Here is a 57,671-nt window from a genome sequence, read left to right on the forward strand (position 1 = left end):
CGACGTACGCCGGAACTCCGGTGATCATCGACTGCGGTGGCCGGCCGAGTCGGTCGGCGGGCCAGTTCTTGCGGACCAGATCTCCGTTGCCGCCGATGCCGCCGGAGGTCACCACCACGGCCTGCGCCCGCAGTGCGAACTCGCCCGCAGTCTCGCGGGACGAGGCGACACCCCGCGGCTGCGACGACGGTTCGAGCACGGTCCCGCGCACACCGACGGCCGCACCGTCCTCGACGATCAACTCGTCCACCTGGTGGCGGTACTTGAAGGTGACCAGCCCGCGGGCGGCCGCTGCGAGCACCGGCTCACGGAACACCCGGACCACTTCGGGGCCGGTGCCCCAGGTGAGATGGAAGCGGGGCACCGAATTGCCGTGCCCGGCCGCCGCACCCGCCCCGCGCTCGGCCCAGCCGACCGTCGGCATCACGCGCAGACCGAGCCGGTGCAGATAGTCCCGCTTCTCGCCGGCGGCGAACTGCACGTACGCCTCGGCCCACTTGCGCGGCCAGTGGTCCTCGCGCTCCCGGTCGAAACCGGCCGATCCCAGCCAGTCGGCGAGCGCCAGCTCGGCGGAGTCCTTGATGCCCATCCGGCGCTGTTCGGGGCTGTCGACGAGGAAGAGCCCACCCAGCGACCAGAACGCCTGGCCGCCCAGGTTGGCCTCGTTCTCCTGGTCGACGACGACCACCCGCCGTCCGGCGCGGGTCAGTTCGTACGTCGCGACAAGGCCGGCCAGTCCTGCGCCCACGACGATGACGTCGGCGTCCTCGCTCATCGGGTCTCCTCGTGATCCTCGGTGATGGGTGTGCTGTACGCCTGCAGAACGTTCAGGAACAGTTCCTCCCGCCGCCGGCGCGGCACCTCGTCGCCGGGTTCGAGGAGGACCTGCACGGCCGTGCCGTCGTGCACGGCGACCAGCGCCTGCCCGAGCGCGATCACGTCCGGCACGCGCCGTCCGGTCCGCCCCAGCGCATCGACGAGGACCGGCAGGATGGTGTCGAGAATGGCCTGCTCCCGGGCGGCCATCACACGGCGCAGCGACGGATTGCGCAGCGCGTGCGCGGTGAATTCGGCGGTCACGCGGTACCAGGCGTCGTCCACGGGGATTGCGGCGAGGGCGGCCCGCAGCGCCTCGTCCGGAGCGGCGGCCGGAACCTCCGACAGCGCCTCGCGCACATCGGCGAGCATGCGCTGCGAACGCTCCTCCCACATGACGAGGAACAGCTCGTCGAGGGAGGAGAAGTTGGAGTAGAAGGCGCCACGGGTGTATCCGGCCCGCTCGCAGATCTGCTCCACGGTCGAGCGGCCGAAGCCCTCATCGGCGAAGACGTGGAGGGCCGCGTCGAGCATGCGCCGCCGGGTCTGCGCGCGGCGCGCGGTGACGCGCTTGGGTGCGGTGGCGGTGGCGTCCCGGGTCGCGGGTGCGTTCATCGAAGATCCTCTCTTCGATACACGAACGTATCCGATGCATTTCTGTATCGACAAGGGCTGTGCAGGCCCGATGAGCCGGGGCCGATGAGCCGGGTCCGTGAGTGCGGCCGTGGAGCCGCCGGCCGTGGATGGGCCTAGCGTGGAGAAGGAGAGAGCATCGGCAGAGCGACAGGTGGGTCGCTCGACGGCCGCCCCCGGCCGTTCCGGCCGGGGACCCGCGAGACGGCGCCGCCCGATCGGCAGGTGACGCCATGACCAGCCGGGCCGGGACGGACCCCGGAGGCGGCTACGACGTGATCGTCGTCGGGACGCGCTGCGCCGGCGCGCCGACGGCGATGCTGCTCGCCCGCCTCGGCCACCGCGTGCTCGCCGTCGACCGGTCGACCTTCCCGAGCGACACGATCTCCACCCACCTGATCCACCCGCCGGGTCTCGCTGCCCTGGACCGGTGGGGGCTGCTGGAGCGGGTGGTCGCGACCGGCTGCCCGCCGATCGACACCTACGCCTTCGACTTCGGCGCGTTCAGCATCGCCGGGTCCCCCGCCGGTGAGGGCTTCGAGGCGTCGTACGCACCGCGCCGTACCGTCCTCGACAAGATCCTCGTCGATGCCGCCGCGGAGTCGGGTGCGGAGGTGCGCGAGGGGTTCACCGTCGAGGAGATCGTGTCCGACGGCGACAGGGTGACAGGGATCAAGGGGCACGGCAGGGACGGGAGGACCGTCACCGAGCACGCCCGCGTCGTCGTGGGCGCGGACGGGATCCACTCGTCGGTCGTCAAGGCGGTGGGTGCCGCGAGCTATGCGGAGAAGCCAAAGATCAGCGCCTACTACTACACGTACTGGGCCGGACTGCCGGTGCACGACACCTTCGAGGCCTATGACCGGGGGAACCGGGCCTTCGCCGCCTGGCCCACCAACGACGATCTGACGCTGGTCATCTGCGGCTGGCCGATGCGCGACTTCGAGGCCAACCGCGCGGATGTCGAAGGCAGTTACCACGCCACCATGGCCCTGGCGCCGCCCTTCGCCGAACGGGTGGCGGCGGCCACCCGGGCCGAGCGTTTCGTCGGCATGGCCATCCCCAACTACTTCCGCAAGCCCTACGGTCCGGGCTGGGTGCTGGTCGGGGACGCCGGATACCTGAAGGACCCCATCACCGCCCAGGGCATCCAGGACGCCTTCCGGGACGCGGAACGGTGCGCGCGGGCGCTCGACGACACGTTCGCAGGGCGCCGGTCGTTCGAGGAGGCCATGCGGGAGTCCCAGGAGAGCAGGGACGCCAAGGTCATGGGCATCTACGAGTTCACCGCCGACTTCGCGGCCATGGAGCCGCCGACGCCCGAACTGCAGCAGCTCCTGCTCGCGGTGTCGCAGAGCCCGTCGGCCAGGGACGAGTTCGCCAGGGTGACGGCCGGGGTGACACCCCCGGAGGAGTTCTTCGGGCACATGCAGGAGCGGATGAGCCGGCAGACCGGGCACGCCGCCTGATTCGGTCAGAGCCTGTCCGTCGCCCCGTTACGGGTGGGTGACGTACGGCGCGCGGTGCGTCCGAGCCCTCAGTGACCGGGGAGCAACCGGCTGCTTACGGTCCGGAAACCATGCCGGGCTGTGGCTTCCGTAGCGTCGTACAGCGTGAAGCGCATCTCATTACGCCGTCTGCCGCGACTGCCCGGCTGGACCACGATCCGCGGTCGCGTGGCCATCGTGCTCGCCGTTCCCACCTGCCTGTTGCTCGTCGTGACCGGCCTCGGCGTCGCCGACCGGGCGGCCGACTGGTCCGCGGCGCGCGAGACCGCCGGCCGGGTCGAACTGGTCATCAGGGCTCAGGGTCTCGTGCGCGAGCTGCAGCGCGAACGCGGCCTCACCAACGGACTGCTGGGGGGTGCTGCGGAGTACCGCGACGACGTCGACGCCCAGCGGGCCCGCACCGACACGGCCCGGTCCGGATTCGACGCCCTGCTCGATGCGGGGGCCGCGGGTGCCGACACCGCAGATGCCGTACGGGAGGCGACCGCCCCGGTCACGGAGTTGGCCGCGGTACGCAGCCAGGTCGACCGCGGGTCCGCCCGGCGGGGTCCGACCCTGGCCGCGTACACCGAGGCGATCGGCGGGTTGATCGGCGCCGCGGCAGCGGAGCCTGCTCGGGGTGACCGCGTCCTCGTCGACGCCATGGCCGCCCTGCAGGCCCTCGCCCGGGCCACCGAGGCCGTTGCCCTGGAGCGCGGGTTCCTCAACGGGGTGTTCGCCGCCGGGCGTTTCAAGGGGGATGAGTTCCTCGACTTCACCGAGGTGCGGGCGGACCGGCTCGCCTTCTTGCGTCAGTACGCCGAACTCGCCACCCCTGCCCAGCAGTCCGCGCTCGACGCGGCCTTCACCACCCGCGAGGCCCGGCCCGTCACCGGCTACGAGACACAGGCGGAGGGCGGCGCCGACGGTTCCCGGCTCGCCGTCGACCCCGGCGATTGGTGGGCTTCGATGACCGCGCTCGTCGACCAGCTCCATGGTGTGCAACGCAAGGTCGGTGCCGAAGTACGGGACCGCGCGGAACGGCTCGGGGACGACGCCACCGGCCAGCTCGGCGGCTTCATCGGCCTCGGCGTGCTGATCCTCGCCGTCGCCACCGCACTCGCGGTGCTCTCCGCCCGCGCGATCACACGGCCGCTCGCCGCACTCGCCGACGAGGCGGACGCGGTCGCCCGTACCGGACTGCCGGCCGCCGTCGCCCGGATCCAGGAGGCGGAGCCGGGCGACGACCTCGTCCACGAAGCGCCCGGTCCGGTGCCGGACAGCGCGCGCGAGTTCAGCCGGCTCGCCGCCGCTCTCCACAACGTCCAGCACACCGCGATCGGCCTCGCGACCGAGCAGGCCGTGCTGCGCCGCAACAGCTCCGAGTCGCTCGCCAGCCTCGGCCGCCGCAACCAGGCACTGCTCTCCCGGCAGCTCGGCCTGATCACCACGCTGGAGAGCCAGGAGATCGATCCGGACGCACTCGGCGAACTCTTCGAGCTCGACCACCTGGCGACCCGGATGCGCCGCAATGCCGAATCGCTGCTCGTGCTCGCGGGGGAGGATGTGCCGGCCCGTACCCGGGCCGGCACGGTGACGGCGGCCGAGCTGGTGCAGTCGGCGATCTCCGAGGTCGAGCAGTACCAGCGTGTTGCCGTGGTCGAGGTCCAGGAGGGCCGGATCCGCGGCCGGGCGTTCGCCGAGCTCTCGCACCTGCTCGCCGAACTCATCGAGAACGCCCTGGTCTTCTCGCTTCCCTCGCACCCGGTCGAGATCTATGGATGGCGCGACGGCGGCGAGTACCTGCTCGCGGTCGTCGATCGCGGAGTCGGCATGGCGGCCGAGGACCTGGCTCACTCCAACGCCCGGCTCGCCGGCCGGGAGTCCTTCCTGATCGCTCCCACCCGCTGTCTCGGCCACTACGTCGTCGGGACCCTTGCGGCCCGGCTCGGCGTCCAGGTCGAACTGCGTGCCACTCAGGGGCGGGGTGGGGCGGGCGGCGTCACGGCGTTCATCGCTCTGCCGGCGGCTCTCGTCGACGCGCCGGAGACGCATGCCGCGACGGCCGGGTGAATTCGGAGCGGCCGGGCGGGCGCGTGATCCGCTGCGTCGAGGTGCGGGTTCGCATTTGCCACCGGGTTGAGCCGGGAGCAGGCTGGTGGCATGGGTGCTCAGGACGGCCCCACGCTGATCACGTCCGTGCAGCGGGCCTTCCGCTTGATGGAAGCCGTCGGGTCACATGAGGGCGGGGCGCCGGCGAAGCAGCTGGCGCGCGAGGTGGGGCTGCCCCTGGCCACCACCTACCACCTGCTGCGGACCCTGACCCACGACGGATACCTGCGCAAGCTCGAGGACGGCGGGTTCGTCCTCGGGGACAGACTCGGCACGCTGCATGGCGGCAGCCGTGAGCAGGGACTGCTCTCGCGCATCCGTCCGACTCTCGCCACTCTGCGGGACGAACTGTCGGCCGCCGCGTATCTGACCTTCTACGAGGACGGCGAGATCCGGGTCGCCGAGATCGTCGACGGCCCACGGGCGCCGCGGGTCGATCTCTGGGTGGGATTCGAGGACGCCGGGCATGCCACGGCGCTGGGCAAGGCCGTGCTGCGCGAGCTGGACGGCGAATCCCGCGACGACTACCTCTCCCGGCACGGCCTCGCGGACCTCACGCCCCGCACCATCACCCACCGCTCCGAGCTGCTCCGTGAGCTCGACTCGGCGCCCGCCGCCCCGGCCATGATGGACCGGGAGGAATACACGCTCGGTACGGTCTGCGTCGCGGTACCCGTGTACAGCGGCGAGAAGCTCGGCTCGCTCGGTGTCTCCCTGCGGGCGGACCGGCCGACCCATGTCGAGCGGGCCCGAGCGCTGCTGCTCCCGACAGCGGGTCGTGTGACCAGGGGGCTGTCGCTCACTATCTGAAATCCCTGGCCTTGTGACTCTCCCGCGTCCACGTGTTTCCTGGATAAAACGGATGAACGGCGCGAATGGAGTGACAGTTGCGGATCACAGGGCAGGCTCGAGAAGGTACATGCGCCCGCCGACTGGTCCGACTTCTGAACCTCTCGCTCCGCTCCGACTCGGCGGCCCGGCCGGACGATCACCCGGAGGCGGCCCCCTCCTCGGGCGCGGAGACGTCCGGCAGGCCCGGCGCCGGCTTCCACTTCTCCGCCGTCACGCCGGTACTGGTTGTCGCCGCCGTGGCGCTCCTCGCGCTCATCGGCGGATCCGGGATGGCCTGGCTGCCGCTGCTCGCCGTCGCGCCCGCGCTGGCGGCCGCCACGAGCAGGCTGCGGGCGGTCCTGCGTATCGGCTTCCTCGCCGTGGCGCTGGGCGTCGTGCTCGGCATCCGTAGCGGTGCGCCGGCCCCTGACCAGGCGATCCTGCTGTCCGCGCTGGCGGCCGTCACCCTGGCGAGCGCCCTGGCAGGCGCGCTGCGCGAGCGACGGGAACGCGTACTGGCGGACGTCCGCTCGGTCGCCGAAGCCGCCCAGCACGCCCTCCTGACACCCGTGCCGGCGGCGGTCGGCCAGTTCCAGGTCGCCGTGCGCTACAGCGCCGCCGCGGCGGAGGCCCGCATCGGCGGCGATCTCTACGCACTCGTGTCGACCCCGTACGGGGTCCGGCTGATCGTCGGCGACGTACGAGGCAAGGGCCTGCCCGCGGCCGGCACCGCCGCCCTGGTGGTCGGTGTCTTCCGCGAGGCCGCCTACGACGAGCCGGACCTCCTGGATGTCGTCGCCAGGATCGAGCGGAGCCTGGCGCGCAACCTCGGTGCCGACGACTTCGTCACGGCGGTGGTCGCAGGGTGCCCCGCGGACGGGCGCCTGGAAGTGGTCAACTGCGGACACACCCCTCCGCTGCTGATCCGTGATTCCGCGGTCATGGCTGTCGAACCGGCCCGTCCGGCCCCGCCCCTGGGGCTGAGCGCCCTCACCGGTGAGACGCCGGATCTCCATGTGCTGCCGTTCACCGACGGCGACCAGTTGCTCCTCTACACCGACGGGGTCACGGAAGCCCGCGACCGGAATCGTGAGTTCTACCCGCTCACCGATCGGGTGGCGCGGCATGTGTCGGACGAGCCGCCGCGGACCCTCGACGCGCTCCACGACGATCTGCTGGCCCACGTGGGCGGTCGGCTCCAGGACGACGCGGCGCTCCTCCTGCTCCGGAAGCCGGCCGTGGTCGGCCCGGTGGCCGCGGCTCAGTGCCCGGCGCCGGCCGGTGCGGAGTCCTTCCGCCCGGCCACGGCATCGTGACCCGGCCTCGACCGCTGCAGCGCGCCGTCACGGCGCAACGATCGGCCCCCGGGAGAACGTGTCCCGGGGGCCGATGTCACAGCCCGAGGCCGCTACGACGAGTGGATGTCAGTTGGCGTCGACCAGGTCGTGCGCGGGCACCTTCACCGTACGGGCGCCCTTCGTGCCGCCCAGCACGATCTTGCGCAGAGCGCTGTTGTTGTTGAGGTTGGTCTCCTTGAGCCGCTTCTCGGGGTTGGCCAGCACCTGGATGTAGTAGGTGCCGTTCGGCAGATTGGTGATGTCGAACGACTGGCCGGGCAGGTCCTGGGTGTAGGTGTCGCCGGAGCCGACGTCGAGCACCTCACGGACGGAGATCGAGTTCTCCTGGCCGCACGCGGTGGACAGGTCGGTGTTCTCCGGGTGCCAGTTGGCGTTCTTCACCGTGTAGTCCACGGCATCGGTGTTCGCCAGGCAGAAGGCCTCCTTGCCGCTGCGCACGGCTTCCTTCTGGTCGGCCTTGAGGAGCCGGTAGCTGGCGAAGTCCGTGAAGTGCCAGTGCTCGTGGCCGGTGCGCGGGTCCCACTCCATGGTGCCGGTGGGCGTGTAGCCGACCTGCTTCCCGTTCGCGTCGTAGAAGTACTGGTAGGCGTCCATCAGCTTCTTGCCGGGGGAGCGGAAGCCGTCCACCACGAGCTGAGCCGGGCCCGCGTTCCACACGTTGGCGCTGAAGGCCAGATAGTCCTTGCCGGGGACGTCGTCTCCGCCGTCGCTGATCGTGATGCCGTAGGCGGGCAGCGAACGCAGGTCGGGCTTGGGCACGTCAGGAACCGACGGCTTGCCCGTCGGCCGCTGCGCACGGGGCATCAGCGCGGGCGCCTGCCGGGAACCGTCGGTCTGCCCGACACCGTCGCCCACCTTCGCCGCGGCCCGGAGACCGGCCCGCTTGAGCGCCCACGGCAGGGCGGGCGGCGCGGGGGTGTGAGGCCCGTGGCCGACGTTGTACGACGGCACCGCCCCGCTCGTCGCGGCCGCCGGTGCCGGTGTGCGCATCGCGCCGTGACCGGCATGCCCGGCAGCGTGGTGCCCGTGCTTCGCCGCGGACGAGGTGCGGTTCTCCTCCCAACTGCGCTCGCGTACGGTCACCTTGATCGTCTGCGGCTTGTCCGCGATGCCGAACGCGTCGCGATAGCGCTTCGCGACGGACACCTTCGCGGTGTATTTCCCGACCGGGAGGGCGGTCGGCTCGGAGTAGGCCCCGGAGTACGTGTTGGACGCCCAGCCGTTCTCGACACCCCACACGGAGCCGAGGGTGAACGGGTTCACCGGGCAGCTCTGCGGATACTTCGACTTGCTCGGCGCATCGGGGCGTACGCGCCCGGACGCGTTGTTCGGGCAGAAGGACTCCGACTTCTTCAGCACGGTCTTGCCGGCGGCGTCGGTGAGGGTGATCTCGGCGAATCCGGGAAGCCCGGAGAAGTCCTTCACCATGCCCGCGGGCAGCGTTTTGGTCCGGGTCTTGTTCCCCTCGCGGATGATCTGCGTCGCGACGATCGGGTCCTTGTAGGACTTGCGGCTCACCTTGAACTCGAAGGGTCCGTTCTCGGCGGTGACGTACGTACCGAGGTCCAGGTAGACGCCTGGTTCTTCCTTCCACGAGTCGAGGGTCACCGAGGTGGAGGCGGCGATCAGGCTGAGTGTCGGCGTGGACGGTGCCTTCTTGGCGTCGGGAGCGGCGGCCACGACGCCTGCCGTGACGGCGATCGCCGCGACGGCGGCGATCGCCGAACGTCCTAGGCGCACCTGCTGGGATCTGGTCATCATTCCTCGTTTTCCGAGTGCCTGACGGGTCGGTGGAATGAACAGCGGCGTGCGGGAGTCCGGCCGAACCGGGTCAGGGTGCGCCGGGTTCTGATCGCGAAGCTGTCCCCCCGCCAGTGATGAGGGGGAGAACGGGGTCCTGGGTTGTCTGTGAGCACGCGAGTGCCGGATCGTTGGCTCAAAGACACCTATGGGGCATCGGGTGCCGACGGGACGGCAGGGCAGCCGGCCGCCTCGGCCTCAGCCGCCTGATGCCGGACGGTTTGCCTGCTCCCAGGGCCAGTCGGCGTCCAGCCCGGCCTCCAGGAGCGGGATCAGCCGGAAGGCCACGTCGCTCAGTCCGCCGAAGGTGTGGCGGTACGGCCCGGCGCCGGTGTGGCCGAACGCGTAGCCGGCCAGATTCCAGGTGTAGACCGGAATCGTCTGGGGAACGGCGCTCAGCGGGTCGCGGTCGGGCGTCCAGCAGGCCTGTTCATCGGTGACGACGACCACCCGGTCGTGCTCCCGGTAGTGCCGGGTGACCGCTCCTGCAGTGTCCGTGCCGCCGAGGTTGTGGAACCGGTCCAGGCTCCGCAGAACGGATTCGCCGGGCCCGAGCTCGATCGGCAGGCTGTCGGTGCCGAACTCGACAAGATCGGCGTGCTCGGCCCGCAGGGCCAGCGCGATGCCGAAGATCGCGGCGGTGTCCGCCCGGTTGAGTTCGCTACTGGCGCTGGGGCGGTCGAACATCGAAACGGAGCGGTCCACCAGGATCAGTGTCCGGCCGGCCAGGGCGGGCACATTGCCCAGCGAGTGCCTGAGGGCCTCCTCGAGAGCCGGCCCCCAGCGAGGCGACGGCGCGTTGCGGTGCGCGGCCAGGTACCGGAACGGGAACTGCCGGGAACGGGCCACCTCGACCGGGTCGGCGATCCGGCGGGCCACTTCGGCGGCGACCCGGTCCGAGACCCCGGCGTTGTCGAAGTTGCGCAGATTGCGCACCAGCGCCATCGGCCCCATCGAGGGAATGACGGCCTCCCAGACCGCGGCATCCATCGGTCCGTGCAGCCAGCCCGCCAGCGCCTCCCAGGTCATCCCCGCCGCTGCCAGCCGCTCGGCCCCGTCCGGCCCGGTGACCAGTGCGTACCGCTCGCCGACCGGGACGGACATCAGCGCATGGTGGGCGCAGAGGAGCCGTTCGCCGACGGGCGGCAGCGCGTGCTCCGGACGGTGGCACCTGTCCAGGGCGTACCGGAAGAGCTCCCCCTGCCACGGCCGGTCCGCCGCCGGGGCGGGGTGGGCCAGCTCCAGGACGTGGCCGAAGCGGTGGCCGCGGGAGCCGGTGTCGTACTTGAGCAGAGCGCGGCCGGTGTACAGCCGGCGGACGGCGTCGGCGACCCCGCGCTTGACCGGCTGCGGCAGCCCCCGGCCGTACCGCGCGGACCAGAGGTCCAGCAATTCACCCGGCTCGTCCGGCCGTTGGAGGACGGCTTCGACCGCCTGCCGCGAGAAGCCCGGGGTCCCGGCGTCCAGGCGGGCACGGACGAACTCGGCGGCACCGGTCAGTGATGCCGTCCGCATCAGGGCCTCGGTCCGCAGCCACCGAAGGAGGCCGAGGGTCCACTCGGGGTCGCTGACCGCGAGCCTGCGGATCAGCCCGGCGTAGCGCAGATCGCGGTCGCTCGCGCTCTCGTAGAAGGTGTGCTGTCCGGCCATGTTGGCGACGGCGAGCAGAAAGAGCTCGGACTTCGGATCCCGGACGTAGCCGGTTCCGCCCTGGTGGTTCCACGGGACTGCGGCGGCCGGCCCGGGCAGGTGCCCGGCGGTGGCCGGCAGGGGCCGGCAGCCTGCCGGTGGAGTGGCCCATTCGCCGTGGGTGGAGAGCCGAGAGGTCGCTCCGCCTGCGGTGAGGCCCGGTAGTTCGGCCCGGATCTCTGCCCTGGCGTCGGCCTTGTTCCGCCGGCGGTTGAACCGGGTCATGCAGAAGTCCCCCTGGTGGGCGATGGGTCGGAGCGTGGCGCCGCGTGGCGTGGCGGCGCGGGTGTGGGTGCGGCGGGTGCCGTTCGGTGACAGGGCACACGGCAGGGCATGGTTCGGGGCGGTGCACGGCGGGTCGGGCCGGGTCGCGGAGGTGCGCGCCTCCCGAGATCAAAGCTGGGCACCGGTGATTTTTTTCGGGAAGTAACCGGGGCACGGGCGCACCGGGAGGCGCGCGACGGGACGCTACCCGCCGAGGCTCGACGAGGCATCCGAATTACGGGGCGCCGTGCGCGCGGGCGCCGGCCGGGAACGTCGAAGGGCCCCACCGCAAGCGGTGGGGCCCTTCGACTTCGTGCCCGGTGAGGCACTGGCGGAGGATACGAGATTCGAACTCGTGAGGGGTTGCCCCCAACACGCTTTCCAAGCGTGCGCCCTAGGCCACTAGGCGAATCCTCCGCGGCAAACAATACAAGACGCGAAGGAGTGCTCGCGAACCCGTTCCCCCGCCCCCGATCTGCGCGCACCCCGCGGCCACGAGCACCCCCGCGGATCGGGTAACCTGGGCGCAGCCCCTCACGTGGCGCTATCTGACTGAACTCCCCCAGGGCCGGAAGGCAGCAAGGGTAGGTCGGCTCTGGCGGGTGCGTGGGGGGCGCTTGCGTTCTGGGGGAGACGAGGGCGGCACCGGTTGTCGGCGGGCCCCGATAACCTCGTAGACGTGTCGTCCCTTGCGCTGTACCGCCGTTACCGCCCCGAGTCGTTCGCCGAGGTCATCGGGCAGGAGCATGTCACCGACCCGCTGCAGCAGGCCCTGCGGAACAACCGGGTCAATCACGCGTACCTGTTCAGCGGCCCGCGCGGCTGCGGCAAGACGACCAGCGCCCGAATCCTCGCCCGCTGTCTGAACTGCGAGCAGGGACCCACCCCGACGCCCTGCGGCGAGTGCCAGTCCTGCCAGGACCTGGCGCGCAACGGACCGGGGTCGATCGACGTCATCGAGATCGACGCGGCCTCGCACGGCGGCGTCGACGACGCCCGTGACCTGCGGGAAAAGGCCTTTTTCGGGCCGGCGGGCAGCCGCTACAAGATCTACATCATCGACGAGGCCCACATGGTCACCCCGCAGGGCTTCAACGCTCTGCTGAAGGTGGTCGAGGAGCCCCCGGAGCATCTGAAGTTCATCTTCGCCACGACCGAGCCCGAGAAGGTCATCGGGACGATCCGGTCCAGGACGCATCACTACCCGTTCCGTCTGGTGCCGCCCGGCACGCTCCGCGAGTACCTGGGCGAGGTGTGCGGGCGCGAGGGCATCCCCGTCGAGGACGGTGTCCTGCCGCTCGTCGTGCGCGCGGGTGCCGGATCCGTGCGTGACTCGATGTCCGTCATGGACCAGCTGCTGGCCGGCGCGGCCGACGACGGTGTGACATACGCCATGGCGACCGCCCTCCTCGGCTACACGGACGGATCCCTGCTCGACTCGGTCGTCGACGCGTTCGCGTCGGGCGACGGAGCCGCGGCCTTCGAGGTCGTCGACCGTGTCATCGAGGGCGGCAACGACCCGCGCAGGTTCGTGGCCGACCTGCTGGAGCGTCTGCGCGACCTCGTGATCCTCGCCGCGGTGCCCGATGCCGGAACCAAGGGCCTGATCGACGCGCCCGCCGATGTGGTGGAGCGGATGCAGGCCCAGGCGTCGGTGTTCGGCGCCGCCGAGCTGAGCCGTGCCGCGGACCTGGTGAACACCGGTCTGACGGAGATGCGCGGTGCCACGTCGCCGCGGCTGCAGCTGGAGCTGATCTGCGCCCGCGTGCTGCTGCCCGCCGCGTTCGACGACGAGCGGTCGGTGCAGGCCCGGCTGGACCGGCTGGAACGGGGGGCGACGCTCTCGACGGGCGGCCCGGCGCCCGCCATGGGGTACGTCCCGGGGCCGGACGCCCAGGCGCACGCGCCCGTGGCGCAGGGCGGCGGCCCCGCCGCGGCACGTGCCGCCGTACGACCCGAGGCCCACACCCCCGCTCAGGCCCCGGCCCCCGCTCAGGCCCAGGCCCCGGCCCCTGCTCCGGAGCCCGCCCCCGCCGCGGCGCCTGTCGAGCAACCCCCGCAGCAGCAGCCCGCCGCGTCCCGCCCCGGTGCCTGGCCCGGATCCACGGGAGCCGCGGGGGGCGGAGCCGCCGCGCCCGACACCGCTCGGCGGCCCGGTGGCTGGCCCACCGCGTCGGCTCCCGGACAGGGCGCCACGCAGGCCCCGGCCCCGCAGCAGGCCCCGGCCCCGGCGGCCCCCGCACCTGCGGCTGCCGCACCCGCGCCGGGCCCGGCGATGACCCAGGGCGCCGGCCAGGTCCGGAACATGTGGCCGGACATTCTGGAGGCCGTGAAGAACCGCCGCCGCTTCACCTGGATCCTCCTCAGCCAGAATGCGCAGGTGGCGGGCTTCGACGGCACGACGCTGCAGCTGGGCTTCATCAACGCCGGCGCCCGGGACAATTTCGCGAGCAGCGGCAGCGAGGACGTCCTGAAGCAGGCGCTCTCCGAGCAGTTCAACGTGCAGTGGAAGGTCGAGGCGATCATCGACCCGTCCGGCGGCACGGGAGGCCCGTCCGGCGGCGGCACCCCGTCCCCGTCCGGCGGGCCCGGCGGTTTCGCCGGCCAGAGCGGTCCGAGTGGCCAGGGCGGCTACGGCCAGAGCAGGCCGCCCGCGCCCCAGGCTCCCGCCCCGGCGGCCCCCGCACCCGGCCCGGCTCGGCCGGCGTCGTCCGCCCCTGCTGCGGCCCCGCCGACCCGGTCCACCTCCGAACCACCGCCCCCTGCCGAGGCGTACAGCCCGCCTCAGCCCCCGCCCGTCTCCATCGAGGACGACGTCCCGGAGGAGGACGATCCCGACCTCGTCGACTCGGCGCTCTCCGGACACGACCTGATCGTGCGCGAGCTCGGCGCCACGGTCGTGGAGGAATATACGAACGAGTAGCGGGCCCGGCCTCGGAGGCCCGTACGACGACTTCCGGCACCCGGCGGTTAGGCTGGCGCCCGTGAAGGTCCTCGTCATCGGCGGCGGCGCCCGCGAACATGCCCTGTGCCGCTCTCTGTCCCTCGATCCCGACGTCACCGCTCTGCACTGCGCGCCCGGAAACGCCGGTATCGCCGAGGTCGCCGAGCTGCACCCGGTCGACCAGCTGGACGGCCGGGCCGTCGCGGAGCTCGCGACCGGGCTCGGCGCCGAGCTCGTCGTCGTCGGCCCCGAGGCGCCCCTGGTCGCCGGGGTCGCCGACGCCGTCCGTGCGGTGGGCATCCCCTGCTTCGGCCCCTCCGAGGAGGCGGCGCAACTGGAGGGCTCCAAGGCCTTCGCCAAGGACGTGATGGCCGCGGCCGGTGTGCCGACGGCCCGGAGCTACGTCTGCACGACCCCGGAGGAGATCGACGAGGCGCTCGACGCATTCGGCGCCCCGTACGTGGTCAAGGACGACGGCCTCGCCGCCGGCAAGGGCGTCGTGGTCACCGGCGATCTCACCGCGGCGCGCGAGCACGCGCTGGCGTGCGGCCGGGTCGTCATCGAGGAGTTCCTCGACGGGCCCGAGGTCTCCCTCTTCGCCGTCACCGACGGCGAGACGGTGCTCCCGCTGCGGCCCGCCCAGGACTTCAAGCGCGCACTCGACGGCGACGAGGGGCCGAACACCGGCGGCATGGGTGCCTACTCCCCGCTGCCCTGGGCCGACCCGAAGCTGGTCGACGAGGTCATGCAGACCGTTCTCCAGCCGACCGTCGACGAGCTGCGCCGTCGTGGCACGCCGTTCTCCGGCCTGCTGTACGCGGGCCTGGCGATCACCTCTCGCGGTGTGCGGGTGATCGAGTTCAACGCGCGCTTCGGTGACCCGGAGACCCAGGTCGTCCTGGCGCGGCTGAAGACGCCGCTCGCGGGGGTCCTGCTGGCCGCGGCGAACGGCACGCTGGACGTCCAGCCGCCGCTGAAGTGGCGGGACGACGCGGCCGTGACCGTGGTCGTCGCCTCCCACAACTACCCCGGCACCCCGCGCACCGGTGACCCGATCGAGGGCCTCGACGAGGTCGCCGCCGAGGACGCGCCCCACGCGTACGTCCTGCACGCCGGCACGAAGCGTGACGGTGACGCGATCGTGAGCGCGGGCGGCCGTGTGCTGTCGGTGACGGCCACGGGCAAGGATCTCGCGCAGGCACGCGAGCGGGCCTACCGCGCGGTGTCCCGGATCCGTCTCGACGGCTCCCAGCACCGCACGGACATCGCCCGCACCGCAGCGGAGTCCTGACCCCGGCGGCGACCCTCACGGCCGCCGGGCCCCGCCCGCCGCCTGCCCGAACCCCGTACGCCCAGTCCCACCCTTTGCCCAAAGCCATTCCATCGAGTGATGGATGAGCTATCCGGATGACGGTCGCCGAAGCCCCAACTAGGGTGCGGCGCAGGCGTTCCGGCACATGGCCCACCGGCATTGCGATGTCAGTGGGCGGTGCCACAGTGGGGGAGTGACCAACACCGTCGCAGGGCAGAGGGGGTGAGGTCCGGCCGTGTCCGGTACCGGAATCGGGGAGTCGATCGGCACACAGGGTGCTCGTGCCAAGGCCCTCGCCGTGCTGCGGGTCCGCAGCACGGCGACCGCAGTGGCGCTGCTCCCGGCGGCCGCGGCCGTCATTCTGTTCGCCGGCGGTTTCATGGGCCGGATGAGCGGCGGGGGCTGGGACGCCGTGCGCGGTGTCGTGGGCGTCTGCGCGGTCGTGGTGCTGCTCGTGGCCGTGGTGATCGGTTCGGTGATCGCCCGCGCGACCCCGGCGCTCAGCCCCACCGTGGCGCTCGAGGAGCGCGCGGCCCCCGATCTGTACCGCCTGGTGCGTGACCTCGCCGACCGTCTCGACGTCCCTGCGCCGTCCGCGGTCGCCCTCACCCCGGACTGCGACAGCTGGCTCGAGGACCGTTCACACCCGGCTCATGCGATATCCGGGGCCAGGCGGCGTTCCGGCGAGGCGCCCGTCCTGGTCATCGGTTCGCCGTTCCTGTGGTGGATGCGGGTCGCCGAGCTGCGGGCCGTACTCGCCCCGGTCGTCGCGGGCACGTCGCCCGCGGCCGACCCCGAGATAGCCGCGGCCCGCCGTTTCGTCCGGGGCCTGGACGCCGCGGTCGCCGACGCCGCCGGCCCCGGCCGGCCGCGCTCCCTCGGCAGGCCGGTGTCCCTCCTGGCCGGCCGGGTCGCCAAGGTCCTGCTGCGCAGCTGCCAGAGCCACGCCGCCGAGATGGAGCGCTGGGTCGCCGCCGCCGCCTCGGAGCGCGCACAGGGTGTGGACTACGGACTGCGGATCGTCGCCCAGGAGCAGGTGGGCCTGGCGTACGCGGGCTGGGACCGGCTGCTGACCAGGGTCGCGCTGCCCGCCTGGCGGATGGGCCGCTGGCCGTCGCAGCTCGACGCGGGCGTCGTATCGGCGCTGACCGAGCTGTCGCGCAGGGACCGCCTCGCCGAGGGCTTCGCCTCGCGGCTGGGCGAGCGTCCCGCCTGCGACCTGCTGGAGGAGCCCGGCACGGTGGACGAGGCGGCGTCGCTGCTGGCGGCGCGCCTGTTCCACGGCGGTCCTGCCGAGACGGGCCCAGCATGGGCGCCGGTGGACTGGCAGCAGTATCCCGAGGAGGTCGTGGACCGTAAGTGGCGTACGGAAGCGGTCCGTATCCACCGGGTCCTCGACGATCTGGGCGTCCCGCCGGCGACAGGACCGCAGGGCCCGACCCTCGCCCGCGTGATGGAGCATCTGTCCCGCCGGCCCGGCGGAGAGGCGAGCGACGACCTGGCCTCCGCGCTCACCGCCTGTATGGCCCGTGAGGAGGCGGCCGACCCGACGGCCGCACCCCCGCCCCCCGCCCGGGACGGCGCAGACGACGTCCTGGTCCTGTGGGGCGGGGACACGTTGCCGCTGTGTCCGCTCCAGCCCCCGCGTACGGGACGCGAACTGCTCGCCGACCACGTCGTCGCCATGGTCTGCTGCACCGCGATCGACACCGTGGGCGCGGCCCCCGGTCTGGACTGGCTCGACGGCCCGGCACTGCTGATCGACGGTGAACGCCGTGCGGACCTCACGGCACCGGTGCTGAGCCTGGTCGAGGAGGGTGACGCGCAACCCCTTCGGGTCTGGCTCGGTTCCCTCGGCGTACGGCCGGAGAAGCCCGTCCGCCTCGTCTGACGTCCCCTGCACCACCGCACTTTCCGGAACGATCTCCTCCGCTTCAGGTCAATTCGCGACGAACGGTGATGGGGCGAGTGCGTTATGTGATGTGCTGGAGACCGGCGCTGAACACATCGGCGCATCGCAGTTGTCTGGTGCACGAAGGAGGGCGCAGTCATGGGGGCGGATCAGATCCGGCGGTGGGAATCGGGCGCCCTCGCGCACGCCGTGAGCGACCCGTTCGGCCAGGGCCCCCTGCCCTGGCTGCGCGGCAGCGAGCACTACTTCGACGACACGGGCCAGGCCGTCCCCTGGTACGCCGCCCCGAACCTGGCCCGCGGCGGCTCCGGGGGCCCCCGTACCGCCGACGACGTGCGCCGCCAGATCAAGGGCTTCGTCTCCCCCGGAGCGGCAGCGCCCGGAGGCGCGATCGATTTCCACATCACCGTGGACCCGCCGCAGCAGTTCTCGGTCGACATCTACCGCATCGGGCACTACGGCGGTGACGGCGCATCCAAGATCACCACGAGCCCCCGCCTCTCCGGAATCGTCCAGCCGGCGCCGCTCACCGCCGACCGCACGGTCTCCTGTCACCACTGGTGGCTCTCGTGGCGGCTGCAAGTCCCCTCGTACTGGTCGATCGGCGCCTACGTGGCCGTGCTGACGACTCTCGACGGATACCGCTCCCACATCCCGTTCACGATCCGCGACGACCACCCGGCCGACCTGCTGCTCCTGCTGCCCGACGTCACGTGGCAGGCGTACAACCTCTATCCCGAGGACGGCCGGACCGGCGCGAGCCTGTATCACGCGTGGGACGAGTCGGGCCGGCTCCTCGGGGAGGAGGACGCCGCGATCACGGTCTCCTTCGACCGCCCCTACGCGGGCGCCGGACTGCCCCTGCACGTCGGTCACGCCTACGACTTCATCCGCTGGGCCGAGCGTTACGGCTACGACCTCGCCTACGCCGACACCCGTGATCTGCACGCCGGCCGCATCGACCCCGCCCGCTACCGCGGCCTGGTCTTCCCCGGCCACGACGAGTACTGGTCGGCACCCATGCGCCGGGCCGCCGAGTCCGCCCGCGACAGCGGCACCTCGCTTGTGTTCCTCTCCGCCAACACCATGTACTGGCAGGTCGAACTGGGCCCGTCCCCCTCCGGCGTGCCCGAGCGCCTGCTGACCTGCCGCAAGCGCCGAGGCCCGGGCAGGCCGGCCCTGTGGCGCGAGGTGGACCGGCCCGAGCAGCACACGCTGGGCATCCAGTACGTGGGCCGGGTCCCGGAGCCGTCCCCCCTGGTCGTGCGGAACGCGGACCACTGGCTGTGGGAGGCCACGGGCGCGGGCGAGGGCGACGAACTGCCCGGTCTCGTCGCGGGCGAGGCCGACCGCTACTTCCCGCGCACGGCACTCCCCGACCACGAGAGCCGCATCCTGCTCGCGCACTCGCCCTACCGGGACGGCGAAGGCGCGCTGCGTCACCAGGAGACGTCGCTCTACCGGGCCCCGTCGGGTGCGCTCGTCTTCGCGTCGGGCACCTTCGCCTGGTCTCCGGCGCTCGACCGGCCCGGCCATGTCGACGCCCGCGTCCAGCGCGCCACCGCCAACCTCCTCGACCGCATCTGCAAACGCGACTAGGCCCTGTCCGGGCGATCTTTGAGGATCAGCCCGCGGCGTCAGATGTATGGGGCCTCCCCCGGCCCGCCAGGCCGAGGGGACGCATCGCAAGGCGGTGGGGGCACCACCCGGCCGCCAGGCCGGGGGAGATCGTCCTCGTACTGGACGTACTTGGGCGACTTTGACAACACAGCGTGGGGGTACTCCCCCTGGCTCCGCCGGGGGGAGTACCACCGGCCGAAGGCTGGGGGAATGCCGTAGCCGGCGTCGCGGACCCGAGAAGATCGCCCGGACAGGGCCTCGGTCGATGACCGGCACCCCTGGTCGGGAGAGTCCTCCCCGCATACGGGACAATCGGAGCCGTTGTACATAACCACGGGGAGGAACCGTGTCCGGATTCGTCGAAAAGCCCGAGCCGCTCCAGGTGCCCGGCCTGGTGCACCTGCACACCGGCAAGGTGCGCGACCTGTACCGGAACGAGGCGGGCGACCTCGTGATGGTCGCCAGCGACCGCATGTCCGCCTACGACTGGGTGCTGCCCAGCGAGATCCCGGACAAGGGCCGTGTGCTGACCCAGCTGTCCCTGTGGTGGTTCGAGCGGTTGCAGGACCTCGTCCCGAACCATGTGCTGTCCACCGAGCTCCCGGCCGGCGCGCCCGCCGACTGGGAGGGCCGCACTCTGATCTGCAAGTCCCTGAACATGGTCCCGGTCGAGTGTGTGGCACGCGGCTATCTGACCGGCTCGGGCCTCGCCGAGTACCAGCAGACCCGCACGGTCTGCGGTCTCGCGCTCCCCGAGGGCCTGACCGACGGCTCCGAACTGCCCGCCCCGATCTTCACCCCGGCCACCAAGGCGGCCGTCGGCGACCACGACGAGAACGTCAGCTACGAGGAGGTCGCCCGCCAGACCGGCGCCGAGACCGCCGCGCAGCTGCGCCGTACGACGCTCGACGTGTACGCGCGTGCCCGCGACATCGCCCGCGAGCGGGGCATCATCCTGGCGGACACGAAGTTCGAGTTCGGCTTCGACGGGGACACCCTCGTGATCGCCGACGAGGTGCTGACCCCGGACTCGTCCCGCTTCTGGCCCGCCGCATCGTGGGAGCCGGGCCGCCCCCAGCCGTCGTACGACAAGCAGTTCGTGCGCGACTGGCTGACCTCCCCCGCGTCCGGCTGGGACCGCCGGAGCGAGCAGCCGCCGCCCGCGCTGCCGCAGGAGGTCGTGGACGCGACGCGGGCGAAGTACCTGGAGGCGTACGAGCTGCTGACGGGAATGGCATGGCAGTAGGGAACGCAGAAGCCCCCGGCGAGATCGCCGGGGGCTTCTTGATGGAGCGGACGACGAGATTCGAACTCGCGACCCTCACCTTGGCAAGGTGATGCTCTACCAACTGAGCCACGTCCGCATGCGCCGTAGCGCGGAGCCCACTATACCCAAACTCGCTGCCGCGCGAGACGTACAGCTGTATGACCCCTCTCGGCCCCCGGCTCGGCGGCGGTCCGGCGGAGGTGGTCGATGGCCCGTTCACCGCGACCGGCGGGCTCCGCGACGGTCGGCACCTCGGCCGTCCGCGTGGTGCGGTGCAGTCCAAGGCGGAGGGCGTGTCCGCCGCCAACTCGGTTTCGGTGCAACGGTTTCCGGTGCGGACGGCACGGATGATCCCGGCCGTCCCGCGATGCCGGCGGCGGGCGCTACGAGGCACCGCATCGCTGACGGCGCCGGCGCAACGTGGTCCGGCAATCGTGCCGCCCGCCGCGCAGTCCTGTGGCCACTGTCACAGCGCGCCCGAGTTGTCGGGGCGACAAAGCCGCCGGGCCGGACAACGACAAAGGCCCTGGTCTTCGACCAGGGCCTTTGTCTTCCTGAGCGGACGACGAGATTCGAACTCGCGACCCTCACCTTGGCAAGGTGATGCTCTACCAACTGAGCCACGTCCGCATTGCTGCCGCTCGGCTCTCACCGGGCGGTGCGTCCACCACTGTACCTGATCCACTTGCGTGGCCGGTAAAGCGATGCAGAGCGGGTGACAGGAATTGCACACTGCGCCTTCCCCCTGGAAGGGGGATGTTCTACTACTGAACTACACCCGCATGCTCCGTGAGCCGGGCCTTTCGGCCTTGCCCCTCGGCGTGCTCCAGACTCTAGCCGATCACCCGGGGTGCAATGCAACTCCGTTCGGCGCGGCCTGCGCGCGCCGCAGCGGGTCGGCTCAACTCGCCTCGCGGAACGCCTCGTAGACGCGCTTGGGGATGCGGCCCCGGGCCGGCACGTCCATCTTGCGCGACTGGGCCCAGGCCCGGACCGCGGCCGGGGCCGGCTCCAGAGAGGTGTGCCGGTAGGTGATGCGCGACTTGTCGCGCCTGGCCGCATTCGTCTGCTTCCGTCCGGCGGCCATGTACGGGGCCAGCGCCTTGCGGAGTTTCTTGGCGTTGGACGTATTGAGGTCGATCTCGTACGACCTCCCGTCGAGGCCGAACATGACCGTTTCCGCCGCTTCTCCTCCGTCGATGTCGTCGGAGAGCGTGACCACTACTCGCTGAGCCACGGATATCGGTCCTTTCCATGCGGTATCGCCGCTTCTGACATGCGGAAATACCGGCTTTACGGCTGCCGAGGGGCAATGCTGCTTTCCTCTGTATTCCTTTGTACAGCGCTGGGCGGCGCATTGTGAAGCCCTGGCAATTACCTGCGCGTGTCCGCCGCAAAGAGGCAAGGATTCTTTCTCTGGATTTCCTCGCGTGTTGTCCGTATATCTACCCGCGTAGATTTTTCAGCCGGGTACGCTGAGGGAACCGCCCTCGCAACACACCACCGGGAGTGCCCGTGGCCCGCGTCGTAGTCGACGTCATGCTCAAGCCCGAGATCCTCGACCCCCAGGGACAGGCGGTGCAGCGTGCACTGCCTCGACTGGGATTCGCCGGGATCGCGGATGTCCGTCAGGGAAAGCGCTTCGAGCTGGAGGTGGAGGGGGCCGTCGACGACGCTGCCCTCGCCCGCATCCATGAGATGGCCGAAACGTTCCTCGCCAACACCGTCATCGAAGACTTCGTCGTGAAGGTGGAGTCGTGACCTCTCGTATCGGAGTCGTCACCTTCCCCGGAACGCTCGACGACCGGGACGCACTGCGTGCCGCCCGTCTCGCCGGTGCCGAGCCCGTTTCGCTGTGGCACCGCGACAAGGACCTCAAGCAGGTCGACGCGGTCGTTCTCGCGGGCGGTTTCTCGTACGGCGACTATCTGCGTGCCGGCGCCATCTCCCGCTTCTCGCCGGTGATGGAGACGATCATCGAGCAGGCGAGGGCGGGTATGCCCGTCCTCGGTATCTGCAACGGATTCCAGATCCTCACCGAGGCACATCTGCTGCCCGGCGCGATGCTGCAGAACAACCATCTGCACTTCATCTGCCGTGACCAGAAGCTGCGCGTGGAGAACGCCGACACCGCCTGGACCGTCGACTACGACAAGGGCCAGGAGATCTCCGTCCCGCTCAAGAACATGGACGGCCGTTACGTCGCGGACGAGCGTGTGCTCGACGAGCTGGAGGCCGAGGGCCGTGTCGCCTTCCGGTATCTCGACGTCAACCCGAACGGTTCGCTGCGTGACATCGCCGGCATCACCAATGCCGCGGGCAACGTGGTCGGTCTGATGCCGCACCCCGAGCACGCCGTGGAGCCGCTCGTCGGTACGGGCCGTACCGACGGGCTGGGTTTCTTCACTTCGATCCTCAAGAAGCTGGTCAACGCATGAGCCTGGATACGGTCAAGCACGCGGCCGAGACCCCGGACGCCGAGCAGCCCTGGAAGGAGCTCGGCCTCAAGCAGGACGAGTACGAGCGCATCCACGAGATCCTGGGCCGCCGTCCCACCGGTGCCGAGCTCGCGATGTACAGCGTCATGTGGTCCGAGCACTGCTCGTACAAGAGCAGCAAGGTCCACCTGAAGCAGTTCGGCGAGAAGGTCCCCGAGAACGACGCGATGCTCGTCGGTATCGGTGAGAACGCCGGTGTGGTGGACGTCGGTCAGGGCTATGCGGTGACCTTCAAGGTCGAGTCGCACAACCACCCCTCGTACATCGAGCCCTACCAGGGTGCGGCCACCGGCGTCGGCGGCATCGTCCGCGACATCCTCGCCATGGGTGCCCGCCCGGTCGCCGTGGTCGACCCGCTGCGTTTCGGCGCGGCCAACCACCCCGACACCAAGCGCGTGCTCCCGGGCGTCGTCGCCGGTATCGGCGGCTACGGCAACTGCCTGGGCCTGCCGAACATCGGCGGCGAGGTCGTCTTCGACGCGTGCTACCAGGGCAACCCGCTGGTCAACGCCGGCTGCATCGGTGTGATGAAGCACGAGGACATCCACCTGGCCAAGGCGTCCGGCCCCGGCAACAAGGTCATCCTGTACGGCGCCCGGACCGGTGGCGACGGCATCGGCGGTGTCTCGGTGCTGGCGTCGGAGACCTTCGAGTCGACCGGACCGGCCAAGCGCCCCGCCGTCCAGGTCGGTGACCCGTTCCAGGAGAAGCTCCTGATCGAGTGCACCCTGGAGATCTTCAAGGAGAAGCTCGTCGCGGGCATCCAGGACCTCGGCGGTGCCGGTCTGTCCTGTGCCACCTCCGAGCTGGCGAGCGCCGGCTCGGGCGGTATGCGGGTCGAGCTGGACACCGTGCCGCTGCGCGACGCGACGCTCTCGCCGGAGGAGATCCTCATGAGCGAGTCGCAGGAGCGCATGTGCGCGATCGTCGAGCCGGACAAGGTCGACCGGTTCCTGGAGATCTGCGAGAAGTGGGACGTGATCGCGACCGTCATCGGTGAGGTGACCGAGGGCGAGCGCCTGGAGATCTTCTGGCACGGCGAGCAGATCGTCGACGTGCCGCCGCGGTCCGTGGCGCACGAGGGCCCGACGTACCACCGCCCCTTCGCCCGCCCGTCGTGGCAGGACGCGCTGCAGGCCGACGACGCGAACAAGCTGGCACGCCCGGCGACGTCCGAGGAGCTGCGCGAGCAGATCCTCAAGCTGGTCGCTTCCCCGAACCAGGCGTCCAAGGCCTGGATCACGGACCAGTACGACCGCTTCGTGCAGGGCAACACCGTGCTCGCGCAGCCGGAGGACGCGGGCATGGTCCGCATCGACGAGGAGTCGAACCTCGGTGTGGCCATGGCCACCGACGGCAACGGCCGGTACGCCAAGCTCGACCCCTACACGGGCGCGCAGCTCGCGCTGGCGGAGGCGTACCGCAATGTCGCCGCCTCCGGTGCGAAGCCGCTCGCGATCTCGGACTGCCTGAACTTCGGTTCGCCCGAGGACCCCGATGTCATGTGGCAGTTCGCGGAGGCCACCCGCGGTCTCGCGGACGGCTGTCTGCAGCTGGGCACCCCGGTCACCGGCGGCAACGTCTCCCTCTACAACCAGACCGGTGAGACGGCGATCCACCCGACGCCTGTCGTCGCCGTGCTCGGTGTGATCGACGACGTCAACCGCCGCACGCCGATCGCCTTCGCACAGGAGGGTCAGCTGCTGTACCTCCTCGGTGACACCCGCGAGGAGTTCGGCGGTTCGGCCTGGTCGCAGGTCGTGCACGACCACCTCGGCGGTCTGCCGCCGAAGGTCGACCTCGACCGGGAGAAGCTGCTGGCCGAGATCCTGATCTCCGCCTCCCGCGACGGCATGATCGACGCCGCGCACGACCTGTCCGACGGCGGTCTGATCCAGGCCGTGGTCGAGTCCTGCCTGCGCGGTGGCAAGGGCGCGCGTCTGGTCGTCCCGGACGGCTTCGACGCGTTCACCTTCCTGCTGAGCGAGTCGGCCGGCCGGGCGGTCGTCGCCGTCCCGCGCAGCGAGGAACTCCGCTTCACCGACATGTGCGGCGCCCGGGGCCTGCCCGCGGCCCGCATCGGCGTCGTCGACGGCGACGCGGTGGAGGTCCAGGGCGAGTTCGGCATCCCGCTGAACGAGCTGCGCACGGCGCACGAGGAGACCATCCCGGCGCTACTGGTCTGAGCTGATCCAGGCCAAGCCCCCGTCCGGTCCGTCCGGGCGGGGGCTTCGTCGTACCCGGCTCCGGCCCCTTGCGCGGGATTACGTAATTACGTAATCTCGCTGCATGGATCTGGAGGAGCGGGTCGCCGCGCTCGAAGCGCGCATGGCCGCACTGGAGGGCGCCGGGAGCACCGCGCCCAGCGTGGGCGAGGGCGACTTCTGGGCCCTCGAAGGGCTGAAGCAGCAGCTCGCGGAGGCAGGGGACGCCGCCGCCGACGGCGGTGTGCTGTTCACCGGAGCCGTACGGCTGCCCACTCAGGAGCGCTACGAATGGCAGTACGGCGCCCTCACCGCGGGGATCCTCGACGAGGACGACGCCGATGGGGTGGGGCGGACCGCCGAGTCGTTCGCGGCCCTCGGCCACGCCGTGCGGCTGCGCCTGCTGCGCGAGATCCTCGGCGGCCGCCGCACCGCCGCCGAACTGGCCGAGCTCGAAGGGCTCGGCACGACCGGCCAGATCTACCACCACCTGCGCCAGCTGACCGGCGCGGGCTGGCTGCACACGACAGGCCGCGGCCGCTACGAGGTACCCGGCGCACGCGTGGTGCCGCTGCTCGTGGTGCTGACCGCCGCGCGCCCGTGAGGCCTGACGTACCGAAGGGAACGACGATGTCCGTCCGCAAGCTGCTCACGATCGTCTACCGGCTCGGCTGGGTGACGTTCTTCGCGCTCGTCACCAGCCGGTTCTTCGTCGACCTGCCGTTCGCCTGGTACTGGGTGTGGGCTCCGGCGCTGCTCTCCGCCGCGATAGCCGTGAGCGGTTCCGTGCGCACCCGGGTCGCGCTGCGGGGGGATGCGCGCGAGGCCGTCGAGATCGCGGCACCTGTCACGGGGCGCTGGTCGGCGCTGAACGGCCCGGCCGACCGGACCCCGAGCCATGGCACGCACCGCTACGGCCAGACCTACGCGATCGACATTGTCGCCGAGCCCGAGGAGGGCGCCCGGCCGGGCTTCCGGGCCCTGTGGCCGCTCGCCCGCCGCAGCGAGGACTTCCCGGCTTTCGGGGAGCCGCTGTTCGCCGTCGCCGACGCCACCGTCGTCCGTGCCGAGGGCCGGCAGCGCGACCACCTCAGCCGCAATTCCCTGCCCGCGGTGCTCTATATGCTGCTCGTCGAGGCGTCGTTCCGGGACATCGGCGGGGTCCGCAAGATCCTCGGCAACCATGTCGTCCTCGACCTCGGCAACGGTGTGTTCGCCGCATACGCCCACATCAAGCGTGGCTCGCTCGCGGTCCGCGAGGGCGACCGGGTCCGGGCGGGCCAACTGCTCGGCCACTGCGGCAACTCGGGCAACTCCAGCGAACCGCACCTCCACTTCCAGCTGATGGACGGACCGGACGCGGACACCGCCGTCGGGGTCCCCTTCACGTGGAGCGGAGTCGGAGTCCCGAAGAACGGCGAGGCGTTCACCGTCGGACAGCCTGTGCCGGACGACCTCCCGACCCCGTAGGGTCGGCTCCATGCCACCCGCGAGGAAGCGACTGCGCAGCTACGACCACGACACCGTCCGCACCGCCGTGCTGGCCCAGTTCGGGCAGGTGCGGCAGGCGGTGGACGCCCTCACCCCCGAGCAACTGGCGTTGCCCACACGGCTGGGGAAGTGGACCGTGCACGAGCTGTCCGCGCACATCGCCATGGTCGCCGGGCTCGTCGTGCGCTACCTGGAGCTTCCCGAGCCCCGGAAGCAGGACATCGCGCTGCTGGACTGGCCGTTCGCCACGGTGACGGCCGCCGGGCAGGTCGACGAGGACACCAGGGCGTTCGCCGGCAGTGCCGAGCTCCGGGAGCTGTACGCGCGTACCGCCGACCGGATCGGGGAAGTCCTGCCGCTCGCGCCCGCGGACCGGCTGGTGCCGATGCGGTTCGGCGGGATGCGGCTCGGTGACTTCCTGGTCACCAGGACCGTCGAACTGATCGTCCACACCGACGACCTCAACGACGCCACCGGCCTGGACATCCCGTACGAGCGCCAGGCGCTCGCAGCTTGTACGCGGCTGCTCGCCGACGCCCTCGCCGTCAAGGCACCCGGCGCGTCGACGGAGGTGCGGATCCCGCCGTTCGCCGTCGTGCAGTGCGTCGAGGGCCCCCGGCACACCCGCGGCACCCCGCCCAACGTCGTCGAGACCGATCCGCTGACCTGGATCCGGCTGGCCACCGGCCGTACGCGGTGGCACGAGGCGCTGGACGCGGCGAAGGTCAGCGCGAGCGGCGAGCGCGCGGACCTGGCGGGTCTGCTGCCGATCCTCGGCTGACACCGGGGCGAGGGGAACCGCTCCGAGGGCCGCCCCGTCCCATCGGTATGCGCTACCAGCTGAGCATCCCTGTCACTGCACTGGCCGTCCTTGCCCTCTCCGCGTGCGGCACGGAGTCGGGGACCGGATCCGGCAGCGGCACCTCGGTGTCGCCCGACGCGCCGCTCGCGGGCGTGCGCTGGTCCGTCGACAGCGTGACCGTCGACGGCAAGAAGACCGTGGCCCCGGCCGACGCCCACGTCGAGATCACGGACAAGGGCCGCGCCCAGGGCAACTACGGCTGCAACCATTTCGGCGCCGACGTGAAGGTCGAGGGTGACACCGTCACCGTCGGGCCCGGCGAGATGACCGAGATGGGCTGCGACAAGAAGATCCAGGGTTTCGAGGACGCGCTGCGCGCCGCGTTCTCCGGGAAACTCAAGGCGAAGGTCACCGACGGCAAACTGACGCTGACCACCGAGAAGGGCGATGCGATCGCGCTCAGTGCCGAGGAGCCGGCCCCGCTGGTCGGCACCAAGTGGACGGTGGACTCCCTGGTGTCCGGTGAGACGGCCACGTCCCTGCCCGCGGGTACCGAGAAGAAGGCGCATCTGACGTTCGCCGAGGACGGGACCGTCGGCGGCAGCCTCGGTTGCAACCGCTTCTCGAGCACCGCGAAGGTCTCCGGTGACTCGATCACCTTCGGCCGCTTCTCCACCACCCGCAAGCTGTGCCCCGGTCCCGAGATGGATCTGGAGCGCGAGCTGACGAAGATCCTCGCCGAGGGAACGGTGAAGTACGAGGTGAAGCACCGCGCCCTGACCCTCACCGCGTCCAACGGCAAGGGCCTGGCCGCGGTCGGCGCCCCGGCCGCGAAGTAGCGGCCGGACAGTGCCCGAAAAGTCCGGGAACGACCCAGGGCGTCGGCGCGGACGGATGTGAACTGGCGCACGCGGTGCCTGGCGGTGCGCGTGCCTCGGATCCGGTCGGCACGGCGGCGCTCCACGCGCCCGGCCGCGCGCCCGCCGAGGGTCCCGCGGCCGGGGTGCCGGGCGGGGCCCTACCAGGCGGGGGCGACGATCGTCCCGGGATGCGGACGCGGAAATGGACACCCGGTAGATCTTCGCAAGGGGGCCCGACATCCGGTGCGGGCCCGGGGAACGTCACCTTCGGCGTCGGGTTCCCCGGGCCCGCGGGACCCCGGAAACCCGGTTGCGGGACGTCCCCAATTCGGACCAGTGGTCGATCTCGCCTACACTCGGTGCCGTGCCACGTGGTGACGGACGACTCAACCACGACCTGCTCCCCGGTGAGAAGGGCCCCCAGGACGCTTGCGGCGTCTTCGGTGTCTGGGCTCCGGGTGAAGAGGTCGCGAAGCTCACTTACTTCGGGCTCTACGCCCTCCAACATCGAGGCCAGGAATCCGCGGGAATCGCGGTCAGCAATGGCTCTCAGATCCTCGTCTTCAAGGACATGGGACTGGTGTCCCAGGTCTTCGACGAGACCTCGCTCAGCTCTCTGACCGGCCATATCGCGGTCGGTCACGCCCGCTACTCGACCACGGGCGCCTCCGTGTGGGAGAACGCGCAGCCGACCTTCCGGGCCACGGCCCACGGCTCGATCGCGCTCGGCCACAACGGCAACCTGGTCAACACGGCCCAGCTCGCCGAGATGGTCGCGGAGCTCCCCAAGGAGAACGGCCGGTCCACCCAGGTCGCCGCGACCAACGACACCGATCTGATCACCGCGCTGCTCGCCGGCCAGGTCGACGACGACGGCAAGCCGCTGACGATCGAGGAAGCGGCCGCCAAGGTTCTGCCCGAGGTCAGGGGCGCCTTTTCGCTCGTCTTCATGGACGAGGGCACCCTCTACGCGGCACGTGACCCGCAGGGCATCCGTCCGCTGGTCCTCGGCCGCCTGGACCGGGGCTGGGTCGTCGCCTCCGAGTCCGCGGCCCTCGACATCTGCGGCGCGAGCTACGTCCGCGAGATCGAGCTCGGCGAGCTCATCGCCATCGACGAGAACGGCATCCGCAGTTCCCGATTCGCGGAAGCGAAGCCCAAGGGCTGTGTCTTCGAGTACGTGTACCTGGCCCGTCCCGACACGGACATCGCCGGCCGGAACGTGTATCTCTCCCGGGTCGAGATGGGCCGGAAACTGGCCGCGGAAGCTCCCGTCGAAGCGGATCTCGTCATAGCGACGCCGGAGTCGGGCACGCCCGCCGCGATCGGATACGCAGAGGCCAGCGGCATCCCGTACGGCTCCGGCCTGGTGAAGAACGCCTATGTGGGCCGCACCTTCATCCAGCCCTCGCAGACCATCCGCCAGCTGGGTATCCGCCTCAAGCTGAACCCGCTCAAGGAAGTCATCCGGGGCAAGCGTCTGGTGGTCGTGGACGACTCGATCGTCCGCGGCAACACCCAGCGGGCCCTGGTCAAGATGCTCCGCGAGGCCGGCGCCGCCGAGGTCCACATCCGGATCTCGTCCCCGCCGGTGAAGTGGCCCTGCTTCTTCGGCATCGACTTCGCGACCCGCGCCGAGCTCATCGCCAACGGGATGACGATCGACGAGATCGGCACCTCGCTGGGCGCCGACTCGCTCGCGTACATCTCCATCGACGGCATGATCGACGCGACCACGATCGACAAGCCGAATCTGTGCCGCGCCTGCTTCGACGGCGAGTACCCGATGGAGCTGCCCGACCCCGAGCTGCTCGGCAAGCAGCTTCTGGAGACCGAGCTGGCGGGCGGCGCCGATGCCGCCGACGCGCTCCGTCGCCCGTAGGACCCCCGCAGTAACGACACGAAAGTTCTCTTATGTCAGAGACCACCGGTGCCAGCTATGCCTCCGCGGGCGTCGACATCGAAGCGGGTGACCGCGCCGTCGAGCTGATGAAGCAGTGGGTGAAGAAGACGCAGCGCCCCGAAGTCGCGGGCCTTGGCGGCCTGGGCGGATTCGCCGGCCTCTTCGACGCCTCCGCCCTCAAGCGCTACGAGCGTCCGCTGCTCGCCTCGGCGACCGACGGCGTCGGCACGAAGGTCGACATCGCCCGTCAGCTGGGCGTGTACGACACCATCGGCCACGACCTGGTCGCGATGGTCATGGACGACATCGTCGTCTGCGGCGCCGAACCGCTGTTCATGACCGACTACATCTGCGTCGGCAAGGTGCACCCCGAGCGGGTCGCCGGGATCGTCAAGGGCATCGCCGAGGGCTGCGTGCTCGCCGGTACGGCTCTTGTCGGCGGCGAGACCGCCGAGCACCCCGGCCTGCTGGGTCCGGACGACTTCGACGTCGCCGGCGCCGGCACGGGTGTGGTCGAGGCGGACCGGCTGCTGGGCCCGGATCGCATCCGTAAGGGTGACGTCGTCATCGCGATGGCCTCGTCCGGCCTTCACTCCAACGGGTACTCGCTGGTGCGGCACGTGCTGTTCGAGCGGGCGAAGATGTCCCTGGACCAGCAGGTCGAGGAGCTCGGCCGGACGCTCGGCGAGGAGCTGCTGGAGCCCACCAAGATCTACTCGCTGGACTGCCTGGCGCTCACCCGGACCACCGAGGTGCACGCCTTCAGCCACATCACCGGCGGCGGGCTCGCCAACAACCTGGCCCGCGTCGTCCCGGACGCGCTGCATGCGACGGTCGACCGTTCGACCTGGGCGCCGGGTGCGGTGTTCGACCTCGTCGGAACCGCCGGCCGGGTCGAGCGGCTCGAACTGGAGAAGACGCTGAACATGGGCGTCGGCATGATGGCCGTCGTCCCGGAGTCCTCCGTCGACGTGGCGCTGACCACGCTGGCCGACCGTGGTGTCGACGCCTGGGTCGCGGGCGCCGTCGTCGAACGCGGTGAGCACGCGACGGGCGCCGAGCTGACGGGCGACTACGCAAGCTGAACAGCACAGAACCCGGTCCGGGGCAGGGCCCTGGACCGGGTCGGTGAATTGCAGCGTCAAGCGCCGCGGCGCTGCGACGAAGGACCGGACTCGTCGTCCTCGTCCTCATCGTCGTTGTACAGCTCCGCGTACCGCGCGTACGGGTCGTCTTCCTCGTCGTCGTCCTCGAAGGGCTCGCCGTTCGGCGGCTGGCTCGAAATCGGACTCGGAGTGGAAGCGCCCAGCTCGTTGGCCAGACGCGACAGGTCAGTCCCGCCGCTGTTGTACTTCAGCTGGCGGGCGACCTTTGTCTGCTTGGCCTTGGCCCGGCCGCGCCCCATGGCTCGACCCCCTCGGTGACGGGGCTCGACGGCCCCAGAGTCTTGACACGCGTTCATGATTCGGAACGGGCTCTCCGTGGAGAGACCGGTCCGTAGAGCTTCAACGGTACCTGCTTCCGCGGCCATACGGTACGCCGCCCGCATGAGGTGCCGCTTCACACAACCCGCGAGGAGCCCCGTCCTCGCTGGTCAACTGCGATTTTAACCTCTTCCTGGCGGCCGACCCGCCGACCGGGGTGAGTCTTGTCTCCCCGGAACGGCAGGCCAGGCGTCCGCGAGGGTCAGCGACGGCGGGCGTCCGCCATGCGCTGCTCGGCGATCCGGTCGGCCGCGGCGGCCGGCGGAATCCCGTCATCCTTCGCACGTGCGAATATTGCCAGCGTGGTGTCGAAAATCTTCGACGCCTTCGCCTTGCACCGGTCGAAGTCGAAGCCGTGGAGCTCGTCGGCGACCTGGATGACACCGCCCGCGTTGACCACGTAGTCGGGTGCGTAGAGGATCCCGCGGTCCGCGAGGTCCTTCTCGACGCCCGGGTGCGCGAGCTGGTTGTTGGCGGCGCCGCAGACGACCTTGGCCGTCAGGACGGGCACGGTGGCGTCGCTGAGCGCACCGCCCAGCGCGCAGGGCGCGTAGACGTCCAGGCCCTCGGTACGGATCAGTGCCGCGGTGTCGGCGACCGACGTGATCTGCGGGTGCTTGTCGCGGATCCGGCGTACGGAGTCCTCGCGCACATCGGTGATCACGACCTCGGCGCCGTCGGAGACCAGGTGCTCGACCAGGTGGTGGCCGACCTTGCCGACACCGGCGATGCCGACCTTGCGGCCGCGCAGCGACGGGTCGCCCCACAGGTGCTGGGCCGAGGCGCGCATGCCCTGGTAGACGCCGTATGCGGTGAGCACGGACGAGTCGCCGGCGCCGCCGTTCTCCGGGGAGCGGCCGGTGACCCAGCGGCTCTCGCGGGCGACGACGTCCATGTCGGCGACATAGGTGCCGACGTCGCAGGCGGTCACGTAGCGGCCGCCGAGGGAGTCCACGAAGCGGCCGTAGGCCAGCAGCAGGTCCTCGGACTTGATCTGCTCGGGGTCACCGATGATCACGGCCTTGCCGCCGCCGTGGTCGAGACCGGCCATGGCGTTCTTGTACGACATTCCCCGGGAGAGGTTCAGCGCGTCGGCGACGGCCTCTTCCTCGGAGGCGTACGGGTAGAAGCGGGTGCCGCCGAGGGCCGGGCCCAGGGCGGTGGAGTGGATGGCGATGACGGCCTTCAGGCCGGAGGCACGGTCCTGGCACAGCACGACTTGCTCGTGGCCGCCCTGCTCCGATCGGAACAAGGTGTGCAGGACGCCGTCGGTCACATCGGTCACGGTGGTGACTCCCAAGTACGAAGCGGCGGATGCGGACCTTCGTGCGGGTGGGGAAGGTCCAGTTGGGCAAGAGAGTAAGTCCTACGCGCGCGTAGATCGGACTCAGTGCCGAGGATCACCCTCCGGCGGAGTAAGGGCGTGGAAGGATTTGTGCCATGCCAGCGCTGTCCTCGGTTCTTGTCCCCTACGCGGCCTACCTCCGGGTCTACGAGCCACTGGCGGCCTTCCCGGAGCCGGAGCGCAGCCACTGGGCGCGCTACGCCCGCAAGGACGACGCCCCCACCGCGCAGGACGAACTGCGGCGCTCCCTGGCCGACTTGCTGCCCACCCCGCCGGTCGCCGTCCCGGTCCACGAGAGCGCGGACGCCTTCGTCACGGACGTCGACGGTGTGGTGTGCGTGTGCCCGTGGCGCACCCGGCTGCGCGGCTGGCTGGCACTGGAGGAGCTGCCCGGGCAGCTGCCCGCCCCGCTGCTGGACGCGGTGCTGCCCCCGGTCGTGCGGGGACAGGCCGCGGCTGACTACGAGGAGTGGCGGGCGGCCAACCCGGACGCCCGCCCCTGGATCCGTACCTCGGTGTGGGGGGTGCCGGTCGGATGGTTCGTGCTCGTCGCCGACGAGGAGCGCGAGTACGAGGCGTCGGCGCCCTCGCTGCGCTACCGGACACCGATGGTGCAGGCGAGGCGGCGGCTGGCACGGGGGCTGCGGACGCTGCGGGAGACGATCGACGAGGGACCGCTGACCGACGGCCTGGTCGACGTGGGCCGGTGGCTGGAGGAATTCCATCCGCGTTCGCTGGTCGAGCTGGACTACGGCGGCCTGGTGCACGCGCTCCCCGGCGAGCAGCTCGTCGACGACCGGTCCGCGGCCGATGTGGCGGAGGGGATCGCGGCGCTGCGGGCGGGGGACGGCGAGGGCGCGGCGGAGGCGTACGGCCGGCTGACGGAGCGTTGGCGTGCTGTGAGGGATCGTCAGTTCGCCAATTGACGGCGGCAGGCGGCGACGCTCGCTGCCGCTCCGGGGGACGTAGGTCCCGATCCGGGCTATTGCCTCAAGCGTGACGGACGGCACTAACCGCGCCCTTGCGCCCATCGCCTACCCTCGTGTCAAAATAGGACAAGGAGTCCGGGGAGGGTTCCTTCCGTCCACCTACGGGCGGATTCCTCAGCATTGCACTCTATGGGGGGTCTGACGACTCCTGATCGCTCTGTGACTGATCGTTACTGTGACGTAACTGTCCGTTATGGCATGGTCCATCGGGCTTCGGCCGCTGATGAACACCTGAGAGGGCAATTCCATCGGTTTGGCCGACGTGGCTGGACAGATGGTGTAGTTGTAGTGCCGAGGACAAGCCGTTCGTCCTATAACCGACTCGGCCCGCGTCCGCCATTTCAGGCAACGTGGGTCAAGGTGCAGAATTTAGAGGAAAGAACCGAGATGGTTCGGTTCTCCCGAGGAGGCCGCTCATGACCGCTCGCACCCCTGATGCCGAGCCGCTGCTGACCCCGGCTGAGGTTGCCACGATGTTCCGCGTGGACCCGAAGACGGTCACCCGCTGGGCTAAGGCGGGCAAGCTCACGTCCATCCGCACGCTCGGTGGACATCGCCGCTACCGCGAGGCAGAGGTCCGCGCACTGCTTGCGGGTATTCCGCAACAGCGCAGCGAGGCCTGAACACCCCGCTTGACCGGGCATTTCCGGGGCCCCCACCCTGGATCCGCCCACCACTAGCTCCACCTGACGCGCGTCTGCCCCAACAGATATTCGTCTTCGATCGCGCTGGACTCCGCCGGGTCCAGCGCGATTTTTTTGTGCCCTGGGGAGGCGTGCCGGGGGGGTGCCGTACGGTGCCGGCCGGCCTGCCGGATGACATCGCTGTCGAGTGCCGGGACCCCCTGAGGGAGAGTGCAATGGCACATATTAAATGGGGAGGTTGTAGGGAGGGGTTAAGCGTGGGACTTCGGAAAACACGTTCGGTGACACCCGTCACATGGCGCAACTCTTGCCAAACTCCAGCCTGTCACCGAAAGAGGCGCATGGCGCCGGTCGTTGGTCACCCGTCGGCAGGACCTTCGTCCTCGTCGGACGGTGCGCTCGGCTCGCCCTCGGGTCGCTCCAGGGCGAGCCGCAGGAGCCGATGGCAGATGGGACAGCTCCGTGTGAGGTGGCGAAAGCCCGTGGAGGCCGCCAGATGGGCGCGCAGCAGCGCCCGTGTCTCGTAGTGCCTCGCCGTGGACGCCGCCATGCACGTCACCTCCAGGTGTGTGCCGTCCCCAAGGGCCGCTGGGGGCCCGTCCGGCGGATCAGGGCCGGACAAAGCCCTAGTCACTGGGTACCGGTGGCAGATGACGCCGTCAAGACGGCGTGGCCGCATGCGCACATGCGGAGGAGGGGGCACCGGGAGCGGGCCGGGCGGTGGGTCAGGCGATGGGCGGACACGACGAAGGCCCGCATCGATTCGATGCGGGCCTTCGCTGTATCGCGCGGTCCTGACGGGATTTGAACCCGCGGCCTCCACCTTGACAGGGTGGCGAGCACTCCAAACTGCTCCACAGGACCAGGTTTCGCAGCCCGTATGTTCCCTGGGCTGCGAGGAAGACTGTACAGCAGGTCAGCTGCTCCGGTCGAACTCACCACGGGCAACGTGTCCGCTACGGCGCCAACGCGTCGATCGCCTTCACGATCCGCTTGTCCGAGACGGGGTGCGCGGTGCCCAGCGCGTGCGCGAAATAGCTCACCCGCAGCTCCTCGATCATCCAGCGGACGTCCAGGACCTCTTGCGGCACCGGACGGCCCTGCGGCATCTGTTCCAGCAGCCAGGCGTACTCGTCCTGCATGTCGTGGACCTTCTCCATGCGCGTGGTGTCGCGCTGGACGTTCGTCGGCATCTGCTGCAGGCGGCGGTCCACGGCGACCAGATACCGCATCAGATCCGGCAGCCGCCGCAGGCCCGTGCGCGTCACGAAGCCGGCCGGTACGAGGGCTGTCACCTGGGTGCGCACATCCTGGACGTTGGCGGCCAGGGTCGGGCTCGTCGTGGCCTTCAGACGGCGCTCGCACGCGTGCCAGGCGGCCAGGACCTGCTGCACCTGGTCGATCGTGCGCACGGTCAGGTCGACGAGATCGGCACGGACCTTGTCGTACAGCTTGCGGAACGATTCCTCGTCCCAGACCGGACCGCCGTGGTCGGCGATCAGCCGGTCCGCCGCGGCCGTGGCGCAGTCCTCGAAGAGCGCCTGGATCGAGCCGTGCGGATTGCTGGACAGCGCCAACTTCTGCTGGTTGGACAGCTTGTCGGAGGCGAACTTCGCCGGATTCACCGGGATGTTGAGCATGATCAGACGGCGGGTGCCCTGCCACATCGCCCGGGCCTGCTCCGCCTCGCTGTCGAAGAGCCGTACGGAGACGGAGTCACCGGCGTCCACGAGGGCCGGGTACGCCTTCACGGGCTGACCGGCCCGCCGGGTCTCGAAGACCTTCGTCAGCGTGCCGATCGTCCAGTCGGTCAGGCCCGAGCGCTCCAGCGACTGCCCCGAGGGGCTGGAGGAGGCGGCGGCCTCGGACAGGGCCTTGCGCGCCTTGGGCTTCAGCGTGAGCCGCAGCGTCTCGAGGTCCTTGTCCTCGGCGAGCTTCCTGCGCCGTTCGTCGACGATCCGGAACGTGATCTTCAAATGGTCGGGGACCCGCGTGAGGTCGAAGTCCTCCGCGCCGACGGGGACGCCGACCATTCGCTGGAGCTCACGCGCAAGCGTCACGGGCAGCGGCTCCTGGAGGGGCACGGCCCTCTCCAGGAACGCCGTGGCGTAGTTCGGCGCCGGAACGTAGTGGCGGCGGATCGGCTTCGGCAGCGAGCGGATCAGCTCGGTGACCACCTCCTCGCGCAGCCCCGGGATCTGCCAGTCGAAACCCTCGTCGGTGACCTGGTTCAGCACCTGGAGCGGAATGTGGACGGTGACACCGTCCGCGTCCGCGCCCGGCTCGAACTGGTACGTCACGCGGAACTTCAGCCGGCCCTGGCGCCACGAGTCCGGATAGTCGTCCTTGGTGACCGCGCCGGCCTTCTCGTTGATGAGCATCTCGCGCTCGAAGTCCAGCAGTTCGGGCTGCTCACGGTGCTTGTGCTTCCACCAGGAGTCGAAGTGGGCGCCGGACACGACGTGTTCGGGGACCCGCTGGTCGTAGAAGTCGAAGAGCGTCTCGTCGTCGACGAGGATGTCGCGGCGTCGGGCCCGGTGCTCCAGCTCCTCGACCTCGGTGAGCAGCTTGCGGTTGTCCGCGAAGAACTTGTGGTGCGTGCGCCAGTCACCCTCGACCAGGGCGTTCCGGATGAACAGGTCGCGCGAGGTCTCCGGGTCGATCCGCCCGTAGTTCACCTTGCGCTGGGCCACGATCGGCACGCCGTACAGCGTCACCTTCTCGTACGCCATGACCGCGGCCGCGTCCTTCTCCCAGTGCGGCTCGCTGTACGTACGCTTCAGCAAATGTCCGGCGAGAGGCTCGATCCACTCCGGCTCGACCTTCGCGTTGACCCGGGCCCACAGCCGCGAGGTCTCCACCAGCTCCGCGGACATGATGAAGCGCGGCGGCTTCTTGAACAGGGCCGATCCCGGGAACACGGCGAACCTGGCGCTGCGGGCGCCCAGATACTCGTTCTTCGCGCCCTCCTTCACGTCCTTCATGCCGATGTGCGACAGCAGGCCGGCGAGCAGGGAGACATGGACCGACTGCTCGGGGGCGTCGTCCTCGTTGACGTGGATCCCCATCTGCTTGGCGACCGTGCGCAGCTGGGAGTAGATGTCCTGCCACTCCCGGATCCGCAGGAAGTTCAGGTACTCCTGCTTGCACATGCGGCGGAAGCTCGACGAGCCGCGCTCCTTCTGCTGCTCGCGCACGTAGCGCCAGAGGTTGAGGAAGGCGAGGAAGTCGCTCGTCTCGTCCTTGAAGCGGGCATGCTGCTGGTCGGCCTGTGTCTGCTTCTCGGCCGGGCGTTCCCGCGGGTCCTGGATCGACAGTGCGGCCGCGATCACCATGACCTCACGGACACAGCCGTTCTTGTCGGCCTCGACGACCATGCGGGCCAGGCGGGGGTCGACCGGGAGCTGCGACAGCTTGCGGCCGAGCTGGGTGAGCTTCTTGCGAGGGTCCTTCTCGGCCGGGTCGAACGCCCCCAGTTCCTGGAGCAGCTGCACGCCGTCCCGGATGTTGCGGTGGTCCGGCGGGTCGATGAAGGGGAACTTCTCGATGTCGCCGAGGCCGGCCGCCGTCATCTGAAGAATGACGGACGCCAGGTTGGTCCGCAGGATCTCCGCGTCCGTGAACTCGGGACGGGCCGCGAAGTCGTCCTCGGAGTACAGCCGGATGCAGATGCCGTCGGACGTACGGCCGCAGCGGCCCTTGCGCTGGTTGGCGCTGGCCTGGCTGATCGCTTCGATGGGCAGGCGCTGGACCTTGGTGCGGTGGCTGTAGCGGGAGATACGGGCGGTGCCCGGATCGATCACGTACTTGATGCCGGGGACGGTCAGCGATGTCTCGGCGACGTTCGTGGCGAGGACGATGCGGCGGCCGGTGTGCGGCTGGAAGACGCGGTGCTGCTCGGCATGCGAGAGGCGGGCGTAGAGGGGGAGCACCTCGGTGAATCTGTACTGCTTCTTGTTGAGGGCGTCCGCGGTGTCGCGGATCTCGCGTTCGCCGGACAGGAAGACGAGGATGTCGCCCTTGCCCTCGCCCTGCAGCTCCTCGACGGCGTCGCAGATCGCGGTGATCTGATCGCGGTCGGAGTCCGCGGAATCCTCCTCGAGGAGGGGGCGATAGCGGAGCTCGACCGGATACGTACGGCCGCTGACCTCGACGATCGGTGCGTCACCGAAGTGGCGCGAGAACCGCTCGGGGTCGATCGTCGCGGAGGTGATCACGACCTTCAGGTCGGGGCGGCGGGGCAGCAGCTGCGCGAGATAGCCGAGCAGGAAGTCGATGTTCAGGGACCGCTCGTGCGCCTCGTCGATGATGATCGTGTCGTAGGCGCGCAGCTCGCGGTCCGTCTGGATCTCGGCGAGCAGGATGCCGTCCGTCATCAGCTTGACGAAGGTGGCGTCCTGGTTCACCTGGTCGGTGAAGCGGACCTTCCAGCCGACCGCCTCGCCGAGAGGGGTGCGCAGCTCCTCCGCGACACGGTCGGCGACCGTGCGGGCGGCGATGCGGCGGGGCTGGGTATGGCCGATCATCCCCCGTACGCCCCGGCCCAGCTCCAGACAGATCTTGGGGATCTGGGTCGTCTTTCCGGAGCCGGTCTCGCCGGCGACGATCACGACCTGGTGGTCCCGTATCGCCGCGAGGATCTCGGCCTTCTTCTGACTGACCGGGAGCTGCTCGGGGTACGACACCTCGGGCACGCGCTCGGCGCGGCGCGCGGTGCGGGCCGCGGACTTCTCGGCCTCGGCGGCGATCTCGTCCAGCACGGCCTGCCGCGCCTCGGGCTTGCGGATGCGGCGGGCGCCCTCGAGACGGCGGCCGAGCCGGTGGGCGTCGCGCAGGGACGCCCCGGCCAGCAGGGTCTGGAGGTCTGCGAAGGAAGTAGACATACGGAGTCCAGGATCGCACCCCCGGGAAACCACTGGCGAACGCATTTCGTCCAGGGTCTGGTGCAGTATGGAGCGAATCGTTCACGCCCCGGAGTGTCCTGACCGCAGAGCCCTGAAGGGAAAAGCGCCTCCATGCCGATCGGCCGCGACCGCGGCCACCGCCTCGCGGTGACCGCAAACCTGCTGCTCGGGCTGCTGGGCGTGCTGCTCGGATGCGTCGCGGGCACGGCTGTCGCGGGGCCGTCCGTTCCGTCGGCGAACGCGAGTGACACGGTGGTCACCGTCGCCGTCGCCGGGCAGACGGCCGGGACGGCACCGGCGCAGGCACCGGGGTGCGGCAGGGGCTCCGGCGACGAGGACTCGGGAGCGCACCCGGGCATCCCGCCCCGCGGCAGCTCGGCCCACGAACTGCTGCCCGCGCTCCACCAGGACGCCGGTGCGCCGGCCTCGGCCCCTCTTCCCGACGGTGCGACGCCGCCCGTCCGCCCGCTGCGCGGACCTCCGCCGCTCGCCCCGCCCTCCCCGCTCGACCTCTCCATCCTGCGCGTGTAGGGGATGCCCGGCCACGATCCGCCGGACACTCCCTCGGCCCGGCGGTCCCGCCACCGTCCCGTTCCGCCTTCGCTCAGGAGCACCACCATGCCTTCGTCCTCTTCTTCTTCCGCCCGTCCTTCCTCCCGCGGGCCCGTCGCCATCGGCGCGGGCGTGCTCGTCGCCGCGCTGCTGCTCGGCTTCGCCTCCTACACCGCCACCCGGCCCGGTGACCCGTCCTCCGCCGACTCGGGTGCCGTCGCCGACGTGTCCGCCGATCCGGCGGCAGGCACGTACCGGGAACTGGAGAAGCTCGCCCGCCGTGGCGCCGACGATCCGCTGGCCGTCGGCCGCGCCGACGCACCCGTCGTGCTGGTCGAGTACGCGGACTTCAAGTGCGGCTACTGCGGGAAGTTCGCCCGCGACACAGAGCCGGAGCTGGTGAAGAAGTACGTCGAGGCGGGCACCCTGCGCATCGAGTGGCGCAACTTCCCGATCTTCGGCGAGGAGTCGGAGTCGGCGGCGCGTGCCGCCTGGGCGGCGGGACAGCAGGACCGTTTCTGGCAGTTCCATGCGGCCGCCTATGCCGAGGGGGCCAAGGAGAAGGGCTTCGGCAAGGACCGGCTGCAGGCCCTGGCCCAGGAGGCCGGCGTGAAGGACGGTGACCGGTTCGCCCGCGACCTGGACAGCGACGCGGCACGTCAGGCCGTTGCCAGGGACCAGCAGGAGGCGTACGCGCTCGGCGCCACATCCACGCCGTCCTTCCTGGTCAACGGCCGGCCGATCGCGGGTGCCCAGCCCGAGGAGACGTTCGGCGAGGCCATCGAAGCGGCCGAGCGGGCCGCGCGATGAACGACATCGGCTATCTGGCCGCGTTCCTCGGCGGTCTGCTCGCACTGGTCAGCCCGTGCAGTGCCCTGCTGCTCCCGGCGTTCTTCGCGTACTCGATCGACTCCACGGGAAAGCTGCTGGCCCGCACCGGCATCTTCTACGCGGGGCTGGCCACCACTCTGGTCCCGCTGGGCGCGGCCGGCTCCTTCGCCGGCCGGCTGTTCTACGGCAACCGTGACCTGCTGGTCTCCGTCGGCGGCTGGCTGATCGTCGCGCTCGGCGCCGCCCAGATCCTGGGCATGGGCTTCGCCTCGCGCCGTATCGCCGAGGTGTCCGGCCGCATCCGGCCGACGACGGCGCTGTCCGTCTACGCCCTCGGTCTGGTCTACGGGCTGGCGGGTTTCTGCGCGGGTCCGATCCTGGGCAGTGTCCTGACGGTGGCGGCGCTGAGCGGCAGCCTTGTCTACGGCGGACTGCTGCTCGCGGTGTACGCGCTCGGCATGGCGGTCCCGCTGTTCCTGCTCGCCCTGCTCTGGGACCGCTTCGGTCTGGGCGGCCGCCGCTGGCTGCGCGGCCGGGAGCTGACGGTGGGCCGCTTCCGGCTGCATACGACATCGCTGCTGTCGGGGCTGTTCTTTGTGCTGCTCGGCACGGTGTTCCTGGTCTTCGACGGCACAACGGCACTGCCGGGCCTGTTGTCCGTCGACGACTCGTTCGCGGTCGAGGAGTGGGCGTCGGGCGTCGGGAGGGCCGTTCCGGACTGGGCGCTGCTGGTCCTGGTGGCCGGTGTCGCCGCGGTGATCCTGGGCGTTCGCGGCCGCGGGCGCGGGGACCGCGAAAAGGTGTGACGGCGGGGGCGGGTCGGTCGGTGCACGCGCCGACCGACCCGCCACGTGCGCCGACCGATCCGCCTCCGGGAACGACGAAGGCCCCGATCCGGGGATCGGGGCCTTCGGTTGGTGGCTGGGGCCGGGGTCGAACCGGCGACCTATCGCTTTTCAGGCGATCGCTCGTACCAACTGAGCTACCCAGCCACGGGGCTCTTTCGAGCTCCAGCGGTCCTGACGGGATTTGAACCCGCGGCCTCCACCTTGACAGGGTGGCGAGCACTCCAAACTGCTCCACAGGACCAAGCAATGTGCGAGACCAAGTCTCGCACACGGTAAAGCGTGCCCCCAACGGGATTCGAACCCGTGCTACCGCCTTGAAAGGGCGGCGTCCTGGGCCACTAGACGATGAGGGCTAAGGGCCCGCCTGGGCGCTTCGCAGCGCGTCGGGGACGTGAGAAGCATATGGGATGCAGCGAGGTATCGCCAAAACGGTTTAGGAGGAGGGCGACGGGGAGGCCGGGGAGGGTGTCGGAGTCGGTGTCGGGGAGGGCGCCGCGTCGTCCGCGACGTGGCGGCTCACCTCGGCCGTCGTCAGGCCCAGACCGCCCAGGGTGATCTCGTCCCACGCCTGCAGCTGCCGGTTCGCCCGGTCGAGGTAGAGCACCGAGGCGCGCACCTTCTCCGGCTTCTCGTTCTGCACCGCGCGCAGGCCGCCGCCGCCCGTGGAGCCCTCGATCTTCAGGCGGGTGCCGTACTTCATGACCTCCGTCTCGCGGTGGTGCACATGGCCGGCCAGTACCAGCGGCACCGTGCCGTCGGTCTCGCGCGCGGCCACGGGGTTGTGCGCGACCGCGATGTCGACGGGCGTGCCGCGGCTCTCCTGGTCGCGCAGGGCGGAGGCGAGGCGGAGGCCCGTCATACGCTCGGCCGGGTCGCCCTGGGCGACGACCGAGCGGTCCGGGGTGAACTGCGGGTCGCCGGCGCCCGCGATGCGCACGCCGCCGACGGTGACGGCCTTCCCCTCGTCGAGGACGTGGACGTTCTTCATCCGGGACAGATACGCCTGCGTCGTCCGGGAGTCGTGGTTGCCGCGCACCCAGACGTAGGGGGCGCCCAGATCGGCGATGGGGTCGAGGAAGCCGTTCTCGGCCGCCGACCCGTGGTCCATCGTGTCGCCGGAGTCGATGATCACGTCGATGCCGTACTGCTCGACGAGCGAGCCGATGATGTGCCAGGCCGCCGGGTTGAGGTGGATGTCGGAGACGTGCAGCACGCGCATCGTTCCCGGGTCGGGTTGGTAGGTGGGGAGCGTCGACGTCGCGTCGTACAGCTTGGTGACGTTGGTGACCAGTCGCGCCAACTCCTTCTGGTAGACGTCGAATTCGGTGACGATGGAGCGGGCGTTGCCGACGACGGAGGGCGCCGAGGACAGCAGTCCGGAGAACTTCGGCTCCAGGACGGCCTTCGGGTTCCAGGTCGCGGCGGCCGAGATGCCGGAGACGGCGAGGAGCGTGAGCGCGAGACCGCCCGCCGCGAGCGCGCGGCGAGGACGGCGGTAGACGGCGAGGCCGAGCGCGGTCGCCCCGGACACCACCGCGACGCACGACCGCAGGGCCAGTTCGGTGGTTCCGTCCCGGACATCGGCCGACACCTCGTCCTGCAGGCCGGACAGTCGTTCGGGGTGTTCGACGAGGACCTGGGAACGGACGGGGTCGAGGCGGTCCACGTCGACGTCGAGACGGACGGGGGCCACGTGCGAGTCGAGTTCCAGGGCGCCCAGGGGCGAGACATTGATCTTCGTGCCGCCGCTCAGCGAGGGGCGGAGCGTCATGGTGGTGTCCATGGGGCCGACCGGGGTACGGACGTTGCCGACGATGAGCAGACCGAGCCACGCGCCGACGAGGACGACGGCTGTCAGTCCGAGCGCGCGGGTCCACGGGCGCGGGGTGGGCTCGAGCGCCGTGGTGGGCGGGTCCGTGCGGCGGCCGAGGCGCAGCCGGGCGAGGAGTGCGGCAGGGGTCGGGCGGGGCGAGCGGTGCGGTTCCGGGGCTTCGCGGGCCATTGGTCCCGTATGCCCAGAGAGGCCCGGGACCATGCCGGGGCGGCGGGGTGGTCACGCCGTACGGGACAATGGCCACGTGCTGGAGATGACGCGCGAGGAGTTCGAGGAACTGGTCGCCGAGGCCCTGGACAGGATCCCGCCCGAACTGACGCGGCTGATGGACAACGTCGCCGTGTTCGTGGAGGACGAGCCCGCCCCGGACGACCCCGAGCTGCTCGGGCTCTACGAGGGGACTCCGCTGACGGACCGCGGTGAGTGGTACGCGGGGGTGCTGCCGGACCGGATCACCATCTACCGGGGGCCGACGCTGCGAATGTGCGACACCCGCGAGGACGTCGTCGAGGAGACCGAGATCACCGTGGTGCACGAGATCGCCCACCACTTCGGGATCGACGACGAGCGGCTGCACGCACTGGGCTACGGATGACCCCTCGCCGGAAGGACGGTGCACCGGAGGCGATCGACCCGGACGTCGACCTGAAGGTGCCCGCGCAGCGCGCCGAGTTGGCCGGAGTGCACCGGTGGACGGTGCTCGCCGCGATCTCGGCGGGTGGAGCGGCGGGCGCGTGTGCGCGCTACGGAGCCACCCGGCTGTGGCCCACCCCCGAAGGGGCGTATCCCTGGGCCGTCTTCTGGGTGAACGTGCTCGGCTGCGCGCTGATCGGTGTGCTGATGGTGCTGGTGAGCGAGGGCGGCCGCGTCGCCCGTCCGCTGGTGCGGCCGTTCCTGGGAGTGGGGGTACTCGGCGGATTCACCACCTTCTCGACGTACGCGCTCGACGTCTCGGACCTGCTGGAGCGGGACGAGGGCGGCACCGCACTGGCCTACGCGGGCGGCACGGTCGCCGGCGCACTGGGTGCGGTGTGGGCCGCGGCCACGCTGACCCGGGCCGCCGTGTCGCGGAGGGCCACGCGGTGAACTGGCTGCTGGTGGTGATCGGTGCGGCGGTCGGTGCCCCGCTGCGCTATCTGACGGACCGTGCGGTGCAGGCGCGCCACGACTCGGTGTTCCCGTGGGGGACGTTCACGGTGAACGCCGCGGGGAGTCTCGTGCTGGGGGCGCTGGCAGGGGCGTCGGTGTCGTCCGCGACGTTCGCACTGCTCGGCACGGGGCTGTGCGGGGCCCTGACGACGTACTCCACCTTCTCGTACGAGACGCTGCGGCTGGCGGAGCGCGGCTGGACGTTCCTGGCCGCGGCGAATGTGGCGGCCTCGCTGCTCGTCGGGCTCGGATCGGTCTTCCTGGGCATGGAGTTGGCGCGCGGACTGGCGGGCTGAGGACACCGGGGGCGGGCGCGGCGGCCACGACGGGATGCCGTTCCGCGACGCGCCGGGCCGTGGGCGTGTCCCTTGCGGGGTGGCGGGAGTTGGGCAGGGAAACCCGCCCTTGTCCCGGAGGTGCCCCCGTGCGCCAGTTGTCAGCCCCCGGCCGGACGGCCGTCCGGATCACCGCTTCACTGGTGGTCCTGGCCACGGCCGGCTGTATGAGCGTGAGCGACGACGAGGGCAGGAAGCCCGCGCCCAGCTCGTCGGCGGACCGGCGCGGGACCGTGGCCGAATCGGACGGGGGACACGGCATCCCGGGCGGCGTGCAGCAGCCGGCCGGGCACGGCGCCGACGGCAAGGACGGGAAGGACGGCAAGGACGGGAAGGACCCCGAGGAGTCGTCGAGCCCGAGCGGCACGCCGAGCGCCGACGTCGCGCCCACACCTGGTGCCCGGCCCACGCAGCCGGGGAAGCCGGCACCCACCCGTGGCACGCCCGCTCCCCCCGTGGACCAGCCCTCGACCCCGCCGCCGACCGAGCCGTCCGTGCCGCCGCCGACCAGCCCCACGCCGCTGCCGAGCGAGCCGGCGGATCAGCCGTCCGCCTCGTCCGCGCCGGAGGTGCACGCGGGGGCGATGCGGCTGGTGGAGCAGCAGCCGGGCGCCGGTGCGGAGCCGGCCGCGTCTCCGCAGGTCGGCCCGGTGTACGGCCCGATGTAACCGGCATCACTCACAGCGGGTTTGCCATCGTGTGGGGAGGGTGCGTATGGTGGTAGATCGTTTGATCCCATTGCCCGGCGCCGAAAAGGAAGAGCGCCGCGTGGCGCGTACTCTCCCTAGCCGTGGCTGACCGCATTGAGGCGGTCGAATTGCGAATTCACGGAGTTTGGGCGCGTGCCGAGACTCCGGAAGGTTTCGCATTTCGCATGTCCACTTTCAGTACTGATCACGCCGTCATGCCCGAGAACGACGAGATTGTCGCCGAGGCGGCAGAGGTCGTCGAGGCCGTCGACACCACCCCCGAGATCACCTTCGCGGACCTCGGTCTGCCCGAGGGCGTCGTGCGCAAGCTTGCGCAGAACGGCGTGACCACCCCGTTCCCGATCCAGGCCGCGACCATCCCGGACGCCCTGGCCGGCAAGGACATCCTCGGCCGCGGCCGCACCGGCTCCGGCAAGACCCTCTCCTTCGGTCTGCCGACCCTGGCCACGCTGGCCGGCGGGCAGACGGAGAAGAAGAAGCCCCGCGCCATCATCCTCACGCCGACGCGTGAGCTCGCGATGCAGGTCGCGGACGCGCTCCAGCCGTACGGCGACGTGCTCGGCCTGAAGATGAAGGTCGTCTGCGGCGGTACGTCCATGGGCAACCAGATCTACGCCCTGGAGCGCGGCGTCGACGTCCTCGTCGCCACCCCGGGCCGCCTGCGCGACATCATCAACCGCGGCGCCTGCTCCCTCGAGAACGTCCAGGTCGCCGTCCTCGACGAGGCCGACCAGATGTCCGACCTGGGCTTCCTGCCCGAGGTCACCGAGCTGCTCGACCAGATCCCCGGTGGCGGCCAGCGGATGCTCTTCTCCGCCACCATGGAGAACGAGATCAGCACGCTGGTCAAGCGCTACCTGACGAACCCCGTCACCCACGAGGTGGACAGCGCCCAGGGCAACGTCACGACCATGACGCACCACGTGCTCGTCGTGAAGCCCAAGGACAAGGCGCCGGTCACGGCCGCCATCGCCGCCCGCAAGGGCCGCACGATCATCTTCGTGCGCACCCAGCTCGGCGCCGACCGCATCGCGGAGCAGCTGCGCGACTCCGGCGTGAAGGCCGACGCACTGCACGGCGGCATGACCCAGGGCGCCCGTACGCGCACCCTGGCCGACTTCAAGGACGGCTACGTCAACGCGCTCGTCGCCACCGACGTCGCCGCCCGCGGTATCCACGTCGACGGCATCGACCTGGTCCTGAACGTGGACCCGGCCGGTGACCACAAGGACTACCTGCACCGCTCCGGCCGTACGGCCCGAGCCGGCAAGTCCGGTGTCGTCGTCTCCCTCTCGCTGCCGCACCAGCGCCGCCAGATCTTCCGGCTGATGGAGGACGCGGGCGTCGACGCCTCGCGCCACATCGTCGGCGGCGCCGGCGCGTTCGAGCCGGAGGTCGCCGAGATCACCGGCGCCCGTTCGCTGACCGAGGTCCAGGCCGACTCCGCGAACAACGCGGCCAAGCAGGCCGAGCGCGAGGCCGCCCAGCTCACCAAGGAGCTGGAGCGCGCGCAGCGCCGCGCCACCGAACTGCGCGAGGAGGCCGACCGCCTGGTGGCGCGCGCGGCCCGTGAGCGCGGCGAGGACCCGGAGGCGGCGATCGCCGAGGTGACCGAGGCCGCCGAGGCCGAGATCGCCGCGACGCCGGAGCCGCAGCCTGTGCGCGAGCCCGCTCGCGAGGAGCGTTCCTCCTACGACCGCCGCGACGACCGGGGCAACTTCAGCCGCGACCGTCGTGACGACCGTGGTGGCCGTTCGTTCGAGCGCCGCGACAACGACCGTGGTGGCTTCAACCGTGACCGTCGTGACGACCGTGGTGACCGCAGTGGCCGTCCGTTCGAGCGCCGTGACAACGACCGTGGTGGCTTCAACCGCGACCGTCGTGACGACCGTGGCGGCTTCCGTCGCGACGACCGTCCGACCGAGCGTCGTGACAACGACCGTGGTGGCTTCCGCCGCGACGACCGTGGCGACCGCGGTGGCCGTCCGTTCGAGCGCCGTGACAACGACCGTGGTGGCTTCAACCGCGACCGTGGTGGCTTCGACCGTGACCGTCGTGACGACCGTGGTGGCTTCCGCCGCGACGACCGTCCGGCCGGCCACCGGGGCAGCGACCGTCCGTTCAACCGCGACCGTCGTGACGACCGCCCCGCGGGCGGCTTCCGCTCCGGCAGCAGCGACCGCCCGTACGGCCGTCGTGACGACCACCGCGGTGGCGGCGCCGGCTCGAACACCGGCTCCTTCGGCGGCGGCCGCCGCGACGACAAGCCGCGCTGGAAGCGCAACGGCTGACGTCGCATAACTCCTGATCAGGGCCCGTCCAACACCTCGGTGTTGGGCGGGCCCTGCTGCTACTCTCGCTCAATTCGAACGGGCGTGATGCGCGGCCAGGGGGGCCTGCGACGGCGCACCGCCCGTCTCTTAGAGCTTCAGGTTTCCTGGGGAGGGGCCTTACCTTGTTGCGCAATGCGCCGAGAAGCCGTCGTGCCCGCACGACGGCCGCCGCTGCTGTCGTGGCTGCTCTGCTGCCCGTCGTCCCTGTGGGACTCACGTCTGCCGAGGCCGTCGAGGCGCCATCGGCCACGCTCACCCTTCCCGTCGAGCAGTCGGTCGATCCGAACGCGGACGACGTGCCGGTCGCGGGCATCTCCGGGTTCATCCGTGGTGGCCACGACGGGGGTTTCACGTACGTCTCGTACGCCGACGGGTCGCAGAAGCCGTACGACGCCAAGGGCGCGTTCACGTTGCGCGGCACGGGATCGGACACGGTCGCCCGTTACCACGACGACGACAGCACCGTCGTGCTCCAGGACATGCAGGGCGGCGCCGAGAGGGTCATCCCGATCCCGTCGGGACAGTACTTCCGGCAGATCATCGGGGAAACGGTCGTCACCATGGAGCGCCACGACACGGCCGGCTGGACGGTGCACCAACTCACCTGGACCGAGAACGGCGTCACCGACCGTACGGCCACGGGCTTCCCGACCGGCGCGGATCGCATCGCGTTCACGGGCCTGGCCAGTCGGAACGGATTCTTCGTCGCCTACAGCGTGGGCGACAAGCGCAGCATGGGCTGGATCGGCGCATCGATGATCCTGCATCCCGTCCCGCTCGACTACGCCTCCTTCAACGCCCGGGTCCTTCTTCGCGGTCGCCATCTCTTCGAGTGGCCCGCGGACGGCCCGATGAGGATCTGGGACGTGGAGGACTGGTCGCAGCCGGTTCACGAGCTCCACTTCCCCAAGGACGGGGGCATTACCGGCGTCCTGGGCGGTGACCTGCTGGTGTCGCGAAAGCCGCCGGAAGCTGCCACCGCGACGGTGTTCGCCGTACCGCTCGCGGGGGGTGCCGAACAGCCCGTCCTCGACCGGGTCGTCGGCACCTCACCCTGGCCTGGCGCCATCGACGGCCGCATGCTGTTCGTGCGGGCGGGCGAGGGTACCGAGCGCTCGGTGTACTCGGTGCAGGAGAACGCGACGGACGAGCCGACGGCCACCAAGGTCTCGGACATTCCGCTCGTCGAGTCCCGCACGGTGCGGGTGTCCGCCGCCCAGGGCGATCTGCACACCGTGGACCGGGTGCCTTACAACAGGGCGCGGCTCCGCTCGACCGAACTCACGACGGGCGGGGCACTCACGGCCGGACCGCGCGTCGACCGGGGGGAGAACAGCTATCAGTTCTACGGCGGTTGCGAGCCCTACTGGTGTCCCGAGCTGCTGCCCACCGGTGACGGCCGTGTCGTGTTCGAGGAGGCGAACGGCTCAGGCCTGTACGCCGTCGGGCGCGGGGAGCAGCTGCCCGGTACGCACATTCCGAGCGTCCATCTGAGCGACGATCTGGAGGCATCGGGCCGGTACGCGGCGTACTCGATGGGCCACGTGTGGCACGAGGTGCTGGACCTGGACAGACAGCAGCGGGTGTTCAGCCGTGAGATCGACTACCGGGCGACCTCACTCGTCGGCTCCACCCTCTGGATCGAGGGCACCTCCGCCGGCGTCGTCGATGCGGTCGACGTCCGGACCGGGAAGACGGTCCGCAGCGTCGATGTGGGCAGCTGCGACCTGGAGGACGTCCAGGTGTGGTCGTCCAGCGTGTACTGGAAGTGCGCGGGGTCCGCCGGGGTCCACGACATGAACACCAAGCGCAATGTGGCCCTTCCCTTCCGTCCCATCGTTCGGCAGTCCTCGGAGACGGGTACGTCGGGTGGGAGCAGGCGGGTGTCGTCAGCATCACCGATGTCCGCGGAACGGCGGGGACCCGGGCCGTCGGCCGGCCCTCGGCCGTCGAGCCCGGCCACGGCTGGAACGTCGACCGCTTCGGCGGGCATCTCACGTACGTGGACGGTGCCGGCGAGACCCATGTGGTGCCATCCCGAGTGACCACCTCCGCGCTGACCCTGCTGGACGCGGACCCCAGGAGCACGGCCGACATCAAGAAGGCTTCGTGGAAGCCGCGGTGGTGGCTGTCCAAGCCCGCGGCATCGTGGACGCTCACCCTGAAGAGCAAGGCGACGGGCGCGGGGGTGCGGACACTCTCCGGCGGCGAGGCCCGCGGCCTGATCGAGGGCGCATGGGACGGCAAGGACGGCAACGGCAAGCTCGTCGCCAACGGTGCCTACACGTGGACCCTGACGGCGAAGCCCGCCGACGGCCAGGGCGCGGACCTGAGGACGACCGGCACGGTCGCGATCAGCGGTGCGGCGCCGGTCCGGCGTGACCTGGCGGGGAACGACGGTTTCGGCGAGATGCTGGTGAAGGACTCTGCTGGTCTGGTGTTGCAGTACAAGGGCACTGGCACGGGTGGGGTCTCGGCCCGTCAGGCGGGCGACACGTTCGCGGTCGGCGCGTATCCGGTGCCGTTCGGGGACGTCGACGGCGACCGCTGCAACGACGTGCTGATGCGGCTCGGCAACGAACTGCGTGTGTACCGGCCCGGCTGCGGGAACCCCCTGACGCACTCGGCGCCGTGCACGGTGATCGGCTCGGGCTGGGGGCAGTACGACGTGCTCACGTCGCCCGGCGATGTGAACGGCGACGGCTTCACAGACCTGATCGCCCGTCAGACGGTCACAGGTGACATGTACTTCTACGCCGGGACGGCGGACCACCGCCTCAAGGGCCGGGTGAAGATCGGTACGAACTGGAAGACGTACACGAAGATCGTCGGCGCCGGTGATCTCAACGGCGACGGCCGCGGTGACCTGCTCGGCCACGACAAAGCGGGCGCACTGTGGCGCTACTACGGCACGGCGGCCGGCGGCGTCACCCCCCGGGTGAGGCTGATCGGCAGCTGGGGCACGAAGTACACGTCCGTCGTCGGCATGGGCGACATCACAGGTGACGCCAAGCCGGACATCGTGGCGCGTGACACGGCCGGGAACCTCTACCGGCACAGCGGCAACGGCAACGGCACGATCGCCGGACCCGTGCAGATCGGGAGGGGCGGCTGGACGGCCTTCAAGGGCCTGTACTGAGCCGCCGCGCAGCGCGCAGGACAGGGCCCGTACGACACTTCGGTGTGGTGCGGTCGTGAGGTCCGGTCCCGTCCCACGGGCCCGGACCCCCTTGTTCCGCCACATCCGGTGCGGGCGCGCGTGGGATACCCGATCGGCTCGGGGGATCTCTTTGGTTATGCTCTGGGGTGTTGTGCCGAGGGCCGTTAGCTCAATTGGCAGAGCAGCGGACTTTTAATCCGTTGGTTGTGGGTTCGAGTCCCACACGGCCTACCACTCAGCCCCACGTCAGAAGCTTCTGGCGTGGGGCTGATCCTGTTCGCGGGCTGCATCGCGCTCCGAGCCGACCTGCCGTGACCAGGCGGCCGGTGCGCCGTTGAGTTGATCATGAGCTCCCGACGCAGAGCCACCGTCGTCACCGTTCTCGCCGCTGCCCTGACCGCGCCGGCCGCCCTGACCGCCCCCGCCGCTCAGGCCGTACCGCCGGGGCAGGTGTACTTCTGGCCCGAGTCCAACCAGATGGGTTCAGGAGGTGCCTGGGCCTACACCCCGCCCGGCTACCGCGAGGCCGATCCCCGGATGAAGCGGCACGCCTACTCCTTCGACTCCCACGCCGCGGTCAGCGTCTACGCCATCAGCCACCGATCCGGCGGCAGTTGCCTCTACCGGGAGATCCGGCCGGACGACCACGACAACAACTGGACCGCCTGGCCGACGAAGTTCGACGGCGTGAGTGACACGACCATGGGTTGTGAGCCGGGCTGATTCGCCAGATGTCCCTTCGTACGCGGGCTGTTGGGCTGCTGACCACCCCGATGCTCCTGACGGGCCTTCTCCTGACCGGCTGCACGGCGCCGGCCCCGGTGCCCCGTCCCGACCGGACGAGGTGATCAAGGCTGCCACCCGTGGCCTCACCGACGCCTGTCTCACCCGCCAGGGCCTCCGTCCGCCCCGCCCCGGGCAGAGCCCGCCGCCGACTGCCGCTCCCACACCTGGTCCGTCGGCTGCTGAGACCGTCCCCCTCAGAAATGCCTCCCGCTCGGCCTGCGCCCTGTCGGGCGCAGGCCGAGTTCTCACGGCTGAAGGACCGTGAGGTCCAGCGCGGCGAGGCGTTCGGGGTCCGTGAGGATGTTGATCTCGACGATCCGGCCGTCGGTGACCGTGAACGCCATCACCGACATCGGTACGCCGCCTGCCGTCGAGACCATCCCGGCCGCTCCGTTGACCAGCGCAGGCAGGGCCGCCTCCGCGAAGCGGGCGAATGTGATCGCCTTGCCCGCCACGGCCTGCGCGCCGCGAACCAGCGAACCCGGGAGCAGAGTGCCGCCGTCCGAGCGGGACACGACGTCCGGGTCGAGGAGGGCGACGAGGGCCTCGAAGTCCCCGCCGCGTGCCGCCGTCAGGAACGCGTCGACCACCTCGCGCTGCCGTCCGAGGTCGGCGTCCGGGACGGGTGCGGAACCCTGCACCCTCCGGCGGGCGCGACTGGCGAGCTGACGGGCGGCCGCGGGGGTGCGGCCCACGACGGGGGCGATCTCTTCGAACGGCACGGCGAACATGTCGTGCAGCACGAACGCGAGCCGTTCCGCGGGCGCCAGCGTCTCCAGCACGACGAGCAGTGCGAGGCCGACCGAGTCGGCGAGCAGCACCTCGTGTTCCGGGTCGAGGCTGTCCGCGCCGCTGACGATCGGCTCGGGTATGCGGGTCTCCATCGGTTCCTCGCGCCGGGAGACGCGGGTGCGGAGCATGTCGAGGCAGACCCGGCCGACGACGGTGGTCAGCCAGCCGCCCAGGTTCTCGACGCGTTCGGTGTCGGAGCGGCTCAGACGCAGCCACGCTTCCTGGACGGCGTCGTCGGCATCGCTCAGCGAGCCGAGCATCCGGTAGGCGACCGCGCGCAGGTGGCCGCGGTGCTCCTCGAAACGCTCCGCCAGGAATTCGTGTTCGTTCATGGTCCGTCCACACCCCTCGTTGCTCGTGTTTTCACTGTTATGACGCGTGGCGGAGCGCCGATGTGACCGGCTCGGGAGGACCGGGGCCGAAAAGTGGATTTGATCTTGCTTCCGATGGCGTAAGGTTGTGTTCACCGACGCGGGGTGGAGCAGCTCGGTAGCTCGCTGGGCTCATAACCCAGAGGTCGCAGGTTCAAATCCTGTCCCCGCTACTGAAGGCGAAGGCCCGGTGATCGATCTTCTCGATCACCGGGCCTTCGTCGTATGTGCGATCGTGTTCGCTCGCCAGCCCTGGCCTGGGGTTTCGCCCGCGCGGGCGTGGCAAGTCGCCTCCGGGCGCCACGGCGCGCAGCATGGGAGAAGCGCGGCAGCGTGCGTGGCCGCGGGCGGAGCGGCGGGAGATCACCTGTGGGGCGAGAGCAGGGCAGCAGCTACAGGTTGCCGTGGTTCGTCCGTGTGCTGCCCGCGGCGATGATCGTCGGCGGTGTGGTCTTCGATCTGCTGACCCCGTCCCGCTTCACCGCGGTGCCGCTGTTCGCGGCCGCCCCGCTGGTCGCGGCGCCGATCGTGTCGTGGACGGTGACGCTGCTGATGGGTATCGCGGCCATGCTGGCCGTCAGCGGCATGCACACGTACAACGGCACCATCGGGCAGATCACCGCGGTCACCGAGACGAGCACCGTCTTCACGGTCGCCGTCCTCGCGCTGCTGATCAACGGGGTGGTGCAACGCGGCAGTGAGCGGCTCGCCTCGGCGAGGGTCATCGCGGAGGCGGCGCAGCGGGCCGTGCTGCCGACCCCCGCGGACCGGATCGCCGGACTGCATATCGCCGCGCGGTACGAGGCGGCGCAGGAGGACGCGTTCATCGGCGGCGATCTCTTCGCCGTGCAGGACACCCCGTTCGGAGTGCGGCTGATCGTGGGCGACGTACGCGGCAAGGGGATGGAGGCGGTGGCGGCCGTCGCCGTGCTGATCGGGACGTTCCGGGAGGCGGCCGAGCAGGAGGACTCGCTCGAGGGTGTGGCGCAGCGTCTGGAGCATGCGCTGAAGCGTGACCAGGCGCTGCGGGAGGAGGAACCGGACACGATGGAGCGCTTCACCACCGCCGTGCTGGGTGAGATCCCGCCGGGCGACGGAGGCGGGGACGGCACGGTGCGCCTGGTGAACCGCGGGCACCCCGAGCCACTGATGCTGCACGCCGACGGCGGTCTGCTGATGCTGGAGCCGCCCGCGGCTGCCCTGCCGCTGGGCATGGGCGACTTGGCGGCCTGGCCGGACCGGGCTCAGGACTACCGGCTGCCCGCCGGATCGACGCTGCTGTTCTACACGGACGGGCTGTCCGAGGCGCGTGACGCGGGCGGTGCGTTCTACAGCCCGGGCGAACGGTTGCGGGGCCGGCTCTTTCCCGGGCCTGAGGCGTTGCTGGACGCGCTCGTCGACGATGTGCGCCGCTACACGGGTGGTGGGACGACGGACGACATGGCACTGCTGGCGGTCGGCCGGCCCGCCGAGGGGCAGCCGGACAGGCGGCGCACGGTGCGGGTCGTGAAGGCGGAGACGGACCCGGAGCGCGGATAGGTCGGGGCCTGCGGGGTGGGTGACGGCGTTCCGCCACGGTGCGTAGTCGCAAGGTGCCACTACGCATAACATTTGACGAACAGTCAGAAGCAATCGCCGTGAAGAGGTTTGATCAAGTCGCCCGATTCCGCACGCTTCTGTCCTGGTAAGTTCTGGCCACAGTCGTTAACGATCAGTCGGAACAGCTTGGAATCCGGCCCCGGCGTCTATTAACGTTCGATAACGCAGCGCGGTCGTCCCAGTCGTCGCAAGAGACGGCACCGTGCGCACGCGCCGAATCCCGCAAGGGAACCGGGGAACCATCAATTGGGGTGAATCGGGCACCTTTTGCCGCTCTGTTCGCGGTCGAAGACGCTCGTAGGAGACCTTCCTGCTCCGAACCCGTCAGCTAACCCGGTAGGCGAGAAGGAAGGAAAGGAGTACGCCTTCGTGGCGTCCAACATGCCTGCCCCCGAGGCCCCGTTCGCACCCGGTCATTTCGGTGACGATCCTGCGGAGCGGACGTGGGAGGAATGGAATCCCACCGAGGAATCCATCCGTCCGGTGCGCGGCCGGCACCGCGTCGCAAAACAGCGTGGCGGACTCGCCCGTAGCTCCACCGTCCTCGGAGTCGGTGTCATCGCCGCGGTCGGCGCCGGTGGCATAGCCACCGCGCAGGACAAGCCGGCGGTCTCCATCTCCCTTCCGGACTCGATCGCGGACAACCTCCCCGACGCCGCGTCCCTTCCCGGCGTGGGCTCGCTCATCTCCGACGACGCGGGCGCCGACTCCGACGCCAACACCGCGCCGCTCACCGCGATGACCACCGTCGCCGACGGCGCCGCGGCCACGGACGGCGAGCAGGCGGGCGCCGGAGAGGCGCTGCGCGCCCGGATCCTCCAGCAGGCCGAGCAGCAGCGGGCCGAGGCGGACGCCGAGGCGAAGGCCGCCGCCGAGAAGCTGGCTGCCGAGCAGGCCGCCGCCGCCGCGGCGAAGCAGCAGAGCGCCGCCGAGGCGAAGGCTGCCGAGAAGAAGCGCAAGGCCGAGGAGGCAGCGCGCGCCAAGGCGGAGGCGGAGCGGCTCGCCAAGCTTGCCGCGAGCTACTCCCTGCCCACGTCCTCGTACACGATCACCTCGACGTACGGCGAGTCCGGTTCCATGTGGTCCTCCGGCCAGCACACCGGCCTGGACTTCGCCGCCCCGACGGGCACCCCGGTCAAGGCCGTGCACGGCGGCACCATCAAGTCCGCCGGCTGGTCCGGTTCGTACGGCTACCGCATCGTCCTCGAACTCGAGGACGGCAGCGAGGTCTGGTACGCCCACCTGTCGTCGATGACGGCCAGCGCAGGCCAGAAGGTCGGCACCGGCGACACCATCGGCCGCGTCGGTGCGACCGGCAACGTCACCGGGCCGCACCTGCACATGGAGGTGCACACCCCCGGCGGCTCGGGTCTCGACCCGATGGCGTGGCTGCGGGACAAGGGCCTCACCGTCTGATCCTCGACGATCGCCCGATCGCTCTCCCGGGACGAGGGCGGTCTGCCAGGAAGGCTGCGCGGTACGGCGATGCCGTACCGCGCACCCTCATGTCGCCGTAGGCCCGGTGCACAGCCCCGACGCCGGGCCGGCGGAATAGCCGTGCGCGGCCTCGTCGTTGACCCACGCATGACCTCCCTTCGCGCTCTCGGCTCGTCCGACCTCGCCGTGTTCCCCCTCGCCCTCGGTGGCAACGTCTTCGGATGGACCGCCGACGAGGCGCAGTCGTTCGCCGTGCTCGACGCGTACGCAGCCGCCGGCGGCAACTTCGTCGACACGGCCGACTCCTACTCCGCATGGGTGCCCGGCAACCAGGGCGGCGAGTCCGAGACGGTCATCGGCAACTGGCTCGCCTCGCGCGGCAACCGCTCCGAGATCGTCGTCGCGACGAAGGTCGGCGCCCACCCGCAGTACAAGGGTTTGTCCGGTCCCACGATCAAGGCCGCGGCCGAGGAGTCGCTGAGGCGGCTCGGCACCGATCACATCGACCTCTACTACACCCACTTCGACGACCCGTCCGTGCCCGTCGAGGAGATCATCACCGCCCTCGACCAGCTCGTGAAGGACGGCAAGGTCCGCGCGATCGCCGCCTCCAATCTGAGTGCCGAGCGCCTCCAGGCGTCGCTCGACTTCTCCGACAGCGAGGGGCTCGCCCGCTACGTGGCCCTGCAGCCGCACTACAACCTGGTCTCCCGCGACACGTACGAGGGGGAGCTGCAGAGCACGGCCGCGCGCGCCGGCCTGGCCGCCGTCCCCTACTACGCGCTCGCGTCCGGCTTCCTCACCGGCAAGTACCGGCCGGGGGCCGCGGTGGACAGCGCGCGTGCGCAGGGTGCGGGCAAGCACCTGGGGACCGAGCGCGGTCTGAAGGTCCTCTCCGTGCTGGACGAGGTCGCCCGCTCGCGCGACGCCGAGCTCGCGACCGTGGCGCTCGCCTGGCTGGCGGCGCAGCCGACCGTCGCCGCGCCGATCGCCTCCGCCCGTACGGTCGAGCAGCTGCCGGCGCTGGTCGCCGTCGCCGAGCTCGAACTGTCCCCGTCGGAACTGGCCGCGTTGACCGCAGCGTCGGAGTGAGCCGAGCGGCCGATCAGGTGCGGTACGGGTTGTAGGCGCCGTAGTCCCGGTGCGGTGGCGGCATGCCCGCCCCGCCCGTCGCCTGTGCCGCGTACGCGAGGGCCGGGCCGGCCACGTCCCGGCGCCGCCACAGGTGGTGCAGCAACTCGCGCTCGCGCTCCGCGAAGTCCGGGCCCGCCGCGCCGCGGTGGGCCCGGTGGCGCAGAAACGCGAGCGACGTCGCGAACGTCTCGTACTCGGACACCGCATGGCCCGCTGCCGGTCCGTACGTGCGCCGGGCGAAGTCACGCGCCATCGTGCGGGCCCGCATCGAGGACAGCGCGCGTGGCTCGACGGCGGACAGCCATCCCGCCGCCGCGTACGCGGGCAGCTCGGTGGATATCGTGCGCAGCTCCCGCTGCCGGGTCCAGATCGTCAGCCAGGTCAGCAGCCCGAAGGCAGGCAACATGAACGCCGCGTACACCGCGTAGAAGCCCCACGGGCCGAACAGCGAGGTCGAACCGTTCCACAGGGCGTGGACGCCCATCGCCAGTGCCAGCCCGAGCAGCGGCAGCACGATGCGCCGGATGCGATGACGGCGTGCGGCCAGGGCGGCGGCCCCGAAGCCGATGCCGGTGAGCACCGTGAACAGCGGATGCGCGAACGGCGACATCACGATGCGGACGAAGAAGGT

At 70.7% G+C, this 57,671-nt stretch carries 46 protein-coding genes, 10 tRNA genes, 1 other RNA gene and 1 riboswitch (2 of these 58 cut by a window edge); of the genes, 37 read left to right on the forward strand and 20 right to left on the reverse strand.

What is annotated here, in order from left to right; translation table 11 throughout:
- Both AC067Z_RS23705 and AC067Z_RS23710 read right to left on the reverse strand, forming a co-directional pair.
- Positions 1 to 775 carry the 5' end (the start) of an FAD-binding dehydrogenase gene (locus AC067Z_RS23705; protein ID WP_478791576.1) on the reverse strand. The gene continues 887 nt to the left of window position 1, outside the view, so the window shows 775 of its 1,662 coding nt (coding positions 1–775); it begins with the start codon at positions 773 to 775; its stop codon lies off the left edge, out of view.
- Positions 772 to 1,431: a TetR/AcrR family transcriptional regulator gene (locus AC067Z_RS23710; protein ID WP_478791577.1), complete on the reverse strand. Its 660-nt coding sequence runs from the start codon at positions 1,429 to 1,431 to the stop codon at positions 772 to 774. The genes AC067Z_RS23705 and AC067Z_RS23710 overlap by 4 nt, the downstream gene beginning before the upstream one ends.
- Positions 1,432 to 1,682: 251 nt before the next feature.
- Here AC067Z_RS23710 and AC067Z_RS23715 point away from each other — a divergent pair, with 251 nt between their 5' ends.
- The 4 genes from AC067Z_RS23715 (at position 1,683) to AC067Z_RS23730 (ending at position 7,195) form a co-directional block, all read left to right on the forward strand.
- Positions 1,683 to 2,918 (forward strand): NAD(P)/FAD-dependent oxidoreductase, encoded by a 1,236-nt coding sequence (locus tag AC067Z_RS23715; RefSeq protein WP_478791578.1) that lies wholly within the window; start codon positions 1,683 to 1,685, stop codon positions 2,916 to 2,918.
- A gap of 144 nt (positions 2,919 to 3,062) precedes the next feature.
- Positions 3,063 to 5,009 (forward strand): sensor histidine kinase, encoded by a 1,947-nt coding sequence (locus AC067Z_RS23720; protein ID WP_478791579.1) that lies wholly within the window; start codon positions 3,063 to 3,065, stop codon positions 5,007 to 5,009.
- 90 nt (positions 5,010 to 5,099) lie between these two features.
- Entirely contained in the window at positions 5,100 to 5,858 is a 759-nt protein-coding gene (locus AC067Z_RS23725) for an IclR family transcriptional regulator (protein WP_478791580.1), read from the forward strand.
- 311 nt (positions 5,859 to 6,169) lie between these two features.
- Positions 6,170 to 7,195 (forward strand): PP2C family protein-serine/threonine phosphatase, encoded by a 1,026-nt coding sequence (locus AC067Z_RS23730; protein ID WP_478791639.1) that lies wholly within the window; start codon positions 6,170 to 6,172, stop codon positions 7,193 to 7,195.
- 108 nt (positions 7,196 to 7,303) lie between these two features.
- On the opposite strand, the gene AC067Z_RS23735 is transcribed toward AC067Z_RS23730, so the two are convergent.
- The 3 genes from AC067Z_RS23735 to AC067Z_RS23745 all read right to left on the reverse strand — a co-directional run bounded on the left by AC067Z_RS23735 (position 7,304) and on the right by AC067Z_RS23745 (position 11,407).
- Positions 7,304 to 8,998 (reverse strand): lysyl oxidase family protein, encoded by a 1,695-nt coding sequence (locus AC067Z_RS23735; protein WP_478791581.1) that lies wholly within the window; start codon positions 8,996 to 8,998, stop codon positions 7,304 to 7,306.
- Positions 8,999 to 9,235: 237 nt separating this feature from the next.
- A complete protein-coding gene (locus AC067Z_RS23740) occupies positions 9,236 to 10,951 on the reverse strand; it encodes a TROVE domain-containing protein (protein WP_478791582.1) in 1,716 nt (571 codons plus the stop codon).
- Between the two features lie 368 nt (positions 10,952 to 11,319).
- Positions 11,320 to 11,407: transfer RNA gene (locus tag AC067Z_RS23745), tRNA-Ser, on the reverse strand.
- Positions 11,408 to 11,515: 108 nt separating this feature from the next.
- On the opposite strand from AC067Z_RS23745, the gene ffs reads away from it, so the two are divergent.
- From ffs to AC067Z_RS23775, 6 genes are all read left to right on the forward strand, one after another.
- Positions 11,516 to 11,614: signal recognition particle sRNA small type (gene ffs / locus AC067Z_RS23750), an RNA gene on the forward strand.
- 55 nt (positions 11,615 to 11,669) lie between these two features.
- On the forward strand, positions 11,670 to 13,913 hold the full coding sequence (locus AC067Z_RS23755) for a DNA polymerase III subunit gamma and tau (RefSeq protein ID WP_478791583.1): 2,244 nt from the start codon (positions 11,670 to 11,672) through the stop codon (positions 13,911 to 13,913).
- Positions 13,914 to 13,974: 61 nt separating this feature from the next.
- A complete protein-coding gene (gene purD, locus AC067Z_RS23760; protein WP_478791584.1) occupies positions 13,975 to 15,225 on the forward strand; it encodes a phosphoribosylamine--glycine ligase in 1,251 nt (416 codons plus the stop codon).
- A 256-nt stretch (positions 15,226 to 15,481) separates the two neighbouring features.
- On the forward strand, positions 15,482 to 17,137 hold the full coding sequence (locus AC067Z_RS23765) for a M48 family metalloprotease (protein ID WP_478791585.1): 1,656 nt from the start codon (positions 15,482 to 15,484) through the stop codon (positions 17,135 to 17,137).
- 159 nt (positions 17,138 to 17,296) lie between these two features.
- The gene (locus AC067Z_RS23770) at positions 17,297 to 18,757 is read left to right on the forward strand and encodes a N,N-dimethylformamidase beta subunit family domain-containing protein (protein WP_478791586.1); all 1,461 of its coding nucleotides are present in this window, start codon (positions 17,297 to 17,299) and stop codon (positions 18,755 to 18,757) included.
- 367 nt (positions 18,758 to 19,124) lie between these two features.
- Positions 19,125 to 20,024, forward strand: a complete 900-nt coding sequence (locus AC067Z_RS23775; RefSeq protein WP_478791587.1) for a phosphoribosylaminoimidazolesuccinocarboxamide synthase — start codon at positions 19,125 to 19,127, stop codon at positions 20,022 to 20,024.
- A 42-nt stretch (positions 20,025 to 20,066) separates the two neighbouring features.
- Here AC067Z_RS23775 and AC067Z_RS23780 read toward each other — a convergent pair.
- From AC067Z_RS23780 to AC067Z_RS23795, 4 genes are all read right to left on the reverse strand, one after another.
- A tRNA-Gly gene (locus AC067Z_RS23780) sits at positions 20,067 to 20,142 on the reverse strand.
- A gap of 460 nt (positions 20,143 to 20,602) precedes the next feature.
- Positions 20,603 to 20,675 (reverse strand) — tRNA-Gly (locus AC067Z_RS23785).
- A gap of 80 nt (positions 20,676 to 20,755) precedes the next feature.
- A tRNA-Gly gene (locus AC067Z_RS23790) sits at positions 20,756 to 20,827 on the reverse strand.
- Positions 20,828 to 20,946: 119 nt separating this feature from the next.
- Positions 20,947 to 21,282 (reverse strand): histone-like nucleoid-structuring protein Lsr2, encoded by a 336-nt coding sequence (locus tag AC067Z_RS23795; protein WP_478791588.1) that lies wholly within the window; start codon positions 21,280 to 21,282, stop codon positions 20,947 to 20,949.
- Between the two features lie 278 nt (positions 21,283 to 21,560).
- On the opposite strand from AC067Z_RS23795, the gene purS reads away from it, so the two are divergent.
- From purS to purM, 9 genes are all read left to right on the forward strand, one after another.
- Complete coding sequence (purS, locus tag AC067Z_RS23800; RefSeq protein WP_478791589.1) at positions 21,561 to 21,806, forward strand: phosphoribosylformylglycinamidine synthase subunit PurS; 246 nt, start codon at positions 21,561 to 21,563, stop codon at positions 21,804 to 21,806.
- Positions 21,803 to 22,483, forward strand: a complete 681-nt coding sequence (purQ, locus tag AC067Z_RS23805) for a phosphoribosylformylglycinamidine synthase subunit PurQ (RefSeq protein WP_478791590.1) — start codon at positions 21,803 to 21,805, stop codon at positions 22,481 to 22,483. Before purS ends, purQ begins: the two co-directional genes overlap by 4 nt.
- Entirely contained in the window at positions 22,480 to 24,729 is a 2,250-nt protein-coding gene (gene purL, locus AC067Z_RS23810; protein ID WP_478791591.1) for a phosphoribosylformylglycinamidine synthase subunit PurL, read from the forward strand. Before purQ ends, purL begins: the two co-directional genes overlap by 4 nt.
- 103 nt (positions 24,730 to 24,832) lie before the next feature.
- Complete coding sequence (locus AC067Z_RS23815) at positions 24,833 to 25,351, forward strand: ArsR/SmtB family transcription factor (RefSeq protein WP_478791592.1); 519 nt, start codon at positions 24,833 to 24,835, stop codon at positions 25,349 to 25,351.
- A 26-nt stretch (positions 25,352 to 25,377) separates the two neighbouring features.
- Positions 25,378 to 26,217 carry a M23 family metallopeptidase gene (locus tag AC067Z_RS23820; protein ID WP_478791593.1) on the forward strand — a complete coding sequence of 280 codons (840 nt, stop codon included), beginning with the start codon at positions 25,378 to 25,380 and terminating at the stop codon, positions 26,215 to 26,217.
- 10 nt (positions 26,218 to 26,227) lie between these two features.
- Entirely contained in the window at positions 26,228 to 27,019 is a 792-nt protein-coding gene (locus AC067Z_RS23825; RefSeq protein ID WP_478791594.1) for a maleylpyruvate isomerase family mycothiol-dependent enzyme, read from the forward strand.
- Positions 27,020 to 27,066: 47 nt separating this feature from the next.
- A complete protein-coding gene (locus tag AC067Z_RS23830) occupies positions 27,067 to 27,879 on the forward strand; it encodes an META domain-containing protein (protein WP_478791595.1) in 813 nt (270 codons plus the stop codon).
- A 385-nt stretch (positions 27,880 to 28,264) separates the two neighbouring features.
- Positions 28,265 to 29,782, forward strand: coding sequence for an amidophosphoribosyltransferase (gene purF, locus AC067Z_RS23835; RefSeq protein WP_478791596.1), 1,518 nt, complete (start codon positions 28,265 to 28,267; stop codon positions 29,780 to 29,782).
- A 32-nt stretch (positions 29,783 to 29,814) separates the two neighbouring features.
- Positions 29,815 to 30,888, forward strand: a complete 1,074-nt coding sequence (gene purM / locus AC067Z_RS23840) for a phosphoribosylformylglycinamidine cyclo-ligase (protein WP_478791597.1) — start codon at positions 29,815 to 29,817, stop codon at positions 30,886 to 30,888.
- Between the two features lie 56 nt (positions 30,889 to 30,944).
- Here purM and AC067Z_RS23845 read toward each other — a convergent pair whose 3' ends face one another.
- Together AC067Z_RS23845 and AC067Z_RS23850 are read right to left on the reverse strand one after the other, a co-directional pair.
- Positions 30,945 to 31,208, reverse strand: coding sequence for a DUF3073 domain-containing protein (locus tag AC067Z_RS23845; RefSeq protein WP_478791598.1), 264 nt, complete (start codon positions 31,206 to 31,208; stop codon positions 30,945 to 30,947).
- A 281-nt stretch (positions 31,209 to 31,489) separates the two neighbouring features.
- Complete coding sequence (locus tag AC067Z_RS23850) at positions 31,490 to 32,572, reverse strand: Leu/Phe/Val dehydrogenase (protein ID WP_478791599.1); 1,083 nt, start codon at positions 32,570 to 32,572, stop codon at positions 31,490 to 31,492.
- A gap of 155 nt (positions 32,573 to 32,727) precedes the next feature.
- Between AC067Z_RS23850 and AC067Z_RS23855 the strand changes: the two genes are divergently transcribed.
- Positions 32,728 to 33,558, forward strand: coding sequence for a DUF8083 family protein (locus tag AC067Z_RS23855; RefSeq protein ID WP_478791600.1), 831 nt, complete (start codon positions 32,728 to 32,730; stop codon positions 33,556 to 33,558).
- 479 nt (positions 33,559 to 34,037) lie between these two features.
- Entirely contained in the window at positions 34,038 to 34,244 is a 207-nt protein-coding gene (gene bldC / locus AC067Z_RS23860) for a developmental transcriptional regulator BldC (protein WP_003949541.1), read from the forward strand.
- Between the two features lie 379 nt (positions 34,245 to 34,623).
- On the opposite strand, the gene AC067Z_RS23865 is transcribed toward bldC, so the two are convergent.
- From AC067Z_RS23865 to hrpA, 3 genes are all read right to left on the reverse strand, one after another.
- Positions 34,624 to 34,815, reverse strand: a complete 192-nt coding sequence (locus AC067Z_RS23865) for a DUF6274 family protein (protein WP_478791601.1) — start codon at positions 34,813 to 34,815, stop codon at positions 34,624 to 34,626.
- 239 nt (positions 34,816 to 35,054) lie between these two features.
- Positions 35,055 to 35,129: transfer RNA gene (locus AC067Z_RS23870), tRNA-Asp, on the reverse strand.
- 92 nt (positions 35,130 to 35,221) lie between these two features.
- Positions 35,222 to 39,148, reverse strand: coding sequence for an ATP-dependent RNA helicase HrpA (gene hrpA / locus AC067Z_RS23875; protein WP_478791602.1), 3,927 nt, complete (start codon positions 39,146 to 39,148; stop codon positions 35,222 to 35,224).
- A gap of 132 nt (positions 39,149 to 39,280) precedes the next feature.
- On the opposite strand from hrpA, the gene AC067Z_RS23880 reads away from it, so the two are divergent.
- The 3 genes from AC067Z_RS23880 to AC067Z_RS23890 all read left to right on the forward strand — a co-directional run bounded on the left by AC067Z_RS23880 (position 39,281) and on the right by AC067Z_RS23890 (position 41,358).
- Entirely contained in the window at positions 39,281 to 39,700 is a 420-nt protein-coding gene (locus tag AC067Z_RS23880) for a hypothetical protein (RefSeq protein ID WP_478791603.1), read from the forward strand.
- Between the two features lie 87 nt (positions 39,701 to 39,787).
- Complete coding sequence (locus AC067Z_RS23885; RefSeq protein ID WP_478791604.1) at positions 39,788 to 40,531, forward strand: DsbA family protein; 744 nt, start codon at positions 39,788 to 39,790, stop codon at positions 40,529 to 40,531.
- Entirely contained in the window at positions 40,528 to 41,358 is an 831-nt protein-coding gene (locus tag AC067Z_RS23890) for a cytochrome c biogenesis CcdA family protein (RefSeq protein WP_478791605.1), read from the forward strand. Before AC067Z_RS23885 ends, AC067Z_RS23890 begins: the two co-directional genes overlap by 4 nt.
- 109 nt (positions 41,359 to 41,467) lie before the next feature.
- Here AC067Z_RS23890 and AC067Z_RS23895 read toward each other — a convergent pair.
- The 4 genes from AC067Z_RS23895 to AC067Z_RS23910 all read right to left on the reverse strand — a co-directional run bounded on the left by AC067Z_RS23895 (position 41,468) and on the right by AC067Z_RS23910 (position 43,402).
- Positions 41,468 to 41,544: transfer RNA gene (locus tag AC067Z_RS23895), tRNA-Phe, on the reverse strand.
- Positions 41,545 to 41,566: 22 nt separating this feature from the next.
- Positions 41,567 to 41,641 (reverse strand) — tRNA-Asp (locus tag AC067Z_RS23900).
- Between the two features lie 39 nt (positions 41,642 to 41,680).
- A tRNA-Glu gene (locus tag AC067Z_RS23905) sits at positions 41,681 to 41,753 on the reverse strand.
- Positions 41,754 to 41,833: 80 nt separating this feature from the next.
- Positions 41,834 to 43,402 (reverse strand): metallophosphoesterase family protein, encoded by a 1,569-nt coding sequence (locus AC067Z_RS23910; RefSeq protein ID WP_478791606.1) that lies wholly within the window; start codon positions 43,400 to 43,402, stop codon positions 41,834 to 41,836.
- 76 nt (positions 43,403 to 43,478) lie between these two features.
- On the opposite strand from AC067Z_RS23910, the gene AC067Z_RS23915 reads away from it, so the two are divergent.
- The 9 genes from AC067Z_RS23915 (at position 43,479) to AC067Z_RS23955 (ending at position 51,644) form a co-directional block, all read left to right on the forward strand.
- Positions 43,479 to 43,829, forward strand: coding sequence for a metallopeptidase family protein (locus tag AC067Z_RS23915; RefSeq protein WP_478791607.1), 351 nt, complete (start codon positions 43,479 to 43,481; stop codon positions 43,827 to 43,829).
- Entirely contained in the window at positions 43,826 to 44,320 is a 495-nt protein-coding gene (locus AC067Z_RS23920; RefSeq protein WP_478791608.1) for a fluoride efflux transporter FluC, read from the forward strand. Before AC067Z_RS23915 ends, AC067Z_RS23920 begins: the two co-directional genes overlap by 4 nt.
- The gene (locus AC067Z_RS23925; protein WP_478791609.1) at positions 44,317 to 44,679 is read left to right on the forward strand and encodes a fluoride efflux transporter FluC; all 363 of its coding nucleotides are present in this window, start codon (positions 44,317 to 44,319) and stop codon (positions 44,677 to 44,679) included. Before AC067Z_RS23920 ends, AC067Z_RS23925 begins: the two co-directional genes overlap by 4 nt.
- Positions 44,680 to 44,807: 128 nt before the next feature.
- Entirely contained in the window at positions 44,808 to 45,386 is a 579-nt protein-coding gene (locus AC067Z_RS23930) for a hypothetical protein (RefSeq protein ID WP_478791610.1), read from the forward strand.
- Positions 45,387 to 45,592: 206 nt separating this feature from the next.
- Complete coding sequence (locus AC067Z_RS23935) at positions 45,593 to 47,719, forward strand: DEAD/DEAH box helicase (RefSeq protein WP_478791611.1); 2,127 nt, start codon at positions 45,593 to 45,595, stop codon at positions 47,717 to 47,719.
- Positions 47,720 to 47,940: 221 nt separating this feature from the next.
- Entirely contained in the window at positions 47,941 to 49,806 is a 1,866-nt protein-coding gene (locus tag AC067Z_RS23940; protein WP_478791612.1) for a hypothetical protein, read from the forward strand.
- Positions 49,803 to 50,900, forward strand: a complete 1,098-nt coding sequence (locus tag AC067Z_RS23945; protein ID WP_478791613.1) for an FG-GAP repeat domain-containing protein — start codon at positions 49,803 to 49,805, stop codon at positions 50,898 to 50,900. The genes AC067Z_RS23940 and AC067Z_RS23945 overlap by 4 nt, the downstream gene beginning before the upstream one ends.
- A gap of 179 nt (positions 50,901 to 51,079) precedes the next feature.
- Positions 51,080 to 51,155, forward strand: a tRNA-Lys gene (locus AC067Z_RS23950).
- Between the two features lie 111 nt (positions 51,156 to 51,266).
- Positions 51,267 to 51,644, forward strand: a complete 378-nt coding sequence (locus AC067Z_RS23955; RefSeq protein ID WP_478791614.1) for a hypothetical protein — start codon at positions 51,267 to 51,269, stop codon at positions 51,642 to 51,644.
- Positions 51,645 to 51,952: 308 nt separating this feature from the next.
- Here the strand turns inward: AC067Z_RS23955 and sigJ are convergent, their stop codons facing one another.
- Positions 51,953 to 52,831 carry an RNA polymerase sigma factor SigJ gene (gene sigJ / locus AC067Z_RS23960; RefSeq protein ID WP_478791615.1) on the reverse strand — a complete coding sequence of 293 codons (879 nt, stop codon included), beginning with the start codon at positions 52,829 to 52,831 and terminating at the stop codon, positions 51,953 to 51,955.
- Between the two features lie 138 nt (positions 52,832 to 52,969).
- Here sigJ and AC067Z_RS23965 point away from each other — a divergent pair.
- From AC067Z_RS23965 to AC067Z_RS23980, 4 genes are all read left to right on the forward strand, one after another.
- Positions 52,970 to 53,043: transfer RNA gene (locus AC067Z_RS23965), tRNA-Met, on the forward strand.
- A gap of 196 nt (positions 53,044 to 53,239) precedes the next feature.
- Positions 53,240 to 54,409 carry a PP2C family protein-serine/threonine phosphatase gene (locus AC067Z_RS23970; protein WP_478791616.1) on the forward strand — a complete coding sequence of 390 codons (1,170 nt, stop codon included), beginning with the start codon at positions 53,240 to 53,242 and terminating at the stop codon, positions 54,407 to 54,409.
- Positions 54,410 to 54,670: 261 nt separating this feature from the next.
- Positions 54,671 to 54,827: riboswitch (cyclic di-AMP (ydaO/yuaA leader) on the forward strand.
- Positions 54,828 to 54,838: 11 nt separating this feature from the next.
- Complete coding sequence (locus AC067Z_RS23975; protein WP_478791617.1) at positions 54,839 to 55,885, forward strand: M23 family metallopeptidase; 1,047 nt, start codon at positions 54,839 to 54,841, stop codon at positions 55,883 to 55,885.
- 168 nt (positions 55,886 to 56,053) lie between these two features.
- Positions 56,054 to 56,998 carry an aldo/keto reductase gene (locus AC067Z_RS23980; protein WP_478791618.1) on the forward strand — a complete coding sequence of 315 codons (945 nt, stop codon included), beginning with the start codon at positions 56,054 to 56,056 and terminating at the stop codon, positions 56,996 to 56,998.
- A gap of 13 nt (positions 56,999 to 57,011) precedes the next feature.
- On the opposite strand, the gene AC067Z_RS23985 is transcribed toward AC067Z_RS23980, so the two are convergent.
- Positions 57,012 to 57,671, reverse strand: partial view of a PrsW family intramembrane metalloprotease gene (locus tag AC067Z_RS23985; RefSeq protein WP_478791619.1) — the 3' portion only. 690 nt of this gene lie beyond the right edge of the window; 660 of the gene's 1,350 nt are visible here — the last part of the coding sequence; its start codon lies beyond the right edge, outside the window; its stop codon occupies positions 57,012 to 57,014.

It is taken from the genome of Streptomyces sp. NPDC043812, assembly GCF_056436245.1.

Coding starts and splice junctions, on each gene's coding strand:
- AC067Z_RS23710 (WP_478791577.1), bottom strand. CDS start 1,431: ATGAACGCACCCGCGACCCGGGACGCCACCGCCACCGCACCCAAGCGC.
- AC067Z_RS23715 (WP_478791578.1), top strand. CDS start 1,683: ATGACCAGCCGGGCCGGGACGGACCCCGGAGGCGGCTACGACGTGATC.
- AC067Z_RS23725 (WP_478791580.1), top strand. CDS start 5,100: ATGGGTGCTCAGGACGGCCCCACGCTGATCACGTCCGTGCAGCGGGCC.
- AC067Z_RS23730 (WP_478791639.1), top strand. CDS start 6,170: ATGGCCTGGCTGCCGCTGCTCGCCGTCGCGCCCGCGCTGGCGGCCGCC.
- AC067Z_RS23735 (WP_478791581.1), bottom strand. CDS start 8,998: ATGATGACCAGATCCCAGCAGGTGCGCCTAGGACGTTCGGCGATCGCC.
- AC067Z_RS23740 (WP_478791582.1), bottom strand. CDS start 10,951: ATGACCCGGTTCAACCGCCGGCGGAACAAGGCCGACGCCAGGGCAGAG.
- AC067Z_RS23770 (WP_478791586.1), top strand. CDS start 17,297: ATGGGGGCGGATCAGATCCGGCGGTGGGAATCGGGCGCCCTCGCGCAC.
- purL (WP_478791591.1), top strand. CDS start 22,480: ATGAGCCTGGATACGGTCAAGCACGCGGCCGAGACCCCGGACGCCGAG.
- AC067Z_RS23815 (WP_478791592.1), top strand. CDS start 24,833: ATGGATCTGGAGGAGCGGGTCGCCGCGCTCGAAGCGCGCATGGCCGCA.
- AC067Z_RS23820 (WP_478791593.1), top strand. CDS start 25,378: ATGTCCGTCCGCAAGCTGCTCACGATCGTCTACCGGCTCGGCTGGGTG.
- AC067Z_RS23825 (WP_478791594.1), top strand. CDS start 26,228: ATGCCACCCGCGAGGAAGCGACTGCGCAGCTACGACCACGACACCGTC.
- AC067Z_RS23830 (WP_478791595.1), top strand. CDS start 27,067: ATGCGCTACCAGCTGAGCATCCCTGTCACTGCACTGGCCGTCCTTGCC.
- purM (WP_478791597.1), top strand. CDS start 29,815: ATGTCAGAGACCACCGGTGCCAGCTATGCCTCCGCGGGCGTCGACATC.
- AC067Z_RS23845 (WP_478791598.1), bottom strand. CDS start 31,208: ATGGGGCGCGGCCGGGCCAAGGCCAAGCAGACAAAGGTCGCCCGCCAG.
- AC067Z_RS23855 (WP_478791600.1), top strand. CDS start 32,728: ATGCCAGCGCTGTCCTCGGTTCTTGTCCCCTACGCGGCCTACCTCCGG.
- bldC (WP_003949541.1), top strand. CDS start 34,038: ATGACCGCTCGCACCCCTGATGCCGAGCCGCTGCTGACCCCGGCTGAG.
- AC067Z_RS23865 (WP_478791601.1), bottom strand. CDS start 34,815: ATGGCGGCGTCCACGGCGAGGCACTACGAGACACGGGCGCTGCTGCGC.
- hrpA (WP_478791602.1), bottom strand. CDS start 39,148: ATGTCTACTTCCTTCGCAGACCTCCAGACCCTGCTGGCCGGGGCGTCC.
- AC067Z_RS23880 (WP_478791603.1), top strand. CDS start 39,281: ATGCCGATCGGCCGCGACCGCGGCCACCGCCTCGCGGTGACCGCAAAC.
- AC067Z_RS23885 (WP_478791604.1), top strand. CDS start 39,788: ATGCCTTCGTCCTCTTCTTCTTCCGCCCGTCCTTCCTCCCGCGGGCCC.
- AC067Z_RS23890 (WP_478791605.1), top strand. CDS start 40,528: ATGAACGACATCGGCTATCTGGCCGCGTTCCTCGGCGGTCTGCTCGCA.
- AC067Z_RS23910 (WP_478791606.1), bottom strand. CDS start 43,402: ATGGCCCGCGAAGCCCCGGAACCGCACCGCTCGCCCCGCCCGACCCCT.
- AC067Z_RS23920 (WP_478791608.1), top strand. CDS start 43,826: ATGACCCCTCGCCGGAAGGACGGTGCACCGGAGGCGATCGACCCGGAC.
- AC067Z_RS23935 (WP_478791611.1), top strand. CDS start 45,593: ATGTCCACTTTCAGTACTGATCACGCCGTCATGCCCGAGAACGACGAG.
- AC067Z_RS23955 (WP_478791614.1), top strand. CDS start 51,267: ATGAGCTCCCGACGCAGAGCCACCGTCGTCACCGTTCTCGCCGCTGCC.
- sigJ (WP_478791615.1), bottom strand. CDS start 52,831: ATGAACGAACACGAATTCCTGGCGGAGCGTTTCGAGGAGCACCGCGGC.
- AC067Z_RS23980 (WP_478791618.1), top strand. CDS start 56,054: ATGACCTCCCTTCGCGCTCTCGGCTCGTCCGACCTCGCCGTGTTCCCC.